Below are 45,817 nucleotides of genomic sequence, written 5' to 3'. Positions count from 1 at the left end.
TAGCCGACCCTTGTCCCCTGCTGGCGCGAAAAACCTCTGTGGGGGGGGGGTGTCGCCCCCTCCCCAAAAAAAGGGGGGGGGGGGGGTTCCCCCCCCCCCCCCCCCCCCCACCTCCGCCACCGCTCCGGACGACGTGATCCGCACCAGCGGGCTGACCAAGCGGTTCCGGAGCGGCCAGCTCGCGGTGGACGGGCTGGACCTGACGGTGCCCAGGGGCAGCATCTTCGGCTTCCTGGGGCCGAACGGCTCGGGCAAGACGACGACCATCCGGATGCTGATGGGCCTGATCGCGCCCTCCTCCGGGGTCGCCACGGTGCTCGGCGCCCCGATGCCGCAGTCGGTGGGCACGGTGCTCCCCCGGGTCGGCGCGCTGATCGAGGGCCCGGCCCTGTACGGCTTCCTGTCCGGGCGGGACAACCTGGTCCGGTTCGACGCGGCCGACCCGACCTCCGACCCGCGCACCCGGGCGCGCCGGGTCGCCGAGGCGCTGGAACGGGTCGGCCTGGCGGCGGCGGCGGGAAAGAAGGCGCGGGCGTACTCGCTCGGCATGAAGCAGCGCCTCGGCCTCGCCTCCGCACTGCTGCAGCCGCGCGAGCTGCTGGTGCTGGACGAGCCGACCAACGGTCTTGACCCGCAGGGCATGCGGGAGATCCGCACCCTGGTCCGGGAGGTCGCGGCCGAGGGCACCACGGTCTTCCTCTCCTCGCACCTGCTGGACGAGATCGAGCAGGTGTGCACGCACGCCGCGGTGATGTCCAGGGGCCGGCTCGTGGTGCAGGGCACCGTGGCCGAGCTGGCCGGCCGCGCCCAGGGCCGGCTGGTGGTCCGTACCCCGGACGTCGCGAAGGCCAGGGAGGTGCTGACCGAGCACCGGGTGGCCGACCTGCGGATCGGTGAGGCGCGGCTGGACGGCCTGGCCGTGGTGGCCGACGAGGAGACGCTGCCCGGGCTGTGCGCGGCGCTGGTCGCGGCCGGGGTGCGGGTGCACGGCTTCGGTGTGGAGCGCGGCACGCTGGAGGACGCCTTCGTGGCGCTGACCGGGGAGGGTTTCGATGTCGCGGGCTGAGGCACTGCCGACCGAGCAGGCACCGCAGGCGGCCGAGCCGCCGGAGCAGGCACTCCGGGTGGCCGAGCAGGCACTGCCCGCGGTCGGAGCGGGCCCCCGGCCGCGGACGACGGCGGGCTTCGCCGCGCTGTTCCTGGGCGAACTCGCGCTCACCTTCCGCCGGACCAGGACGATCGCGCTGCTGGGCATCCTGGCCGTGCTGCCGGTGCTGATCGGCGTGGTGGTGAAGATCCAGACTGGCGACGCCTCGAACGGCGAGGGCCCGGCGTTCATCGCCCAGGTGACGCAGAACGGCCTGTTCCTGGTGTTCACGGCACTGGCGATGGCCCTGCCGGTCTTCCTGCCGATGACGGTCGGCGTGGTGGCCGGGGATTCCATCGCCGGTGAGGCCGCCACCGGCACGCTGCGCTACCTGCTGGTCGCCCCGGCCGGGCGGACCAGGCTGCTGGCGGCCAAGTTCACCGCCGGGCTGGCGTTCTGCCTGGCCGCGACCATGGCGGTGGTGCTGGCCGCGGTCGCCACGGGCGCGGCCCTGTTCCCGCTCGGCGAGGTCACCCTGCTGTCCGGCGACACCATCGACCTCGGTGCGGCGCTGCTGCGCGCGGTGCTCGTGGCGGGCGTGGTGGCGCTGTCACTGTCCGGCCTGGTGGCGATCGGGCTGTTCGTCTCGACCCTGACGGGCAGCGGGATCGCCGCGATGGCGACCACCGTCGGCCTGGTGATCACGGTGCAGATCCTGGACGCCTTCCCCCAGCTGCACGCGATCCAGCCGTTCCTGTTCACCCACCGGTGGATGAGCTTCGGCGACCTGCTGCGCCAGCCGATGCACTGGGACAACGTGCTGCAGAACCTCGGTCTGCAGGCGCTCTACATCGCGGTCTTCGGTTCGGCCGCCTGGGCCCGGTTCACCAGCCGGGACATCACGGCGTGACGGCGACCCGGGTGGCCCCGGCCACCCGGGAGGCGGCCACCGCGCAGGCCAGCAGAGGCAGCTGGGCCGGGGAGATCAGGAAGAGCGGCGACCAGTCCGGGCAGACCAGCCGGACGCCGGCCGTCAGGCCGTACAGCCGGGCCCGGTGCGAGCCCCTGAGCTCCACCCGGTCCAGCCGGTACGGCGGCTTCAGCACGAGCGCCGGGCGCCCCTGCCGCCGCCACTGGATGGCCGGCTGGCCGCCCGTGCCGGAGCTGAGCAGGAGCTCACCGCTCTCGGCCGCGTCCAGCTCGCGCCGTACGGCTGGTACCCGTACCGTCCTGCCTGCGGCGAGTGCGGCACGCTGGAACGGCCTGGCGAACTGTTCCGTGAGCTGGACCATCGCAACCCCTCCTGCTACCCCTTCGTGGGGACGGGTACGGCTTCCGGACGTTGGTAGCCGGACGTTAGCAGGAGACGGGTGTGCTTGAAGAGACCCCGAAGGACGTGTTCACACGGAGGAGTCCACGCCACCACGGGGTGTGACGTTCCGCGGCGCTCCCGGGGCGGCCGGCAGGGCCCTTCGGCCGGCCGGTCTCAGCTGCTGCCGGCGGCGGCCTTCGCATGGGCGGCACCGGCCGTGGCGGGCGCGGAGGCCTGCAGCGGCTCGCGCCCCCGGGCCCTGCGCAGCTGGCGCAGCGCGTCGAAGGTGAGCACCGCGAGCGCCACCCAGACCAGGGCGAAGCCGGCCCAGCGGGCCGGGGGCATCGACTCGTGGAAGACCAGGACCCCGAGCAGGAACTGGAACACCGGTGCCAGGTACTGCAGCAGACCGAGCGTGGTGAGCGGGACCCGGATGGCGGCCGCGCCGAAGCAGAGCAGCGGGATCGCCGTCACCATGCCGCTGAGCATCAGCAGCCCGGTGTGCCCCCAGCCGTAGCCGGCGCCGGTGTGTCCGAAAGTGCTCTTCCCCTGCACGCCGAGGTAGACGAGGTAGCTCACCGCCAGCGGGAACATCGCGGCGCTCTCCACCGCGAAGCTCTCCAGCCCGCCGAGCGCGACGAGCTTCTTGAGCAGCCCGTAGGTGGCGAAGGTGAGTGCCAGGGTGAGCGCGATCCACGGCGGGCGGCCGTACGCGAGGGTGAGCACCACGACCGCCGCCGCTCCGATGCCGACCGCCGCCCACTGTGCGGAGCGCAGCCGCTCGCGCAGCGCCAGCACGCCGAAGGCGATGGTGACCAGGGGGTTGATGAAGTACCCGAGGCTGGTCTCCACCACGTGCCCGGAGTTCACCCCCCAGATGTAGACGCCCCAGTTGACCGAGATCAACGCGGCGGCCGCCACCGAGAGCGCCAGCCTGCGCGGCTGGGCCAGCAGCGGGCGGATCCACGACCAGCGGCGCTGGACCAGCAGGATCAGCAGCACCGACACCAGGGACCAGGTCATCCGGTTGGCGAGGATCTCGGTGGCTCCGCTCGGCTCCAGCAGCGGCCAGAAGAGCGGGAACACCCCCCAGATTCCGTATGCGGCGAATCCGAGCCAGAAACCCCGGCCGGCCTCCTGCTGGGATCTCTCTGCCATCGACCGGCCTGCCCTCCACGCGCGCGTACTTGCCCGTGCTGACGGTAGCGGGCGAAGGCCGGACTGTCATCTCCGTTTCCACATTTTGGTCATGACATGGCCCGTGGCGTCCCTCGTCGCCACGAAGCCGCGCGCCGCGCGCGGAACACCGGACCTCAGCGTTCGTCGATCAGCGCGGCCAGGCCGTCCAGCACTCGCTGCAGTCCGAACTCGTAGGCGTGTGCGGGGCTGTACGCGCCGCCGTACGCCTCCCCCGCCGCCGCGCCGACGCGGGCGGCGGTCGGGTAGCGCTCGGCGTCGAAGACCCGGGCGAGCAGTTCGGCGTTCCTCGCCCACCACTGACGGTCGTTCATCGCACTGTCCTGCTCGGCGGCCCGCTCGTCGGCGGCCATCCGGGCGCAGCTCTGGACGAAGCCGAGCAGATGGGTGAGCGCGGAGTCCTGCTCGACCTCGCTGAGGCCGAGCCCGTCCAGGGCGCGCAGCTCGTACTCGTACTTGGCCATCAGGCCGGGGCCGAGCGGGGGGCGACTGGTGGCGACGGCGGCGATCCAGGGGTGCGCGGCGTACAGCGCCCGGTTGTCCTCCGCCACCGCCGCCACCCGGGCCCGCCAGCCGGCGCCGGCCGGGGCGGTGCGCGGCATCGCACCGTAGAGGGTGTCGAGCATCAGGTCGAGCAGTTCGACCTTGCCGGGGACGTAGGTGTAGAGCGCCATCGGCGAGAGGCCGAGCTCCTGGGCGACCCGGCGCATGGTGACCGCCTCGACCCCCTCGGCGTCGGCGACGGCGATGGCGGCGGCGGCGATCTCGGCGCTGGAGCGGGCCTGTTTCGGCCCCCGGCGGGCGGCCTTGGGCTGCGACTCCCCCCAGAGCAGTGCGAGAGTGCGCGCGGGATCACCTGCGCTGCTGCGGTCCGTGGCCATGGGGGAATCTTTCCACGCGTCATCTCCGTGCTATGTACAGTGTACGTCGTACGGAGATAGCGGCACGGCATGCGGAGAGGAAGCAGCTGGTGCCGGGAGGGCAATCCGCACACCTGGCTCGGCATGGCCTCCGCCGCCGAACTCCCGGCCCGGCCTGACGGCACCGGCCGGGCCGAGGCCGGCGCGTCCGCCTCCCGGGGGCGGGCGGTGCTCGGCGCGTCCCGCCACCAACCGATGCCCCCCGGTCCCGCCCCGGCCGGTTGCGGCTCATCGCCGGTTAACCGCGCGGGGAAGGGATCCGACGACGGGCCGGCATCCCACCGCAGCGACGGCCCGCGCGAGCCCCGGAGGGACATCGTGCGCACGGAGGAGAACTGCCCACAGCACGGCGGCACAGCCGATTCACCGGATCGGCCGGGTCGCCGACGAGTGCTCCGGGCCGGGCTGACCCTCGGGGCGGCCGCGGCGGCGACCCTCGCGCCGGTCGCCTTCGCGGCGGCCGCCGAGGGCGAGCAGACCCGGGTGATCACCGGCCATCTCCCCACCGGGGCGCCCGACTTCGTCTACCTCCCGGTCGAAGTCCCGCCCGGTGTGCGGGAGATCGCCGTCTCGTACGGCTATGACCGGCCGGCCGTACCCCCCGGCACCCCGGGCAACTCCTGTGACATCGGGATCTTCGACGAACGCGGCACCGGCCTCGGCGGGCCCGGGTTCCGGGGCTGGTCGGGCGGGTTCCGGACGTCGTTCGCGATCAGCCGGGGCGAGGCCACCCCCGGCTATCTGCCGGGGCCCGTCCGGCCCGGGACCTGGCACGTGGCGCTGGGCCCGTACCAGGTGGCGCCGCAGGGGATGGACTACCGGGTCGCGGTGACGCTGCGGTTCGGCGACGCGGGCGGGGAGTTCACGCCCTCCTACCCGGCCGAGCGGGCGCGCGGGCGCGGCCGGGCCTGGTACCGGGGCGACTGCCATCTGCACACCGTCCACTCCGACGGCCGCCGCCTCCCGGCCGAGGTGGCCGCGGGCGCGCGGGCGGCCGGGCTGGACTTCATCGTCTCCACCGACCACAACACCCCGTCATCGCACGGCGTCTGGGGCCCACTGGCCGGCCCCGACCTGCTGATCGTGACCGGCGAGGAGGTCACCACCCGCAACGGCCACTGGCTGGCCCTGGGCATCGGCCCCGGGGACTGGCTCGACTGGCGCTACCGCTCCCGGGACGACGCGTACCCCCGCTTCGCGCGCCAGGTCCACCACGCCGGCGGCCTGGTGGTGCCCGCGCACCCCTACTGCCCGTACGTCGCCTGCCAGTGGAAGTTCGGCTACGAGGAGGCGGACGCGGTCGAGGTCTGGAACGGCCCCTGGACGTACGACGACGAGTCCGCCGTCGACAGCTGGGACTCCCGCCTCGCCGAGGCCGTCCGGCACGGGCGGCGCTGGCTGCCCGCGATGGGCAACAGCGACGCGCACAGCGCCCCGCAGGTCATCGGCCTGCCGCACAACGTGGTGCTGGCCGACGACCTGACCCGGGCGGACGTCCTGGCCGGGCTGCGGGCCGGCCGCAGCTGGATCGCCGAGTCGGCCGGGATCGGCCTGGCCTTCACCGCCACCGGGCAGGGCCGGCAGGCGGGGATCGGTGAGCAGCTGATCGTGCCCGGGGACGCCCCCGTGGATGTCAGGCTGGAGGTCTCCGGCGTGCCCGGTGGCACCGTGCGGGTCATCACCGATGAGGGGCAGCTGCACCAGGAGTCGCTGCCCGCTTCCGGCGGCGGCACGGTTGCCTGGCGGACCACCGCCTCGCTCGCCGGCTACGTCCGGGCGGAGGTGCGCCACCCCCGGGCGGACGGCAGCCCCGGCCAGGGCAACACCATGGGCGCCGACCTCCCCTGGGGCCCGATGGCGGCCCTCACCAACCCGATCCTGCTCAAGATCGCCGGCTGACCGGAGGAACGGCCGGGGAGAGCGTCGGGAACCGCACGCTCGAAGCCCTCCCCGGCCGCCCGCCGGGACAGGTCCTACGCCACCGTCCAGGTGTCGGTGCCCGCGAGCAGCGTCGCGAGGTCACCCCGGCCCTTGGCCTCGACCGCGTGGTCGAGCTGGTCGGACATCAGGGTGTCGTAGACCGGGCGCCGGACGTCGCGCAGCACGCCGATCGGGGTGTGGTGCAGGGTGTCCGCGTCGGCGATCCTGGTGAGCGCGAACGCCCGTGCGGAGCTGGGGTGGTGGGTGTCGTGCACCAGGACGTCAGCCCGGTTGGCGTCCGTCACCTCGGCGACGTGCAGTTCGCCGTCCGGGCCCCGGAAGACGCCCTGCCCGGCGAAGACGATCGGCTGCCCGTGTTCCAGCCGGATCAGCGCCTCGTCCCTGGTCGCCGGGTCCTTCAGCACCTCGAAGGCACCGTCGTTGAAGATGTTGCAGTTCTGGTAGATCTCCACGAACGCCGTGCCCTCGTGCTCGGCGGCGGCCCGCAGCACGGACTGCAGGTGCTGCCGATCGGAGTCGATGGTGCGGGCGACGAAGGTGGCCTCGGCGCCGACGGCCAGCGAGAGCGGGTTGAACGGGGCGTCCAGCGAGCCCATCGGCGTGGACTTGGTGATCTTGCCGAGCTCGCTGGTGGGCGAGTACTGGCCCTTGGTGAGCCCGTAGATCCGGTTGTTGAAGAGCAGGATCTTCAGGTTGACGTTGCGGCGCAGCGCGTGGATCAGGTGGTTGCCGCCGATGGAGAGCGCGTCGCCGTCGCCGGTGACCACCCAGACGCTCAGGTCCGGCCGGGAGGCGGCGAGGCCGGTGGCGATGGCCGGGGCACGGCCGTGGATGGAGTGCACCCCGTAGGTGTTCATGTAGTACGGGAACCGGGAGGAGCAGCCGATGCCTGAGACGAATACGGTGTTCTCCCTGCGGATGCCGAGCTCGGGCATGAAGGACTGGACGGCGGCCAGAATGGCGTAGTCGCCGCAGCCCGGGCACCAGCGGACCTCCTGGTCAGTCTTGAAGTCCTTCGCACTCTGCGGCGCTTCGGCCTTCGGCACCCGCCGCAGCGAGCCGAAGGGCTCGCCGGCGGCTGAACCGCGGGACTCGTCGGCGGCCTGGCCGCGGACCTCAGCCATGGTTCTCCTCCAGCGTTCCGATCGCCGCGGACAGCACGTCCGCCAACTGGGCGGCCTTGAAAGGCAGTCCGCGCACCTGGTTGTACGACTGGGCGTCCACCAGGTACCTGGCGCGCAGCAGCAGGGCCAGCTGGCCCAGGTTCATCTCGGGCACCACGACCCGGTCGTACGCCTTCAGCACCGCACCGAGGTTGGCCGGGAAGGGGTTCAGGTGCCGCAGGTGCGCCTGGGCGATCCGGCCGCCGTCGGCGCGCACCCGCCGCACGGCCGCGGTGATCGGGCCGTAGGTGGAGCCCCAGCCGATCACCAGCACCCGGGCTTCGCCGCTCGGGTCGTCAACCTCCAGCTCCGGCACGGTGATTCCGTCGATCTTGGCCCGGCGGGTACGGACCATCAGGTCGTGGTTGGCCGGGTCGTAGGAGATGTTCCCGGTGCCGTCCTGCTTCTCGATGCCGCCGATCCGGTGTTCCAGGCCGGGGGTGCCGGGGACGGCCCAGGGGCGGGCGAGGGTCTGCGGGTCGCGCTTGTAGGGCCAGAAGACCTCGCTGCCGTCCTCCAGGATGTGGTTCGGGCCGGTCGCGAACTCGACCCGCAGGTCGGGGAGTTCTTCGACCGGGGGGATCCGCCAGGGCTCGGATCCGTTGGCCAGGTAACCGTCGGAGAGCAGCATCACCGGGGTGCGGTACGTGACGGCGATCCGGGCCGCCTCCAGGGCCGCGTCGAAGCACTCGGCCGGGGTCGCGGGGGCCACGATCGGCACCGGGGCCTCGCCGTTGCGGCCGAACATCGCCTGCAGCAGGTCGGCCTGCTCGGTCTTGGTCGGCAGCCCGGTGGACGGGCCGCCGCGCTGGATGTCGACCACCAGCAGCGGCAGTTCGAGCGAGACCGCGAGGCCGACCGTCTCCGACTTCAGTGCCACGCCGGGCCCGGAGGTGGTGGTCACCCCGAGCGCGCCGCCGAAGGCCGCGCCGAGCGCGGCACCGATCCCGGCGATCTCGTCCTCGGCCTGGAAGGTGCGCACGCCGAAGTTCTTGTGCCGACTCAGCTCGTGCAGGATGTCCGAGGCCGGGGTGATCGGGTACGAGCCGAGGAACAGCGGCAGTCCGGAGCGCTCGGAAGCGGCGATCAGTCCGTAGGAGAGCGCCAGGTTGCCGGAGATGTTCCGGTACGTGCCGGCCGGGAGCCGGGCCGGCGGGACCTCGTAGGAGACGGCGAAGCTCTCGGTGGTCTCGCCGAAGTTCCACCCCGCGCGGAAGGCCTTGATGTTGGCCTCGGCGATGACCGGCTTCTTGGCGAACTTCTGACGCAGGAAGCTCTCCGTGCCGCTGGTGGGCCGGTGGTACATCCACGACAGCAGGCCGAGCGCGAACATGTTCTTCGCCCGCTCGGCGTCCTTGCGGGCCAGACCGCTGTCCTTCAGCGCCTCCAGGGTCAGCGTGGTCAGTGGCACCTTGTGCAGGTTGTAGGCCGAGAGCGAGCCGTCGGCCAGCGGGTCGGCCGGGTATCCGACCTTCGCCAGCGCGCGCTTGGTGAACTCGTCGGTGTTGACGATGATCTCCGCGCCGCGCGGCAGGTCGCCCAGGTTGGCCTTGAGCGCGGCCGGGTTCATCGCCACCAGGACGTTCGGGGCGTCACCCGGCGTGAGGATGTCGTGGTCGGCGAAGTGCAGCTGGAAGCTGGAGACACCCGGCAGCGTCCCGGCGGGTGCCCGGATCTCGGCCGGGAAGTTCGGCAGGGTGGAGAGATCGTTGCCGAACGAGGCGGTCTCCGAGGTGAACCGGTCACCGGTCAGCTGCATGCCGTCACCCGAGTCGCCGGCGAACCGGATGATCACCCGGTCCAGTCGCCGGATCGGCTTGGCATGCGTCCGCCCCGGGGGCGCGACTCCCTGGCCCCCTCCGCCCGAGCCGCCCCTTGCCTCTGTCTGATCGACCTGGCTGGTCACTATCGCGGACCTCCTCGTGGGCACCAGCCGCGGGCGTGAGCCGTGTGCCCCGTCCGCCTGGTGCACCAGAAGGCATCCTAAGCTCGCTCACCTTGACCGGCCCGTAACTTGCGAATGTACGGTGCCGACTTCCCCGAGCGCGCCGTTCGGCCTTCCCCGCCCGGAAGTTGCGGTGGTCAGCGCTCCGCGGGGCGGCCTGCCCTCAAGATCGAGATTACTCTTCTCGGGCCCGGTCTTCAGCCCCGCTCGGCTAGCTGTTGAGGTAGGTCAGGACGGCCAGTACCCGGCGGTGGTCCTCGGTGCTCTGCGCCAGGCCGAGCTTCTGGAAGATGTTGCTCACGTGCTTCTCGACGGCGCCGTCCGAGACCACCAGTTGCTTGGCGATCGCCGCGTTGGTCCGGCCCTCGGCCATGAGTCCGAGCACCTCGCGCTCACGCGGGGTGAGGGCCTCGAGCACATCGCTCTTCCGGCTGCGGCTGAGCAGCTGCTGCACCACCTCCGGGTCCAGCGCCATCCCGCCGCCGGCCACCCGGACCACCGCGTCCACGAACTCGCGCACCTCGGCCACCCGGTCCTTAAGCAAGTAGCCGACGCCTCGGCTGGAGCCGGCCAGCAGTTCGCCCGCGTAGCGCTCCTCCACGTACTGGGAGAGCACCAGGACGCCGAGGCCCGGGTACAGGCCACGGAGGGCCACGCAGGCGCGGACGCCCTCGTCCGTGTGGGTCGGGGGCATCCGCACGTCCGCCACCACCACGTCGGGCAGGGCCTCGGCGGCGGCCAGGTCCTGGACGGTACGCAGCAGCGCTTCCCCGTCGCCGACCTGGGCCACGACCTCCAGACCGCGGTCGGTGAGCAGGCGGGTCAGGCCCTCCCGCAGGAGTACCGAGTCCTCGGCGATGACGACGCGCATGCGGGTTGCTCCTTCGGAGTCTTCGGGGGCGCGCGGAAGGGCGCGAGGCGGCGGGCTTCGGAACCGGCGGGCACGCTACCCGGCCCTCCCGGCCGGAAGGGTGGTGCGACTCGCGGCGCCGGGCGGGCGCGCGCTGGCCCCCCGTCCCGGGCACGCGGCCGATCCGGGCGGAGCCCCGCACACCCCGGGGCGCTCCGTCACATGGTGCGGATGGCGACGGTGTCGCAGAGCCCCTGGAGGGCGTCCTTGGCCGGGCAGTCCGGGAGGGGCTCCAGCAGGGCGCGGGCCTCTTCGGCGTAACGCAGCGTCTCGCGGCGGGCCCGCTCCAGCGCCGGGTGCCGGCGGAGCAGCCGGAGCGCCTCGGCGTGCAGCTCGTCGTTCCCGGCGAGGTCGAGGGTGAGCAGCTCGCGCAGGCGCACGTCCGAGGGGTCCTCCGGGTCCACCGGGGTCTGCTGGAGCAGCAGGACCGGCAGGGTGGGGACGCCCTCGCGCAGGTCGGTGCCCGGGGTCTTGCCGGACTCGTCACCGTCGCTGGCGATGTCCAGGACGTCGTCGGCGAGCTGGAAGGCGATGCCGATCTTCTCGCCGTACTGGGTGAGGATGCCGATGATCCGCTCCTCGGCGCCGGCCATCAGCGCGCCGAAGTGGCAGGAGACGGCGATCAGCGAGCCGGTCTTGCCCGCCAGGACGTCCAGGTAGTGCTGGAGCGGGTCGTCGTCCGGGCCGGGGCCGGCGGTCTCCAGGATCTGGCCGGTGACGAGCCGTTCGAAGGCGTCGGCCTGGAGCCGGACGGCCTCCGGGCCGAGCTCGGAGAGCACCTGGGAGGCGCGGGAGAACAGGAAGTCGCCGGTGAGGATGGCGACCGAGTTGTCCCAGCGGGAGTTGGCGCTGGGGGCGCCCCGGCGGACGAGGGCCTCGTCCATCACGTCGTCGTGGTAGAGGGTGGCCAGGTGGGTCAGCTCGACCACCACGGCGGAGGGGACCACGCCGGGCGCGTTCGGGTCGCCGAACTGCGCGGCCAGCATGACCAGCAGGGGGCGGAAGCGCTTTCCGCCGGCCTGGATCAGGTGACTGGCGGTGACCGTGATGAACGGCACCTCGCTCTTGACCGTCTCGGTCAGTGCGCGCTCCACGGCGTCCAGGCCGACCTGGACGTCGCGGGTCAGATCGCGGTCCTGCACGCTCAGCCCGAAGGGCCCCACGACGGTCACGAAGACCACTCCTGTCCCTGGTCGATCTAGCGGCCCGGTCCCTGAGTGCCGCCGCTGGCCTACAAGGAGGGTATCCGGTCACGAGTGGATCACCAGCACGGGCATGGGCCCCTGCGGTGCGTGCCCCGCCGGCCCCCGCCTGACGGCCGAAGGTGCCCCCGTCCGATGGCGGGGTGCGGAGCGGGCGCGGCCGGAGCCCGCGGCGGTGTGCCGCGGGCCCCGGTCGGGTGGTGCGTCAAGACGTGTGGAACTGGCGGAAGACCGGTGTGGAACCGGCGGACGGACCGTTAACGAACGAACAGTGACGCCTTGCTCGCGAGGTCCAGGAAGTACTGCGGAGCGAGTCCCAGGACCAGCGTGACCAGGACGCCGACACCGATCGCGGTGGCGGTGAACGGGCTGGGCACGGCCACCGCCGGGCCGCCGGCCTTCGGCTCGGAGAAGAACATCAGCACGATGACCCGGATGTAGAAGAAGGCCGCGACCGCCGAGCTCAGCACACCGACGATCACCAGCGGGGTCGCCCCGCCCGCCGCCGCGGCCTGGAAGACCGCGAACTTCCCGGTGAACCCGCTGGTCAGCGGGATGCCGGCGAAGGCCAGCAGGAAGAGCGTGAAGACCGCCGCCACCAGGGGCGAGCGCCGGCCGAGTCCGGCCCAGCTGGACAGGTGGGTGGCCTCGCCCTTGGAGTCGCGGACCAGGGTCACCACCGCGAACGCGCCGAGGGTGACGAAGGAGTACGCGAGCAGGTAGAACAGCACCGCGCCCAGGCCCTGCCGGTTGGTGGCGATCACGCCGGTGAGGATGAACCCGGCGTGCGCGATCGAGGAGTACGCCAGCAGCCGCTTCACGTCCTGCTGAGTGACCGCCAGGACCGCCCCGGCCACCATGGTGAGGATCGCCACCGCCCACATGACGGGCCGCCAGTCCCACTTGAGGCCGGGGAAGGCCACGTAGAACAGCCGCAGGAAGGCGCCGAAGGCCGCCGTCTTGGTGGCCGCCGCCATGAAGCCGGTGACCGGGGTCGGCGCGCCCTGGTAGACGTCCGGGGTCCAGGCGTGGAACGGCACCGCGCCGACCTTGAACAGCAGGCCGACCGAGAGCATCGACAGACCGATCAGCAGCAGCACGTCGTTCTGGGTGGTGACCGTGAGCGCCGGGGTGACCGGGGCGACCCCTGACACCACGTCGGCGATGTCGCCGAGCTGGACGCTGCCCGCGTAGCCGTACAGCAGCGCGGTGCCGAACAGGAAGAACGCCGAGGCGAAGGCGCCGAGCAGGAAGTACTTGACCGCCGCCTCCTGGGAGAGCAGCCGGCGGCGCCGGGCCAGGGCGCAGAGCAGGTACAGCGGGAGGGAGAAGACCTCCAGCGCCACGAACATGGTCAGCAGGTCGTCGGCCGCCGGGAAGAGCAGCATGCCGCCGACCGCGAACAGGGTGAGCGGGAAGACCTCGGTGGTGGTGAACCCGGCCGTGGTCGCCTGCCGTTCCTGCTCGCCACCCGGTACGGCGGCGCCCTGGGCGGCGAAGGCGTCCACCCGGTGGCCGCCCCGACGGGGCTCCAGGCGGCGCTCGGCGTACATCAGCACGGCGAGCACCGAGGAGAGCAGGATCACGCCCTGCAGGAAGAGCGCCGGGCCGTCGATGGCCACCGCCCCCATCGCCAGCAGTCCGGACTTGGTGGTGGCGTGGCCCTGGGCGGCGAGCACCACCACGGCGGCGAAGGCACCGCCGAGGCCGAGCAGCGAGACGGCCACCTGGGTGACGTAGCGCAGCCGGCGGGGCAGGAAGGCCTCGATCAGGATGCCCGCGATCGCGGCGCCGAAGACCACCAGCATCGGGGAGAGCTGGCCGTACTCGATGTGCGGAGCCGGGATGCTCGGGCTGTTGCCGCCGGCGGCGGCGAGCAGCTGGCTCATTCGTGCTCACCTCCGGAGGTGGTGGCGGCGACCGGGTGGACGGGAGCCGGGTCGGTCCGGTGGACCTGGGAGAGGGTGGCGTTCACCGCCGGGTTGACGAGATCGGTGAGCGGCTTGGGGTAGACGCCGAGGAACAGGGTCAGCGCCACCAGCGGCGCCACCACCAGGAGTTCGCGCACTTTGAGGTCGGCCATGCCCTCGACCCCGGCCTTGACCGGCCCGGTCATGGTGCGCTGGTAGAGCAGCAGCGCGTACAGCGCGGCGAGCACGATGCCGATGGTGGCGATCACGCCGATCGCCGGGTACCTGCTGAAGGTGCCGACCAGCACCAGGAACTCGCTGACGAACGGCGCCATCCCGGGCAGCGAGAGCGTGGCGAGCCCGCCGATCAGGAAGGTGCCGGCCAGCACCGGGGCGACCTTCTGCACTCCGCCGAAGTCCGAGATCAGCCGCGAGCCTCGACGGGAGATCAGGAAGCCCGCGACCAGCATCCAGACGGCGGTGGAGATGCCGTGGTTGACCATGTAGAGGGTGGCGCCGGACTGCCCCTGGCTGGTGAAGGCGAAGATGCCCATGATGATGAAGCCGAAGTGCGAGATCGACGCGTACGCCACCAGCCGCTTGATGTCCTTCTGGCCGACCGCCAGCAGCGCGCCGTAGACGATCCCGATCAGCGAGAGCACCAGGACGTACGGCCCGAAGGTGCGGGAGGCGTCCGGGAAGAGACCGAGGCAGTACCGGAGCATCGCGAAGGTGCCGACCTTGTCGACCACCGCCGTGATCAGCACCGCGACCGGGGCGGTGGATTCGCCCATCGCGTTCGGCAGCCAGGTGTGCAGCGGCCAGAGCGGGGCCTTCACGGCGAAGGCGAGGAAGAAGCCCAGGAAGAGCAGCTTGCTGGTGGTCGGGTCGATCGCCAGCTTGCCGCTCGCGATCGCGTCGGCCAGGACCGGCAGGTTGAAGGTGCCCTGGCCCTGGTCCTGCGCGATCACGTACAGGCCGATCACGGCGGCCAGCATGACCAGGCCGCCGAGCAGGTTGTAGAGCAGGAACTTCACGGCCGCGTAAGAGCGTTGGGCATCGGAGTCCGGGCCGCCGGCACGGTCGCCGAAGCCACCGATCAGGAAGTACATCGGGATCAGCATGGCTTCGAAGAACACGTAGAAGACGAAGACATCGGTGGCCAGGAAGGAGACCAGCACCATCGCCTCCACCGCGAGGACCAGGGCGAAGAAGCCCTGGGTGCGGCGGACGTTCTCGAAGGTCCCGTCGGGGGTGCGCACCGGGTCGGCGTCGTGCCAGGAGGCCAGCATGACGATCGGGACCAGTACGGCGGTGAGCAGCGCGAGGACCGCGGCGATGCCGTCCACACCGAGCGAGAAGCCGATCCCGAAGTTGCGGATCCAGGGGTGGTACTCGGTGAGCTGGTAGCGCGGCCCGCCGGGGCGGAAGCTCGCGGCGACGGCGGCCGTCAGCCCCAGGGTGGCCGCCGAGACGGCCAGCGCGACGGCCTTCCCGGTCCGGCGGCGGGCCTCGGAGGTGCCGGCCGGCAGCGCGGCGGTGAGCACCGCGCCGGCGGCCGGGACGGCGCAGGTCGCGGTCAGCAGGTAGCTCATGGCCTGCCCCCTGGAGGAGTGTTTTGTCGCATGATCAGACCGACCTCATCAGGAGAGTGGTGGCGGCCAGCAGCAGCGCACCGCCGAACATGGAGAGCGCGTAGGAGCGGGCGAACCCGGTCTGGATCCGGCGCAGGCGGCTGGAGAGGCCGCCGATGGTGGCGGCCAGGCCGTTGACGAAGCCGTCCAGGCCCTTGCTGTCCAGGTAGACCAGCGCGGCGGTGAGCCCGGAGCCGGGGCGGACCAGGACCGCGTGGTTGAAGTCGTCCTGGAGCAGGTCGCGGCGGGCCGCCCGGGTGAGCGGCGAGCCGACCGGCGGGGTGACCGGTACGGGCGAGCGCCCGTACATCAGGTACGCCACGCCCACGCCCACCAGCATGCACAGGGTGGTGAGCAGGGTGACGGTGAGCGGCTGGAGCGGCGAGTGGCCCTCGGCGTGCCCGGTGACGGGTTCGAGCCACTTGAGGAAGGAGCTGTTCAGGGCGAACAGCCCGCCGGCGAAGACCGAGCCGATGGCCAGCAGGATCATCGGGACGGTCATCACGGACGGCGACTCGTGCGGGTGCGGCTCCTCGCCGGTCTCCGCCGACGGCTGCCAGCGCTTCTCGCCGAAGAAGGTCAGCACCATCACCCGGGTCATGTAGAACGCGGTGACTGCGGCACCCACCAGGGCGCACAGACCCAGGATCCAGCCCTCGGCCCCGCCCTTGGCGAAGGCCGCCTCGATGATCTTGTCCTTGGAGAAGAAGCCGGACAGACCGGGGAAGCCGATGATCGCCAGGTAACCGAGGCCGAAGGTGACGAAGGTGATCGGCATGTACTTGCGCAGGCCCCCGTAGTGCCGCATGTCCACCTCGTCGTCCATGCCGTGCATGACCGAACCGGCGCCGAGGAAGAGCCCGGCCTTGAAGAAGCCGTGGGTGACCAGGTGCATGATGGCGAAGGCGTACCCGATCGGGCCGAGCCCGGCCGCCAGCACCATGTAGCCGATCTGCGACATGGTGGAGCCGGCCAGCGCCTTCTTGATGTCGTCCTTGGCGCAACCGACGATCGCACCGAAGAGCAGCGTCACCGCGCCGACCGCCACCACGGCGGTCTGGGCGTCGGGAGCCAGGTTGAAGACGGCGGCCGACCTGGTGATCAGGTAGACCCCGGCGGTCACCATGGTGGCCGCGTGGATCAGGGCCGAGACCGGGGTCGGACCCTCCATCGCGTCGCCGAGCCAGGACTGCAGCGGCACCTGGGCGGACTTGCCGCAGGCCGCGAGCAGCAGCATCAGGCCGATCGCGGTCAGCTTGCCCTCGCTCGCCCGTCCGGCGGCCCCGAAGACGGGCTCGAAGGCGAAGCTGCCGAACTCGGTGAACATCAGCATGATCGCGATCGACAGGCCCATGTCGCCGACCCGGTTGACGATGAACGCCTTCTTGGCGGCCGTCGCGGCGCTCGGCTTGTGCTGCCAGAACCCGATCAGGAGGTACGAGGCGAGCCCGACGCCCTCCCAACCCACGTACAGCAGCAGGTAGTTGTCGGCGATGACGAGCAGCAGCATCGCCGCCAGGAAGAGGTTGAGATAGCCGAAGAAGCGGCGGCGGCGCTCGTCGTGGGCCATGTAGCCCACCGAGTAGAGGTGGATCAGGGTGCCGACACCGGTGATCAACAGGACGAAGGTGATGGACAGTTGGTCGAGCTGGAAGGAGACGTCGGCCTGGAAGCCGTTCACCGGGATCCAGCTGAACAGGTGCTGGTGCACCGCCCGTGCCTCGGCCCGGCGCCCCAGCATGTCCGAGAACAGCACGGCGCCGAGGGCGAAGGAGAGCGCGGCGGCCAGCGTGCCCAGCCAGGGCCCGATCCGGTCCAGTGCCCGTCCGCCGAGCAGCAGCAGGGCGGCGCCGGCCAGCGGGGCCGCGACCAGCAGCGGAATAAGGGAGTTCACGTGTTGGGCCCTCCGCCTACAGCTTCATCAGGTTGCTGTCGTCGACCGAAGCGGAGTGCCTGGTCCGGAAGATGCTGACGATGATGGCGAGGCCGACCACGACCTCGGCCGCCGCGACCACCATGGTGAAGAAGGCGATGATCTGGCCGTCCAGGTTGCCGTGCATCCGGGAGAAGGTGACCAGTGCCAGGTTGGACGCGTTCAGCATCAGTTCGACGCACATGAACAGCACGATCGCGTTCCGCCTGATCAGCACGCCGCTCGCGCCGATGGTGAACAACAGGGCGGCCAGGTAGAGGTAGTTGACGGGGTTCACGTCTCGTCCTCCTCCTTCTTCGAAGCCTTCTCGGGGACCGTCTCCAGCGCCTTGTGCGGCCCGGTGACCGGCGGGCGCGCGGACGGCGGCCGGCCCAGCCAGTCGGCGGTGGCGGACTCCAACTCGGCCATCCGGCGCAGCATCTCCTGGCTGACGTCGCGGATCTGGCCGCGCTCGCGCAGGGTGCCCATCACGGAGTGCTCGGCGACGGTGCCGTCCGGCAGCAGGGCCGGGACGTCCACCGCGTTGTGCCGGGCGTAGACGCCGGGGGCGGGCAGCGGCGGCACCTGGAGGTTGTCCCTGACCCGCTGGGCGGCCAGCTCGCGCTGGGTGCTGCGGGCCTTCACGTGTTCGCGGTGGGTCAGCACCATGGCGCCGACCGCGGCGGTGATCAGCAGGGCGCCGGTGACCTCGAACGCCCAGACGTACTTGGTGAACAGCAGTCGGGCCAGCCCCTGCACGTTGCCCTCGGCGTTGGCCTCGGCCAGCCCGGTGAAGTGGCCCAGCTTCGCACTGGCGATGCCGGCGACCAGCAGTACGCCGAAGCCGAGTCCGCAGAGGGCGGCGGCGATCCGCTGGCCCTTCAGCTGCTCCGCGGGCCCCTCCTGCCCGTTGGCGGGCAAGGAGGGCGAGTCCGCGGAGGTGACCCCGACCAGCATCACCACGAACAGGAAGAGCATCATGATCGCGCCGGTGTAGACGACGATCTGCGCCACGCCCAGGAACACCGCGCCCTGCGCCAGGTAGCAGACCGCCAGCGCCAGCATGGTGGCCGCCAGGCAGAGCGCGCTGTGCACGGCCTTCTTCATCAGCAGCATGCCCAGCGCGCCGCCGACCGCGACCACGGCCAGCACCCAGAACTGGACCGCCTCTCCGGTGGAGGTCACGGCCGCACCTCCTTGTCCCGTACCGTGCGCTCCTGCTGCACCGTGCCCGGCGCGGCGGCGGTGATCTCGCCCCGGTAGTAGGCGCCCTCGTCGGCCCCCGGGTAGATCGCGTGCGGGGTGTCGACCATGCCCTCGCTCAGCCCCACCAGCAGCTGCTCCTTGGTGAAGATCAGGTCGGCCCGGGAGTCGTCCGCCAGCTCGTACTCGTTGGTCATGGTGAGCGCCCGGGTCGGGCACGCCTCGATGCACAGCCCGCACAGGATGCAGCGGGCGTAGTTGATCTGGTACACCGCGCCGTAGCGCTCGCCGGGCGAGTAGCGCTCCTCGTCCCGGTTGTCCGCGCCCTCGACGTAGATCGCGTCGGCCGGGCAGGCCCAGGCGCAGAGCTCGCAGCCGACGCACTTCTCCAGGCCGTCCGGGTGCCGGTTCAGCTGGTGGCGGCCGTGGAAGCGCGGCGCGGTGGGCTTCCGGTACTCCGGGTACTGCTCGGTGAGCCGCTTCTTGAACATGGCCTTGAAGGTCACGCCGAAGCCTGCGGCCGGTCCGAGGATCGACGGCCCGGTCGTTGGAGTGGGCCCGGTGGTCTTGTCAGTCCTGTCGTCCGACATCCCGGTTCAGCTCCCTTCGGAATGGTCGGGCCCGTTGAGGGCGTCCTGGAGTTGCGGGGCCCGGCTGCGGCGGCGCGGTACGGGCGGGAGCTGCTGGCCGGGCAGCGGCGGCACCGGGTAGCCGCCGGCCGTCGGGTCGAACTCCCCGCCCGGCGGGGCCCCGTGGTCGGGTGCGGCCGGCTCGGGCTCCTTGCGGAGCACGTCCCGCAGCAGGGCCAGCAGCAGGATCACCCCGATCGGCGCGCCGACGTAGAGCACCACCTGGCCGAAGTCGTAGCCCTCGTTGCGCAGCGACCGGACGCTGGCCACCATCACCAACCAGACCAGCGAGACGGGCAGCAGCACCTTCCAGCCCAGCTTCATGAACTGGTCGTAGCGGAGCCGGGGCAGGGTGCCGCGCAGCCAGATGAAGAGGAACAGCAGCAGCTGGATCTTGACGACCATCCACAGCAGCGGCCACCAGCCGTGGTTCGCCCCGGCCCAGAAGGCGGAGACCGGCCACGGCGCCCGCCAGCCGCCCAGGAAGAGGGTGCTGGCGACGGCGGAGACGGTGACCATGTTGACGTACTCGGCCAGCATGAACATCGCGAACTTCAGCGAGGAGTACTCGGTGTTGAAGCCGCCGACCAGCTCGCCCTCGGCCTCGGGGAGGTCGAAGGGCGCCCGGTTGGTCTCGCCGACCATCGCGACGATGTAGACGATGAACGACACCGGCAGCAGCACCGCGAACCAGGTCGGCTCCTGGGAGGCGACGATCTGCGACGTGGACATCGAGCCCGAGTAGATGAACACCGCCGCGAAGGACAGGCCCATCGCGATCTCGTAGCTCACCATCTGGGCCGCCGAGCGCAGGCCGCCGAGCAGGGGGTAGGTCGAGCCGGAGGACCAGCCGGCCAGCACGATCCCGTAGATGCCGACCGATGCCACCGCCAGGATGTAGAGCAGGGCGATCGGCAGGTCGGTGAGCTGCATCGGGGTACGGGTGCCGAAGACGGACACCTCGTCGTCGGCCGGGCCGAACGGGATCACCGCGAAGGCCATGAACGCCGGGATCGCGCTGACGATCGGCGCCAGCACGTAGACCACCTTGTCGGCGTGCGCGACGACCAGGTCCTCCTTCAGCGCCAGCTTCACGCCGTCGGCCAGCGACTGGAGCATGCCCCAGGGGCCGTGCCGGTTGGGGCCGATCCGCAGCTGCATCCAGGCGACGACCTTGCGCTCCCAGACGATCGCGATCAGCACCGTGAGCACCAGGAAGGCGAAGCAGAACACCGCCTTCAGCAGCACCAGCCACCACGGGTCGCGGCCGAAGAAGCCGAGGGTTTCATACGCGGCGAGCATCAGGATTCCTCCGCGGGGACTGCCGGGTCCGAGACGGCGGGGGCCGAGTCGGCCGCGGCGATGGTGACCAGGTGGCCGACCGTGGTGCCGAGAGTGCGATGGGCGCCGCCCGGAGTGGAGTTCAGCGGCAGCCAGACGGTGCGGTCGGGCATCGCCCCGGTGATCTCCAGCGGCAGGACCAGCGAACCGGCCGGCCCGGTGACCCGGACGGCCCGGCGGGCACCGATCTCCTCGGCGGTGGCCGCCGACAGCCGGACCACGGCGGCGTGCCTGGTGCCGGCCAGGTGCTCGTCGCCCTGCTGCAGGGTGCCGTTGTCCAGCAACAGCCGGTGGCCGGCGAACACCGCCTGCCCGGTGGCCGGGCGGGGCAGCGGGGCCGGGTGGACGGCCGGACCGGCCGGACGGTCACCCGTCCACGGCGCGAAGCGGTCCAGCTCCAGCCGGGCCGCCCGGACGTCCGGCAGGCCCAGCGGCCGGCCGATCGCGTCCGCCAGCATGCTCAGCACCCGGACGTCCGAGAACGGCTGACGCTGCATCAGCTGGTCCGGCTTGATCGCGGCCTCGAACATCCGCACCCGGCCCTCCCAGTCCAGGAAGGTCCCGGCCTTCTCCGGCACGGCGGCCACCGGCAGCACCACGTCGGCCCGTTCGGTGACGGCGGACGGGCGCAGCTCCAGCGACACCACGAACGGCACCCGGGCCAGCGCCTCCTCGGCCAGCGCCGGATCGGCCAGGTCGTCCAGGCCGACGCCGCCCACCAGCAGCGCGTCCAGGTCGCCGCCGGCGGCGGCGGACAGGATCTGGTCGGTGTCCCGGCCCAGCCTGGCCGGAAGTTCGGCCAGGCCCCAGACGGCGGCGGCGTCGCCCCGGGCTGCCGGCACGGACACCGGACGGCCGCCCGGCAGCAGCCCGGGCAGCGCGCCGGCCTCGATCGCCCCCCGCTCCCCCGCCCGGCGCGGCACCCAGGCCACCCGGGCGCCGGTCGCCTCCGAGAGCCGCAGCACCGCGGTCAGGGCACCGGGCAGCGCCGCCAGCCGCTCACCGGCCAGGATCACCGCACCCGGGCTGCGCAGCGCGTCGGCGGCGCGGCCCGCGTCATCGGAGAGCACCGCGTCCCCGGCGAGGGCAACCAGCCACTCCGCCTCGGTACCCGGTGCCGCGGGCAGCAGCGCACCGCGCAGCTTGGCCAGCCCCCGGGAGGCGTGCGAGGCGATCGAGAAGACCTGAAGTCCCTTGGCGCGATTGGCCTTCCGCAGCCGCAGGAAGACGATCGGCGACTCCTCCTCGGCCTCGAAGCCGACCAGCAGCACGGCGGGCGCGCTCTCCAGCGCCTGGTACGAAACTCCCGTTCCGTCCAGGTCGACGCCGTGCCCGGCGACCGCCGCAGCCAGGAAGTCCGCCTCCTCACCGCTGTGCGGACGGGAGCGGAAGTCCACGTCGTTGGTGCCGAGCACCACCCGGGCGAACTTGGCGTACCCGTAGGCGTCCTCGACCGTCACCCGGCCGCCGGTGAGCACCGCCGCCCGTGCCCCGCGCAGCCCGGCGGCGGCGCGCTCCAGCGCCTCCGGCCAGCCGGCGGGCACGAGTTCGCCGTTCTCCGCGCGCACCAGGGGAGTCGTGATCCGGTCGCGCGACTGCGCGTAGCGGAAGGCGAACCGGCCCTTGTCGCAGTTCCACTCCTCGTTCACCTCGGGCTCGTCGCCCGCCAGGCGGCGCAGCACCTTGCCCCTGCGGTGGTCGGTGCGCTGCGCGCAGCCGGAGGAGCAGTGCTCGCAGACGCCCGGCGAGGAGACCAGGTCGAACGGGCGGGAGCGGAACCGGTACGCCGCCGAGGTCAGCGCCCCGACCGGGCAGATCTGGATGGTGTTGCCGGAGAAGTACGACTCGAACTCGTCGCCGTCGCCGATGCCGACCTGCTCCAGCGCGCCGCGCTCCAGCAGTTCGATGAACGGGTCGCCGGCGATCTGCTGCGAGAAGCGGGTGCAGCGGGCGCACAGCACGCAGCGCTCCCGGTCCAGCAGCACCTGGCTGCTGAGCGGGATCGGCTTGGCGTAGGTGCGCTTCATGCCCTCGAAGCGGGAGTCCGCCTGGCCGTTGGTCATCGCCTGGTTCTGCAGCGGGCACTCGCCGCCCTTGTCGCAGATCGGGCAGTCCAGCGGGTGGTTGATCAGCAGCAGCTCCATCACGCCGCGCTGCGCCTTCTCGGCGACCGGCGAGCTGAGCTGGGTGCGGACCACCATGCCCTCGGCCACCGGGATGGTGCAGGAGGCGACCGGCTTGCGCTGTCCCTCGATCTCCACGATGCACTGGCGGCAGGCACCGGCCGGATCCAGCAGCGGGTGGTCGCAGAAGCGCGGGATCTGGGTGCCGATCTGCTCGGCGGCGCGGATCACCAAGGTCCCCTTGGGGACCTGGACCTCGACTCCGTCGATGGTGAGCGTGACGAGGTCGGTGGCCGACCCGGTCTCGGTCGTGGCGGTCACGCGTGCACCTCCCTCTCGGTGGCGGACGGGTGGGCATCTCGCCGGTCGGCCCAGACCGTGGCGGCCGCCGGGTCGAAGGGGCAGCGCCGCTCGGCGAGGTGCTGCTCGTACTCGGCGCGGAAGTACTTCAGCGAGGAGGCGATCGGGCTGGCGGCGCCGTCGCCGAGGGCGCAGAAGGACTTGCCGTTGATGTTGTCGGCGATGTCCGCCAGCTTCTCCAGGTCGCCCTCGACGCCTTCACCGGCCTCGATCCGCTTCAGCAGCTGGACCAGCCAGTACGTCCCCTCGCGGCACGGGGTGCACTTGCCGCAGGACTCGTGGGCGTAGAACTCGGTCCAGCGGGTGACCGCGCGGACGACGCAGGTGGTCTCGTCGAAGATCTGCAGCGCCTTGGTGCCGAGCATCGAGCCGGCCGCGCCGACCGCCTCGTAGTCCAGCGGGACGTCCAGGTGCTCGTCGGTGAACATCGGGGTCGAGGAGCCGCCCGGGGTCCAGAACTTGAGCCGGTGCCCGGCCCGGATCCCGCCGCTGATCTCCAGCAGCTGGCGCAGGGTGATGCCGAGCGGTGCCTCGTACTGGCCGGGGTTGGTGACGTGCCCGGAGAGCGAGTAGAGCGTGAAGCCGGGGGACTTCTCGGTGCCCAGCGACTTGAACCAGTCCTTGCCGCGCGCCAGGATCGGCGGCACGGAGGCGATCGACTCGACGTTGTTGACCACCGTCGGGCAGGCGTAGAGGCCGGCGATCGCCGGGAACGGCGGCCGCAGCCGCGGCTGGCCGCGCCGCCCCTCCAGCGAGTCCAGCAGTGCCGTCTCCTCGCCGCAGATGTACGCTCCGGCGCCCGCGTGCACGGTGATGTCCAGGTCGGTCCCCGAGCCGAGGATGTTCCGTCCCAGGTAGCCGGCCTGGTACGCCTCGGCGACGGCCGCGTGCAGCCGGCGCAGCACGGGGACGACCTCGCCGCGCAGGTAGATGTAGGCGTGGTCGCAGCGGATCGCGTACGAGGCGATGATCATGCCCTCGATCAGCGAGTGCGGGTTGGCGAAGAGCAGCGGGATGTCCTTGCAGGTGCCCGGCTCGGACTCGTCGGCGTTGACCACCAGGTAGTGCGGCTTGCCGTCGTTCTGCGGGATGAACTGCCACTTCATCCCGGTCGGGAAGCCGGCGCCGCCGCGCCCGCGCAGGCCGGAGTCCTTGACCAGCGCGATCACGTCGTCCGGCGGCATGGCGAGGGCCGCCTGCAGGCCCTTGTAGCCGTCGTACCGGCGGTAGGTGGCCAGCGTCCAGGGACGGGTGTCGTCCCAGGAGGCCGAGAGCACCGGCGAGAGCAGCTTCTCGGCCGGCTCCACGGAGGTCATCACGCGTCCGTCCCTTCGTGCCGGGGGGAGACCACCTTGGTTCCCGAAGTGCCGGGCAGCGCCTCGCCCCTGGCGAGCCTGAGCCCCGCCAGCGAGGGCGCGCCGCCCGCGCCGGACTCGTCCACCGCGTCCGGGCGCTCGTCGGGGAAACCGGCCAGCATCCGCGCGGTCTCCTTGAAGCCGCACAGCCGGGCGCCGCGGGTGGGCCGCACCTCGCCGCCCGCGCGCAGCTGGTCCACCAACTGCTTCGCGCTCTGCGGGGTCTGGTTGTCGAAGAACTCCCAGTTGACCATCACCACCGGCGCGTAGTCGCAGGCGGCGTTGCACTCGATGTGCTCGATGGAGATCGCGCCGTCCTCGGTGGTCTCGTTGTTCTCGATCCCGAGGTGCTCCTTGAGCTCGGCGAAGATCTGGTCGCCGCCGAGCACCGCGCAGAGCGTGTTGGTGCACACCCCCACGTGGTACGTGCCGGCCGGGCGGCGCCGGTACATCGTGTAGAAGGTGGCGACGGCGGTGACCTCCGCGGTGGTGAGCTCCAACTGCTCGGCGCAGAAGCGGATTCCGGTCGGGCTGACGTAGCCCTCCTCGGCCTGCACCAGGTGCAGCAGCGGCAGCAGCGCGGAGCGGGCGACGGGGTAGCGGGCGATCAGTTCGCGCGCGTCCGCCGCCAGCCGGTCGTGCACCTGGGGCGGGTACGGCTTGGCCGGCATCGCCGGCAGGCCGAGCTCGACGCCGCCTTGGGAATCGGTCACCGGTCCACGCCTCCCATCACCGGGTCGATCCCGGCCACCGCGACGATCACGTCGGCCACCTGGCCGCCCTCGCACATCGCCGCCATCGACTGCAGGTTGGTGAACGAGGGGTCGCGGAAGTGGACGCGGTACGGCCGCGTGCCGCCGTCGCTGACCACGTGCACCCCGAGCTCGCCCTTGGGCGACTCCACCGCCGCGTACGCCTGCCCGACCGGGACCCTGAAGCCCTCCGTCACCAGCTTGAAGTGGTGGATCAGGGCCTCCATCGAGGTGCCCATGATCTTGCGGATGTGGTCGAGCGAGTTGCCCAGGCCATCGGGCCCGAGGGCGAGTTGGGCGGGCCAGGCGATCTTCTTGTCGGCGACCATCACCGGCCCGGGCCGCAGCCGGTCCAGGCACTGCTCGACGATCCGCAGCGACTGCCTCATCTCCTCCAGGCGGATCAGGAACCGCCCGTAGGAGTCGGCGCTCTCCGCGACGGCGACCTCGAAGTCGTAGTTCTCGTACCCGCAGTAGGGGTCGGACTTGCGCAGGTCGTGCGGCAGGCCGGTGGCGCGCAGGATCGGTCCTGTGGCGCCGAGGGCGAGGCAGCCGGGCAGGTCGAGGAAGCCGACGTCCACCAGGCGGGCCTTGAACACCGGGTTGTCGGTGGCGAGTTTGTCGTACTCGTGCATCCGCGAGCGCAGCAGCCGGACGGCCTCGCGGATCTGGTCGACGGCCCCGGGCGGCAGGTCCTGGGCCACCCCGCCGGGACGGACGTACGCGTGGTTCATCCGCAGGCCGGTGACCAACTCGAAGACGTCCAGGACGACTTCGCGGTCCCGGAAGCCGTAGATCATCAGCGTGGTGGAGCCGATCTCCATGCCGCCGGTGGCCAGGCAGACCAGGTGCGAGGAGATCCGGTTGAGCTCCATCATCAACACCCGGATGACGTCGGCCCGTTCGGGGACGTCGGCGGTGATGCCGAGCAGCTTCTCCACCGCCAGGCAGTACGCGGTCTCGTTGAACAGCGGAGTCAGGTAGTCCATCCGGGTCACGAAGGTGGTGCCCTGGACCCAGTTGCGGAACTCCATGTTCTTCTCGATGCCGGTGTGCAGGTAGCCGATGCCGCAGCGGGCCTCCTTCACCGTCTCGCCGTCGATCTCCAGGATCAGCCGCAACACCCCGTGGGTGGACGGGTGCTGCGGACCCATGTTGACGATGACGCGCTCGTCGTCGGCCCGGGCGACGGCCTCGACCACCTCGCCCCAGTCGCCACCGGTTACGGTGAACACCCGGCCCTCGGTGGTCTCGCGTTCGCCGGCCTGCCGGTACTCGGCCGCGTTCTCGAAGTCAGTGGGCATCAGCTGTACGACCTCCGCTGGTCGGGCGCCGGGATCTGGGCGCCCTTGTACTCGACGGGGATGCCGCCGAGCGGGTAGTCCTTGCGCTGCGGGTGACCCAGCCAGTCGTCCGGCATCATGATCCGGGTCAGCGCCGGGTGGCCCTCGAAGACCAGCCCGAAGAAGTCGTACGCCTCGCGCTCGTGCCAGTCGTTGGTCGGGTAGACGCTCACCACGGACGGGATCCGCGGGTCGGCGTCCGGCGCGCTGACCTCCAGCCGCAGCAGGCGGCCGTGGGTGATCGAGCGCAGGTGGTACACCGCGTGCAGCTCGCGCCCGGTGTCGTGCGGGTAGTGCACCCCGCTCACGCCGAGGCAGAGTTCGTAGCGCAGCGCCGGGTCGTCGCGCAGGATCCGGACCGCCTTCAGCAGGTGCTCGCGGGCGATGTGGAAGGTGAGTTCGGCCCGGTCCACGACGGTCTTCTCGATCACCTCCGCCACGTCCAGGCCCTGCTCCTCCAGCGCGCCCTCGAACTCGTCGGCCACCTCGTCGAAACCGTGGCCGTAGGGGCGGCTACTCGCGGGGGGCAGCGCGATCGGGGCATTGAGCCCACCGAAGCCGGAGGTGTCGCCGGTGCCCTTGGCGCCGAACATGCCCTGGCGCCGGCCGATCACCTCGACCGGGAGTTCGGTACGGGTGGCGGGGACGGTGCCGCCGTTCGCACCGTTGCCGCCGTTCGCACCGTTGCTGCTGTTCGCAGCGTTGCCGCCGCTCGCGCCGCCGTTCACGTTCTTCGCGCCGCCGCTGCCGTTGATGTCGCTCATCGCGGCAGCCCCCGCATCTCGCTGATCGGGGTGGCGTGCAGGGCGAGCTCCTCGGCCTGCTCCTCGGCGCGGCGCCGGTTCACCCCGAGCTTCTCGTGCTGGATCTTGTCGTGCAGCTTGAGGATCGCGTCCATCAGCATTTCCGGGCGCGGCGGACAGCCCGGCAGGTAGATGTCCACGGGGACGATGTGGTCGACACCCTGGACGATCGCGTAGTTGTTGAACATCCCGCCCGAGGAGGCGCAGACGCCCATCGAGATGACCCACTTCGGGTTGGCCATCTGGTCGTACACCTGGCGCAGCACCGGGGCCATCTTCTGGCTCACCCGGCCCGCCACGATCATCAGGTCGGCCTGCCGGGGCGAACCGCGGAAGACCTCCATGCCGAACCGGGCCAGGTCGTAGCGGCCGGCCCCGGTGGTCATCATCTCGATCGCGCAGCAGGCCAGTCCGAAGGTGGCCGGGAAGAGCGAGGCTTTGCGCACCCACCCCGCCGCGGTCTCCACGGTGGTGAGCAGAAAGCCGCTCGGCAGCTTCTCCTCGATACCCATCAGATCCCTCTCTGTCCTCTCAAGTCCGGTGACTTGTCCCCCCGTTCACAAACCGGGTTCGCTCAGTCCCACTCCAGACCGCCGCGCCGCCAGACGTAGGCGTACGCGACAAAGACGGTGGCGATGAACAGGAGCATCTCGACCAGCCCGAAGATCCCCAGGGCGTCGAAGCTGACCGCCCACGGATAGAGGAAGACGATCTCGATGTCGAAGACGATGAAGAGCATCGCCGTCAGGTAGTACTTGATCGGGAACCGACCGCCGCCCACCGGCTGCGGGGTCGGCTCGATGCCGCACTCGTACGCGTCCAACTTGGCCCGGTTGTAGCGCTTGGGGCCGGTGAGTGAGGCCATCACTACGGAACCGACCGCGAACGCCGCCGCGATGGCACCGAGTACGAGGATCGGCGCGTAGGCATTCATAGCCCCCGCTCCCTCCGTCCAGTCGTCCTTGACTGCAGATCGGAACCGACGGGTCACACTGCGGTGAACCCGCGATCCGGTTCCCGAGATCCACCTCATGTGAGGCAGTTCACAAAGCCCGGATCGAGCGCATCCTATGCCCGTCAGCTTGTGATCTGCGACACGCAGTCCCTGACGATCTTTGTGATCTACGCCACCTGACAAACGATCGCCAAGGCGATCAAGCCACGATTCATCAACGCAACGAAGGCAAATGGGCACATTCCGTCGCATTCTCCTGTGAAGCGACTGGTCAGAGGCATCTGCCTATATCAATGATGATGCGCCCGGCGCAAATTTCACGGCTTCATGTTGACGTGATAGTGGCCCTCACCCTCCAGAGTGGACCACCCCGAACACCCGCTTGACCTTTCGTTCACAAAGTCACGAGAGGCGGGGTGCCCGCACGTCCGCAGGGGTGTTCGTGCGTGCGTCCTGTGCTCGCTCAGCCGTCCCGACGGGTGTCCTGCCGTGCGCCGCTCCCGGTGTCCCAGGCCCAGGCCGCGATGCCGACCCGGTTGCGGACGCCGAGCTTGCGCTGCACGGCGGCCAGGTGGTTCTTCACCGTGCCCGGTGAGATGAACAGTTCGGCGGCGATCTCGGCGTTGGTCGCACCGTTGGCCACGAGCCGGGCGATCTCCGCCTCGCGCGGGGTGAGGGACTCGCGCGGTGGCGCTGCCTCCGGGGCGGCGGACGGAGGGGCCAGCTGCCGCAGCAGCCGTACCGTGATCTGCGGACTGAGCAACGCGTCCCCGGCCACCGCCGCCCGCACCGCCTCCGCCAGCAGCGCCGGACTGGACCGCTTCAGCAGGAATCCCGCGGCACCGCTGCGCAGCGCGGCGTGCACGTACTCGTCCAGGTCGAAGGTGGTCACCACCACCACCCGGAACTCCCCCGCCAGCCGCCTGGTCAGCTCAAGGCCGTCCAGTCGCGGCATCCGGACGTCCGCGAGCACCACGTCCGGCCGCAGGCGGTGGGCCAGCTCGACCGCGGCCGCGCCGTCGGCGGCGTCCGCGACCACCTCGATGTCGGGCTGCGCCTCCAGGATGATCCGGTAGGCGCTGCGGATCGCCTCGTCGTCGTCCGCGAGCAGCACTCTGATCGCCGCCACCGTCACCGCACCTCACCGTCGGCCGCTGCCGAAATCCTTGGGGCCGGCGCGCTCTTCGGGGCCGGCGCGCCAGCCGGGATCAGTGCACTCACCCGCCAGCCGTTGCCGCCGTGCCTGCCGGCGGTCAGGCTGCCACCCAACGCCTCGCAGCGCTCGGCCAGTTGGGCGAGACCATGACCGCCGCCGCGCCTGGCCGTCCGCTCACCGACGCTGCCGTCGCTGGTCACCCGCACCTCCAGCCGCTCCCCGGCGTGCCGGACCTCCACCTCGACCGAACGCGCCCGGGGCGCGTGCCGCCGGACGTTGGTCAGCGCCTCCACCACGACCCGGTACGCGGTCGCGGCGGCCTCCCGTCCGACCGGCTCGGCGGGCAGCTCCAGCGACACCTCGATGGGGCCGACGGCGGCGAACCGCTCCACCAGTTCGGGGAGTTCGGCCAGACCCGGCTGCGGAGCACGTGCGGCCGCCACACCCTCCTCCTTGGTGCGCAGCAGATGGACCGTACGGTCGAGCGAGGTCAGCGCCTGCTGCCCGGACTGCTCGATCCGCCGGAAGACCTCCGCCGCCCGCTGGGGATCGACCGTCGCCACGATCGCACCGGCCTGCGCCAGCGCGACCATCGCGCTCACGTCATGGGCCACGAAGTCGTGCAGGTCATGGGCGAGTTCAAGCCGCTGCGTACGGCGCGCGGTGGCCACCTCGCGCCGCCGGTGCTCGTCCAGCGCTCCCAGGTACAGCCCCACCAGCGCGGCGAGCAGCACACTGCCCGCCCAGAACACCAGCAACCCGGCCAGCTCCAGCGGACTCTGCGGCCGCATGAAGCGCAGCGGCCAGCCGACCGCCGCCGCACCGACCAGCGCGACCGGGAACCAGTCCCGGCCCGCCCGGAGCGTCACGGTCACCAGGCCCAGCAGCGCCAGCAGTTCGACCACGGCGGCCACACCGACCAGCCGGTAGCTCTCCGGGTACGGGCCGACGGCCCAGCCGAGCACGGTCAGCGCGAGCGATGCCGAACCGGCCACCACGGCCACCGCCGCGGGCCGTGGACGTCCGGACCGGCCGGCCATCACCACCCCCGGCACCAGCACCACCGCCGCCACCACCGACAGCACGGCACCGGCCGTCCGCCACCCCGTCTCCCCGTTCATACCGCCCAGCCTAGGCAGTTCACGGTGATCGCGCCTGTGCCGAAGGGCACATGACGCCTCTTTAGCTCAGCCCGATCAGCATCTGCCGTAGCGGCCCGTCCGCGACCGAGGCTGAAGCCATCGAGCCCTGACGAGAGGACGCGCCGCCATGACCACCACCATGACCACCACCCTGCCCACCGCTCCGGTGCCCGCCGCCCCAGTGCCCGCCGCACTGCCCGCACCCGCCTGGGCCGTACGCACCGCCAAGCTCGCCGCCCTCACCGCCCTCCCCTCGGGCCTCTGGCGGCTCGCCCTCGGCGCCGGCATCCCGGTCGGCTTCAGCGGCGCGCTGGAACGCCAGATGGCCGGCCACATGCCCGGCTGGGGAACGGTCTACGTGATCGTCCTGAGCGCCGTCGCCGAGACCCTGGCCTTCCTGACCATGGGCCTGGTCCGCCCCTGGGGGCAGCTCGCCCCCACCTGGCTCCCCCTGATCGGCGGCCGCCGGATCCACCCCCTGGCCGCCATCGTTCCCGCCTCCCTAGGCGCCCTCGCCGTCACCCTGATCACCTGGGACGCCGCCTTCTTCGGCTGGTACGGCCCCGGCGCCATGGGCAACCCCGACGCCCCACACGGCCTCGCCGGCCACATCATGACCGCCTGCTACGCCCCTCTCCTCGCCTGGGGACCCCTCCTCGCCGTGGTCACCGTTGACTACTACCGGCGCAGTCGGCGGGCGTGAACAGCTGCTGGCGCCCGGTTCGGCGTATCGGTGGTCTGGCCGGTTGCGCGCGAAAGCTGGCGCACGCGAACAGGGGCTTGCCAGGACAAAGAACAGGACGCCACCAGCAGTAGCGCGGCTGAGCCACGCTCTCATGGGCCCCGGAGTCACTCATGGCGACGACTGCAACGGGGCTTGGAGCCCAACCGTGCTTGGCCAGCCACGGCCGAGCAGGCACACAGACGCCATGCGCTGAGGTGTGGGCGGCTCTCCCTCGTATTCGTCACCCTGACGCAAATTCGTCGGAACAAGCCAGCCGGACAGCTTCGGTCTGACATGCTGAAGGTCCATCGAGAGGGGCCGCAGCGATGCAGTGGAAGATCCACGGGGAACGTCCGATCTACGAAAACCCATGGGTGAACCTGTGGTTGGTCGATGTCGAGCAGCCCGACGGGCACCGCTGGGAGCACCACGTTCTCAAGCTGCGACACCTGGCGGTCGCGGCGGTGGTGAACGACCAGAAGCAGGTGCTGATGATGTGGCGGCACCGCTTCATCACGGACTCGTGGGCCTGGGAGCTGCCCATGGGCTTGATCGAGGCGGACGAGACCCCGGCCGAGGCCGCGGCCCGCGAAGCGCTTGAGGAGACCGGCTGGAAGGTCGGGAAGGTCAAGCCGCTGATCTACGCTCAGCCGGCGAACGGCATCACCGACTCCGAGCACTTCGTCTTCCGGGCCGATGCTGTCGAGTACGTCGGACCGCCGAGCGAGCGGAACGAGTCGGACCGAATCGAGTGGATTCCGCTGTCCGAACTGCGAGGCATGATCGACCGCCGCGAGATAGTCAGCAGCGGCTCGCTGGTCGGCGTGCTGTACCTGCTGCTTGATGAGGCCGGCCTGTAGTCAGAGGCTCATGCCACGGATGCGCGCCGACAACTCGGCTGCTGACCGGGTGGTGCGGTAGGGCGTCAGCAGTCGGCGGAACTCGTGGAGGTGTGCAAGCACTCGCGGGGACGCCACTTCGGTTGCGAGGTCGAGAGCCCTTCCGGCCGTGGCGCACGCTAAATCGACCTCGCAGCGCTGGAGTTGGGTGCGGGCCAGCCAGAAGGAGTGGAACGCCCGGCCACGTAGGTTCGCTGTCACCTCGCTACGTAGGGCCTCCTTGATGAGCGGTTCGGCTGCCGCCGCATCGCCGAGCTGACCGAGTGCGATGCCGGTATCGACGGTGAGCTTCGTGCGGTCGAAGTACTGGACCCATACCGGGTCGTCCTCTGCGGGGTCGATGCGTTCGAAGTGGTGGTGTGCGTCCTCGATGGCTTGGTGGGTGGCATCCCGGTCGTGCGCGCTGGCATGGCCGAAGGCTTCCCGCATAAACAGCATCGCCATCAGCCTCGGCGTCCCGCCGTCAAGCCGCGCGCTGTCCTGGGCGGCCCTCGCCAGGATGATCGCGTCACGGGCCTTGTCCTCATACGTGGCCTGGAGGCTGAGGCAGGACAGCACGTTGGCGATGAACGGGCGGTCGTCGATCTCACGCGCCAGACGCAGAGCCTCGGTGAAGTAGCCGCGAGCTGTGCTGTATTGCCGGCCATCGAAGTGCGTCCACCCGGTGAGACGTGCGAGTTCGGCCGCGATGCCGTGAAGGCTGCGTTGGTAGTTGGGATCCGCCGTGTCACGCAGGATGCCCATCACATAGCGAAGTTGACCCATGACGGCCGGGCGGAGGACTTCACCGCCGTGCTCGTCGTCGCGTCGCCAGTAGTCCTCGATGGAGGCTTGGAGCGATCGGAGGACCGTCGGAGTGACCCTCGTGCCGGCCGCTATGGCGAGGATGTCATCCAGCTCTCGGTTCGGCAGCACCGAGTCCCCTGCTGAGGCGTCCTGGTGGTTCACCGTCTTGATCACGGGTTGGGCAGGAGCCTGCGGCCGTTCCCATTCCCGGCGAGCAAGCCCGACCATGTGGCCGGGGATACGGAGACCGTCGGCGATGCGCTCGATGACCGCCATGTTGCTGATCTTCCGAGTGCCCGCGATGACTTCACCAACCCGGCTGGGGGTCAGCTCACAGACTCGGGCAATGCGGGATGGGTGGAAACCGCCACGCCTGGCCATCCGGAAGATCACGGTGAAGTCCCGCGACTTGCATGCGGCGATCATCTCGGGATCAGCCAGTAGCCGGCCCGGCAGCCCGGGTGGCGGTGTGGATTCGGTCATGTCCGGCACCCCCACACCGGAAAGATCATCACTCGGTGTCACGTGGCGTAACTGACCGCGAGTTTACCCATGGTGGGTAATCACCTGGCCCTTATTTCGGAACTGCCTGCCCGGCAATCCTGGGAGTCCCCCGGGGAGCCCGGAGGAACCCGATCGAGACGGAGGGCGGTCCGTGCTGATGAGCCCGACGAACGCCACCCCGCTGCCAATGCCGCAGACGTGGGAGGTCGAGCCAGAGCTGGCCGCTGTCCCGGCAGCGCGCCGCCTGATCAAGCGGACTGTGCAGCACTGGAACGTCCCGTTGTCCGATGACGCATTGCGGGACGTCGAGCTCTGTGCCAGCGAGGTCCTCACCAATGCCATCGAGCACACCGGTGCCCGCTTCAGGGTCACCGTCGGGTGGACCGGCGAGCGCCTGCGCGTTGAGGTCGCGGACAAGAGCCTCCGCACGCCGGACCCCGGTGCCGCTGAGGACACGGTCACGGGCGGACGTGGTCTCGTCCTGGTCGAAGGGCTCGCCCACTCGTGGGGCTGGTACCCCGAGGGCTTGGGCAAGGTCGTCTGGTTCGAATGTGCGGCAGATCAGCTCGTGACCGGGGACAGACGGCTCGCCGTCCTCGTCAACACCGCACAGGCCAGAGCCGCCCACCTGCCGGAATCGGCCTGACTATCTCTCAGTCTCCACCCGGCCCCCTGGGGAATCACGGGCCGGGTGGACCACGGCGCCGGTCGCCATGTCCCCTTGGCCGGCTGGCGCCACCCAGTCTTCCCGCCGGAACCCCGGCGGGATTTCCCAAGCAGAAGGGAAGAAGCACCATGGTGCATGTCACCCCGGCGGCTCCGGCCGCTGAGGGCGGTCTCCTGGTCGCCGCGCGGAGGATCGCCGCTGCCCGGGCCCGTACCGAGCAGCCGTCCGACGTCAGTGGCGGCCGTTCCGACGGCAACGACTGATCCGGACGCCCACGATGCATGATGCCGCTTCGTGGGCGGCGCGTCTGGGCGGGGACTCGTTCCTCGCCCAGACGTTCAACCGCTCCTACGCTGTCTTCCCCGGTGAGGCCGTCGACGTTGCCGACCTGCTGTCCTGGGACGACCTGAACACCATCCTCGCCACCCAGCGACTGGAGCCCCCGCGGCTCCGCCTGTCGCTCGACGGCGAGCCCCTTCCTCTTCACCGCTACTCGCTGCCGGTGCCCACTCGTCGGGCCGTGACCTGGCACCGCCTCCAACCTGCCGAGCTGCACGCCCGATTGGCCGAAGGAGCCTCTCTCGTCCTGGACTCGATCGAGAGCGTCCACCCGCCGATCGGGACCGCCTCCGAAGCCCTGGAGCGGTTCCTTGGCACTCCGGTGCAGGTCAACGCCTACGCCTCGTGGACCGAGCGGGAAGGCTTCGGGACACATTGGGACGACCACGACGTGGTGGTGGTCCAGGTGTACGGCGCCAAGCGCTGGCGGCTGTACGGCCCCACCCGGATCGCTCCGACCTTCCGAGACGTCGAAGCCCCGGACCAACCAGAGGGCGACCCGCTCGCCGACCTGGTCCTGACCGCCGGAGACGTGCTCTACCTGCCACGAGGCTGGTGGCACGCGGTCAGCGCGGACCAGGGAACGGCGTCCCTGCACCTGACCTTCGGCCTCGTCACCCACACCGGAGCGGACCTGCTCAACTGGGTAGTGGACCAACTGCGTTCCCGCCTCGCGTTGCGGCTGGATGTGCCGCGCTTCGCCTCGCCCCGCGAGCAAGCCGCGTACGTCAATGAGCTGCGCAAGGAGATACTGGCCGAGCTGTCCGATCCCGAACTGGTCAGCTGCTGGGCGGAGTCGGGCGACACCACGCACTACGGCCGTGCGGTCACCTCCCTGCCGTACGTCGACGGCCTTCCGGCGCGGCCGGAGATCGCGGTCCGGCTCACTGCGCCTCGCGCCAGGATGACGGAGAACGGGCCGGACGGCACCGTGACCCTCGCTGCGGCGGGGACCGCGTGGGACTTCGCCGGCCAGGCGGCTCCGCTGCTCCGGGTCCTGCTGACCGGACGACCGGCCACGCTCGGATCGCTGGCCGCGACGGCCGACTTGGAGGTGAAGGACGTGGCATCGCTGCTGTCCGTCCTGATCGAGGGCCAGGCTGCCTCTGTGGTGGGGACGGCACTGTGACCGCCGCTCTCGCCTTGGGAACGTACCGTGTGCGCGTCGTCAGCCAGGCGGTGCGCACCGCCCTCGCCGCTGGGGCGGCCTGGGTGGACACCGCCCCCAACTACGCTCACGGTTTCGCGCACCAGGAATTGGCGCCCGTGCTGGCTGATCACACGGACGTCAGCGTGAGCACGAAGACGGGCTTCCACACGGCCGCACAGGGTCATGCCGCCGTCGCGGCGAACGTGCTCGCCCCGGAATTCGCCCGGGTCGGCCACAGCCTCGATCCGGCGTTCGTCCGCTGGCAGACCGAACAGTCCCTGAGCGTTCTTGGTCGCGCCAACCTGGTGTTCGTCCACAACCCTGAGCGAGCCGAATCCAACCATGATCGCGCCCAACTGCACGGTCAGCTACGGGCAGCGTTCGCCGCCCTGGAGGAGTTCGTCAATGCCGGCAGGATCGGGGGCTACGGCGTTGCCACCTGGTCAGGCCTGAACTCGGGCGCGTTCACGGTGGCGGAGCTCCTCGGCCTCGCCCAAGAAGCCGCCGGATCGACAGGCCACCACTTCAGTGGGTTGCAGCTGCCGGTGAGCCTGGTCATATCCGACCCCATCGCCCTGGCACTCGGCGGCGGCGGACCGCTCGTGGAAGCGCAGGACTCGGGAGTCACCACCTTCGCGTCCGCTCCGCTGCACGGCGGAGAGCTGCCCGGGTTGATGACACCCGAACTGGTGGACCTCATCCGCCCCGGGTTGTCCGCTCCGGCCGCTGCACTGCTGGCCGTGGCCTCGTGCCCTGGCCTGGATGTGGTGTTGCTGTCCGCGAGCACCGCGAATCACTGGGACGATGCGGCAAAGGCCGTGGTCATCCCGTTGGAGGGCGACCGACTCAGGAGCGTGATCGATGCACTCGCCACCAGATGAGGCGACCCGACTCCGCATGGAGTCCGCCCACGCCACCGCGGCGACCCTCCTCGGGCTGAGGTGCACCGGGAACCCGGTGTGGGGGTTCCTCGGCTGCACGATCAGCCGCCGGGCCGGTGACCTCTGGTTGCGCGTGGCCTCCACCGCCGTGATGAACACGGGCCGGAAGCAAGGCGAAGGCATCGTCGGGGCGTCGGTCCTGGTCCCCGATGAGGTGCCGCGTCCCAAGCTGCACGACGTCATGGACTGGGTCGAGGACCCATTCGCCTACAAGGCGGAGGTCACCGACTACGTCGCGCATCCTGTCATCTCGCCCGACCGGCCGGACCTGGCCCGTGACCCCGGCCTCCCGGAGGAGTGGTGGCACAGCCTTCACCAGGCCCTTGATCACCTGGGCCAGGCCGAAGGTGTCCGGACCACCGTGCGGTCCGGCTGGATCGACAAGGCGTTCCCGCAGTTCCTCGGCATCCCCGCACCCGAGAACATCGAGCGCGTGACCGGCCATGGTGACCTGCACTGGGGCAACCTCACCGCGCCCCTCACCATCCTGGACTGGGAACGCTGGGGCCTGGTCCCGGTGGGCTACGACCCCGGCCTCCTCCACGCCAACAGCCTGCTCGTCCCGGACACCGCCGCCCGCATCCGCGCCGAGTTCGCCCCCGTGCTCGACACACCCGCCGGCCGCATCGGCGAACTCGCCGCCCTGGCCGAGATGCTGCAAGCCGTCGCGCGCGCCTGGTACCCGGAGCTGGCTCCCCTCCTCGCGGGCCGTGCCGCTGAGCTCACCGGCGTTCAACCGCCGGTCGCCGAGAACTCGGAGATCACGGCGGCGATCTTGTGGTGATCGTACTCACCGAGACGGCCTGCGCTCAGCCCGCACTCACGAACCCTCCGGAGCTGCCCAAGTGACGAGCAACACCGCACAGCAGGACGCCGCAGTCTCCGACCGGACGATCCTCGCGAACAGCGCGTATGCCGACGGACGCCACCTGGCCGCACGCCAGTCGATCTACCGCTGGCAACGACCTCAGTACGACCCGCCCGGGATCGTCGTCGAGGAGCTGACCGGCACCAGCGGTACCGTCCTCGATGTCGGCTGCGGCAACGGCAAGTTCGTCAGCCGTCTGCACAAGGACCGCCCGGATCTCCAGGTCATCGGGATGGACATCTCTGCGGGCATCCTCACCGGCGTCGAGAAGCCGGTCCTGGTGGCTGACGCACAAGCCCTCCCCTTCGCCGACGACAGCGCCGACGCCGTGCTGGCCCTACACATGCTGTACCACGTCAGCGACATCGAGGCCGCGATCAACGAGCTGTCCCGCGTCCTCTGGCCAGGCGGTGTGCTCGTCGCTTCTACCAACAGCGAAGCCGACAAACAGGAGCTGGACCGGCTCTGGTCCACGGCTGCGGGCGACGTCCTCGGAATTCCCGAGGGACCGGCCCGCGTCTCACTCAGCTCGCGCTTCTCCCTGGAGAGGGCCCGCAGCTACCTCGGGACGGCGTTCACGGGCATCCGGGTACGGGAGCTGCCCGGCACCATCGAAGTCACCGACCCGGCACCGATCGTCGCCCACCTCGCCTCCTACGAGGCGTGGGCCGAGCAGAGCGGCGTCCCGTTCCAGGAGACCGTCAGCCGGGCAGCCGAGATTGCTGCCGCCCACATCGCGGCTGAAGGCTCGTTCCGGATCACGTGCCTGGGCGGCATTGTTGTGTGCCGTCTCTGAGGTCGGCCTGGGCCGGAGCTTCAAGAGGACAAAGCTCAGCACCTGCGCACGCGGCGACGTGCTTCGATGAAATAGACGCGAAGCGCTCTGCCTGAGCTCAAGGCACGGTTGCCCCGTGCTCCATCAGTGCGGTCAGCCTCAGCCCAGGCCCGTGGTTGCGGTGTCCGCCCGGCCGGCCGGACACCGCAACCACGCGCGTCAGGCCGGCGAGGTGACCGCGCTGCCGAGGTGCCGGGCGAAGAACCGGACCGCGCTGTCCGCCTCGAAACGGGGCAGCTCCTTGTGCTTGCCCGAGTTCACGTGCAGGGACTTCTCCTTCGAGGCGAAGGCGTCGAACAGCGCAAGACCCTCTTCCCGCGAGATGTGCTCGTCGTCCCACTGCAGGTCGAACTCGATCGGGATGGTGATCTGCTTCGCCTTCTCGGCCAGGACGTGGGGCCAGTGCTGGCCGAAGACCGCGGCCGCGATCCTGGGCTCGGCCGCCACGAACGGCACGCCGATCGCGGTGCCCATGTTGATGCCCCAGTAGCCGACCGACCCGTCGGCGCCGATCTCCGGAAGCTCCTGGAGGGCGTCCAGGAGCGCGCGGTACTCGGGAACGGCGAGATCCGCCAGGTGGGCGTTGTAGCGGACGACGATCGGGCCTTCCGGCTCGCCGGCCGCCCGCGCCGCGAACAGCGCGGCGATCTCCTGCTCGTCGTGCTCCGTGCGCGGCCGGTCGCCGTGACCTGGCGCGTCGATCACGGCGACGTGGAAGCCGCAGCCGGCCACCAGGAGGCGAGCGCGGCCGGACATCGCGGGGTGCTTCTTGTGGTTGCCGCCGCCATGACCCATCAGGACCAGGGGCGCACGGTCCGCACCGGATTCGGGGGACCAGAGGACACCGGGGACGCCGTTGACGGTGAAGTCGCGCTCGGCGATACCGTTGGAGGTCGATTCGGTGGTGAAGTGCAAAGTGTTCATGGCGTGTTGCCTTTCAGGAGTGCCTGTTTCGAGGCGCTCCCCGGCGACACTTACGCAGATCGCCCGACCGTGGCGGCAAGAGGGAGCACCCATACGAGTGCTGCGTTCATGGGTCTCACCTCCTTGGACTTGATCACGGCCGACGGAAAGCTATCAGAACGATCATCAACCCGACCAGCCCCTTTCCCGTGACTCGTGATCAGTACTCCGAACAGGACCCAGGAGGGATGCTGCGCCTGACAGTTGCCGGGGCTTTGACGGGGGAAGCCCGGCGCCTGGACGCGCGGCGACGCGCTCAACGAGCCACCGGCACATGGACATCCACCACCCAGAAGTGATCAGCAGGCGATCCCCCAGGTACGTGATCAGTTCGCCAAACGAAGCTTTCATACTCTCCGCATGCGATGTGCTACGTTCCGCGACGACAGCAGAACGTAGACGACCCCGGCGGTGCGCCAACACCCCGGGGCCCGGCACCAGGACGGACCTCCCGATGCGTATCCATCGTACCGAACACGCCTGTAAGTTCACGGTGTTGCCGAACGGCCTGTTGCAGGACCGTCGGCTCAGCTTCACCGCCCGCGGCCTGCTCGCCGATCTCCTCTCCCGCCCCGACGGCCGGCGCGAGGACGGTCGGCAGATGGCCGACACCAGCCCCCAGGGACGCGGGGCGATCCGCAAGGCACTCCGTGAGCTGACCGAGGCCGGGTACTACCGGGTCGACAAGGTCCGGATGGCCGACGGCACCGTCCGCTCGGAGGCCAGGGTCTTCGACACCCCGCAGCTCGCGCCACCGGGTGTCCCCCGTCCGGCCTCCGGTGAAGCGGTAACCGGCCGACGTGGCAGCCCTCTTGTAAAGAACCGGTACCAAGAACCCTCCCTCCCCGCCGCCGGGGCCGACCGGGCGTCGGCACACCCCGAGGCGACCGACGGCCCCGACGGGCGGGCGGCAGTCCAGCAGCCTTCGACAGCACGGGACGAACAACTCCGCGAAGCGGTGGCGACGTTGTACCGGGTGATCCGTCCGGATCGGCGCCTGCGCCTGGGCGAAGCCGAGGCCCGGGAGCTCGCGCCGCTGGTCGCCCAGTGGCTGGAGCGCGGCAGTACCGCAGCCGACCTGGCCCGAGCCCTGCTGCCGGGTCTGCCCGCGATCCTGCACTCCCCCGCAGGAGTGCTCCGCAGTCGCCTGCAACGCAAGATGCCACCCGCACCCATCCCCGAGCAGCCCCCGCCGCACCGGCACGCCGAATGCGCCAAGTGCCACGATCCCGTCCCGCAGCCGGGCATCTGCCGGGCCTGCGCGGGCCTGGGCACGCGAGCGGTCGCGGTCGGCGGCGGAGCCCTGTTCGCCGCCGCCGGGGCCGCGCGCGTCCGGGCGGCGATGCAGGCGGCCAGAACCACCCTGGACTCCGGCCTTGGGGAATGTCGCTCCAGCGGTTACCGGTGAGAGCGATCGCGGTGGGCCCGGCGCGGACAGTCCTGGATCTGTTCCTTCAGAGGCTGCGGGCGGTGATGTCGCCGTTGGAGGTGGTGGCGCGGATGTCGAGTTCGGCGGTGCCGTCGTTCTTGAGCGCGTTGCTGATGCGGCCGTGGGCGGTGCCGGCGTCCAGGGCAGCGGAGACGCCGCGGGCGGCGCCGACGGTGATGTTGCCGGACTGGGTGCGGAGTTGGACCGTGCCGCGTACGGCCTCGGTGATCCGGATGTCGCCGTTGGCGGTGCTGATCTCCGCGGGGCCGCCCAGCCGGCCGACCTCGACGTCGCCGTCGACGGCGGTGAGGCGGACGCTCGCGGCCTCGTCGATCTTGATCTGGCGGTACGCGCCTTCGAAGACGACCTCGCCGAGGCGGCCGACGCCGCGCAGCTCGCAGGCGGCGGCCCTGGCCTCGATGCGGGAGCCGACGGGCAGCTGAATGGTGATCTCCACGGATCCGCTACCGAGGAGCACGTTCTTGGGCTCGGGGGTGTGGATCCGCAGGACGCCGTCCGCGTAGGCGACGGTGGTCTGCTCGGCGGTCTGGACGTCGCGGCTCTTGGAGGGGTTGGCGGGCAGGACCTCGACGACGGTGTCGGCGCGGTCGGCGGCGATGAGCTGGATGCGTCCGGCGGGGACGGCCAGGACGGCGGAGATCGGGGCGGGGGTGTCGAACTTCTGCATCGTGCTCTCCTGTGCTCGCTCGTTGTTTCTGACACCGGAAACGCTACGTTGCTTTCCAGTACGAGGCAACACGGTCGTTGCGCAGAATTAGCATTCCTGCAGGTAGAGGCCGGGAAACTGTTGCAACCGTCCCAAAAGTAACGCAACGGCAACCCTTCGGATCATTGCAATGGGTGAGAAGTGAACGCTATGGTGGGGGAATCAGGAACCCCACGAAAGATCACCGAGGAGATCGTGATGCCGGGAGGCAGGCTCACTCAGCAGGAACGCCAGCAGATCGCGCTGGGGCTGGCCGACAGCCTCGCCTACGCGGAGATCGCCCGGCGCCTGGACCGTCCGACCTCGACAATCACGCGTGAGGTGATGCGCAACGGCGGTCCCACCGCCTACCGCCCCGACCTGGCCCACCGCGCCACCGAACGCCGCGCCCGCCGACGCAAGTCCACTTCCTCCCCAGGGCCGGAGTCAGCCCCCCAGCCGCACGGACGCGACGCCGAGGCCGTGGCCGAGTACGAGGAAAGGCTCGCCACCGTCTTCATGGCCTCGGGCCTGCCCAAGATGCCGGCACGAGTGCTGACCTGCCTCTACACCACCGACGCGGGCAGCCTCACCGCCTCCCAACTCGCCCAGCGCCTCCAGGTCAGCCCGGCCTCCATCTCCAAGGCGATCGCCTTCCTCGACAGCATGGACCTCGTCCGCCGCCAACGCGACGAACGCCGCCGCGAGCGCTACACCGTCGACGACGACCTCTGGTACCAGTCGATGCTCCGCAGCGCCCGCTCCAACGACCAGATCGTCGAAACCGCACGGCAGGGCGCCGACATCCTCGGCGCCGGCACCCCGGCCGCCACCCGCCTGGAGAACGCCGCCCGCTTCCTCGACTTCATCTCCGAGAGCATCATCCGCGCCGCCGAACAGGCCCGCGAAATCCTCTACACGAAACCCGGAACGACCTCGGGCGGCCCCGCCGAGCCGAGTTCAGATCACGGATAGACAACCGTCCCGGTCGTCACAGCCACGAGACGTCCAGAGAGTCGATTCGGGGTGTGGGCGCAGTACGGCCCGGCCGCCGCGCTGCGCCGCGCGGCGGAGTTGCCGGAGCCCCCTCCCGGCCAGTGACCGCGGCACGGGTCACACGCCTTGACGGCGCGTCAGCTCGTCTGCGGCTCCGCCCGGCCGAAGTCCTGCCGCCCCACCACCCGCAGCAGTTCGAGCCGCTGCGCCGACTCGCTCCCCGGGCGGGCGGTGTAGATCAGCAGCAGCAGCAGCTGGTCGTGGTCGGCGCCGGCGAGCACCTCGCACTCGACCTCGATCCGCCCGACCACGGGGTGCAGAAACGTCTTCCGGCTGTTCCGGCGGACGGGCGGACGCGGTCCGGATCCTGGTCCGCGACGAGACGAAGGTCTCTCACCTGGCCGGGCTCGGCGTCGAGGTGGTGCAGGGCGACCTGCGCGAACAGGCCGGCCGGGTCAAGGCGTTGCAGGGCGTGGACGCGGTGGTGAACGTGGCCGCCGCACTGCGCGGGGTGCCGGACGAGGAGGCGTACGCGGTCAACCGTGACGCGGCGGTGGAACTCGGCCGCGACGCGGCCGAGGCTGGCGTGCGGCGGTTCGTCCAGACCAGCACCAACCTGGTGTACCGCGGCGGCCTCGGCCGGCCTGCCGTGGAGTCGGACGAGCTGCGCCCGGACGCCTCCTGGGGCGCGTACGCCGCGTCGAAGGCCCAGGCCGAGGAGGAGCTGCGGGAGCTGGAACTGCCCCTGGTGGTGGTGCGGTTGGCCTTCGTGTACGGCGAGGGTGACACGCACCTGGCCCAGTCGCTGCAGTGGGCCGGCCAGTGGGCCTCGCACCAGCGGCTGCCCGTGGTCCACCACGCGGACGCGTCCCAGGCGCTGTGGCGCGCCGTCCGGACGCCGGGCATCGAGGGCCGCGCGTACAACGCGGTCGACGACGCGCCGATCAGCGCGTACGACCTGCACGAACTGCACGGCGTCCGGCAGCCGGAGGGCGCGGCCGCACGCGAGGCCGGGGACCCGTGGGAGGGGCATGCGAGCAACGCCCGGATCCGGGCCGAGCTGGGCTGGCGGCCGCTGTACCCGAGCATCTGGACGGCCCGCGACGCGGGCGCGCTCTGACCGCTGCGCTCCGGCGCACAACGGTTGCTCCGCGCACCGGACTCGGCGGGCACGCGGGCCGGGCGGCGTCCGGGAGCGTTCACTCAGCGCGCGTGGTCCAACTCCCGCTCTGCCCCCGCGTCGTGCTCCGCGTCCGCACGCTCCCGCACGGCGGCGGCCCCGCCCTCGTCGGCCGCGGCATGCCGCTTGCCGCCCAGCCCGGCCCGCCGGCCGCCCTCGGTGCCCGCCAGCACCAGGAGCCCGCCGAGCAGCGCGAGCGGCGTCAGGCGGTCGCCGCCCAGGGTGGTGCCGAAGACGGCGGCCCAGAGCGGCTCGGTGCCCAGCAGCAGGCTCACCCGCGAGGGTGAGGTGGCACGGACCGCCCACATCTGGACGAAGAACGCGAACAGCGTGCAGAGCAGCGACAGGTGCAACAGGTACGTCCACTGCACCGGTCCGAACCCGGCCGCCACCGTGAGCGCGGACGGCCCGGCGAAGGCCGAGGCGATCGCGAACACGAGCCCGGACGCGGCGAGCTGGACCCAGGTGAGGGCCAGCGAATCGGTCCCCGCGATGGCCCTGGTGCGGGACATGGTGAGCACGTGGACGGTCCGCACCACCGCCGCGGCGAGCACCAGCAGGTCGCCCGTGCCCGGCGCCCGGAACCCGCCGCCGGTCAGCAGGGCGACCCCGAGCACCGAGACTCCGGCCGCCCCGAGGAACGACCAGGACGGCGCGGTCCGCCGTGCCGCGCTCTCGGCGAGCGGCGTGAGCACCATGGTGAGGCTGACGATCAGACCGGCGTTGGTCGCCGAGGTGTGCACCGCACCGTAGGTCTCCAGCAGGAAGATCGCGCCGAGGATCGCGCCGAGCGCGGCCCCGCCCAGCCACTCGCGCGCGGTGAGCCCGCGCAGTGCCCGGAACGCGAACAGGCCCAACAGCGGCAGCACCAGCCCGAAGCGCAGTACCAGCACCGGCAGCACGGTCTGCGGCGTCGCCAGCTGTTTGACCACCAGGAAGCTTGATCCCCAGACCACGGCCACCGCGAGCACGGGCAGGTCACGGACGATCGGCGGGACGGAGCGCATGCGGTGTTCCCTCCGGGAGTGGAAGGCCGAGGGTCCGTACGTCGTCGGACGGTTCTGCGGCGGCGGGGTGACATCCTCGCGCGGCGCCGCACGAACGATCAACGGCTTTCCGGATCTTGGAAGCCCCCGGCGCGGACGCCGGGCCACCCGAAGGCCGTTGTCGCGGCCCTCCTGGAGGGGGTCCACCCCCGCGCGCGAGCCGGGTCACCCCTCCTCGGACAGCAGCCCGTTCCGCCGGGCGATCTCCTCGATCTCCGTCGGCGTGCCCGACATGATGACCCGCAGGTGCTCGGTGACCAGCTCGACCGGCCAGTGCCACCAAGCGGCCCGGAGCAGCCGTTCGACGTCCTCGTCGGAGAACCGCCGCTTGATCGGCCGGGCGGGATTGCCGCCCACGACGGTGTACGGTTCGACGTCCGCGGTGACCACCGCGCCCGTCGCGATGATCGCGCCGTCGCCGATCCGCACACCCGGCATCACCGTGGCGCCGTAGCCGAACCAGACGTCGTGCCCGACCACCGTGTCACCCCGGCTCGGCATCCCGGTGACCAGGTCGAGCGTCCGCTCGGTCCAGGTGCCGCCGAACATGGTGAACGGGAAGGTCGAGACCCCCATCGTGGGGTGCTCCGCGCCCGCCATCAGGAAGCGGGTGCCGCTCGCGATCGCGCAGTACCGCCCGATCACCAGCCGCTCGGGCCCGTACGCGTAGAGCACGTTGCGCCGCTCGAACTCGGTCGCGCCGTCCGGGTCGTCGTAGTAGGTGTACTCGCCCACCTCGATCCGCGGATCGGTAACCAGGTTCCGCAGCAGGACGACGCGGCCGTGCCCGGCCAGCGGGTGCAGCACGGTGGGGTCGGGGATCACATCGGGCACAGCGGTACCTCCGGCACTGGGGACAATCTAATGCGACCTGCGTCGCGTTAAGATGGAGCATGCCAGTGCGGGCACCCATCTGGCAACCCTTAACGCGACTGGAGTCGACTTTGCCTACCGCCACCCCCACCCCCCGACCGGGCGGCCGCAGCGCCCGCGTCCTCGCCGACGTCGTCGCCGCCACCCTCGCCGAGGTCTCCGAGAAGCCGTACGACCAGCTCACCGTGGACGCCGTCGCCACCCGCTCGGGCGTCCACAAGGCCACCCTCTACCGCCGCTGGGGCGGTATGGACGGCCTGATCGCCCAGGCCCTCACCACCTCCGCCGAGCAGCCCTGGCCCATCCCCGACACCGGCTCGGTCGACGAGGACGTCCGCCTGCTCGCCCACGAGGTGTACGCCACCTTCACCGACCCCGAACTGCGCACCACCCCGACCGCCCTGATCGCCGCCGCACTGCGCTCGCCCCAGGGCGCCGAGGCGCTGCACGCCTTCTTCGCCGCCCGGCACCGGCAGGCCGCCGAGGTCGCCGCCCGGGGCGTCGAACGCGGCGAACTCCCGTCCGGCACCGACCCGGTGGAGCTGGTCCGGGCCGCGACCGCCCCGCTCTACCACCGCCTCTTCCTCACCGGCGAACCCCTCGACGAACCCGCCGC

At 71.1% G+C, this 45,817-nt stretch carries 44 protein-coding genes (1 of these 44 cut by a window edge); 15 read left to right on the top strand and 29 right to left on the bottom strand.

Going from position 1 to position 45,817, the window contains the following annotated elements:
- The first annotated feature begins 133 nt into the window (after positions 1–133).
- Positions 134–1,066 carry an ABC transporter ATP-binding protein gene (locus ACZ5ON_RS14030; protein ID WP_465590649.1) on the top strand — a complete coding sequence of 311 codons (933 nt, stop codon included), beginning with the start codon at positions 134–136 and terminating at the stop codon, positions 1,064–1,066.
- Positions 1,053–1,997 carry an ABC transporter permease gene (locus ACZ5ON_RS14025; RefSeq protein ID WP_465590646.1) on the top strand — a complete coding sequence of 315 codons (945 nt, stop codon included), beginning with the start codon at positions 1,053–1,055 and terminating at the stop codon, positions 1,995–1,997. Before ACZ5ON_RS14030 ends, ACZ5ON_RS14025 begins: the two co-directional genes overlap by 14 nt.
- Here the strand turns inward: ACZ5ON_RS14025 and ACZ5ON_RS14020 are convergent.
- The 3 genes from ACZ5ON_RS14020 to ACZ5ON_RS14010 all read right to left on the bottom strand — a co-directional run bounded on the left by ACZ5ON_RS14020 (position 1,987) and on the right by ACZ5ON_RS14010 (position 4,477).
- On the bottom strand, positions 1,987–2,379 hold the full coding sequence (locus ACZ5ON_RS14020) for a hypothetical protein (protein ID WP_344640707.1): 393 nt from the start codon (positions 2,377–2,379) through the stop codon (positions 1,987–1,989). The two genes, ACZ5ON_RS14025 and ACZ5ON_RS14020, sit on opposite strands and share 11 nt — an antisense overlap.
- Positions 2,380–2,573: 194 nt before the next feature.
- A complete protein-coding gene (rarD, locus tag ACZ5ON_RS14015; RefSeq protein ID WP_465590642.1) occupies positions 2,574–3,557 on the bottom strand; it encodes an EamA family transporter RarD in 984 nt (327 codons plus the stop codon).
- 155 nt (positions 3,558–3,712) lie between these two features.
- Positions 3,713–4,477, bottom strand: coding sequence for a TetR/AcrR family transcriptional regulator C-terminal domain-containing protein (locus tag ACZ5ON_RS14010; protein ID WP_465590639.1), 765 nt, complete (start codon positions 4,475–4,477; stop codon positions 3,713–3,715).
- Between the two features lie 429 nt (positions 4,478–4,906).
- Between ACZ5ON_RS14010 and ACZ5ON_RS14005 the strand changes: the two genes are divergently transcribed.
- A complete protein-coding gene (locus ACZ5ON_RS14005) occupies positions 4,907–6,415 on the top strand; it encodes a CehA/McbA family metallohydrolase (protein ID WP_465590636.1) in 1,509 nt (502 codons plus the stop codon).
- A gap of 74 nt (positions 6,416–6,489) precedes the next feature.
- Here the strand turns inward: ACZ5ON_RS14005 and ACZ5ON_RS14000 are convergent, their stop codons facing one another.
- From ACZ5ON_RS14000 to ACZ5ON_RS13905, 20 genes are all read right to left on the bottom strand, one after another.
- On the bottom strand, positions 6,490–7,581 hold the full coding sequence (locus tag ACZ5ON_RS14000) for a 2-oxoacid:ferredoxin oxidoreductase subunit beta (protein WP_465590633.1): 1,092 nt from the start codon (positions 7,579–7,581) through the stop codon (positions 6,490–6,492).
- A complete protein-coding gene (locus ACZ5ON_RS13995) occupies positions 7,574–9,526 on the bottom strand; it encodes a 2-oxoacid:acceptor oxidoreductase subunit alpha (RefSeq protein ID WP_465590630.1) in 1,953 nt (650 codons plus the stop codon). The genes ACZ5ON_RS14000 and ACZ5ON_RS13995 overlap by 8 nt, the downstream gene beginning before the upstream one ends.
- A gap of 250 nt (positions 9,527–9,776) precedes the next feature.
- Entirely contained in the window at positions 9,777–10,436 is a 660-nt protein-coding gene (locus ACZ5ON_RS13990) for a LuxR C-terminal-related transcriptional regulator (protein ID WP_465590627.1), read from the bottom strand.
- Positions 10,437–10,633: 197 nt separating this feature from the next.
- Positions 10,634–11,647, bottom strand: a complete 1,014-nt coding sequence (locus ACZ5ON_RS13985) for a polyprenyl synthetase family protein (protein WP_465590624.1) — start codon at positions 11,645–11,647, stop codon at positions 10,634–10,636.
- A 287-nt stretch (positions 11,648–11,934) separates the two neighbouring features.
- Entirely contained in the window at positions 11,935–13,566 is a 1,632-nt protein-coding gene (gene nuoN, locus ACZ5ON_RS13980; RefSeq protein WP_465590621.1) for an NADH-quinone oxidoreductase subunit NuoN, read from the bottom strand.
- Complete coding sequence (locus ACZ5ON_RS13975) at positions 13,563–15,182, bottom strand: NADH-quinone oxidoreductase subunit M (protein WP_465590618.1); 1,620 nt, start codon at positions 15,180–15,182, stop codon at positions 13,563–13,565. The genes nuoN and ACZ5ON_RS13975 overlap by 4 nt, the downstream gene beginning before the upstream one ends.
- A gap of 34 nt (positions 15,183–15,216) precedes the next feature.
- Complete coding sequence (gene nuoL / locus ACZ5ON_RS13970) at positions 15,217–17,115, bottom strand: NADH-quinone oxidoreductase subunit L (protein WP_465590612.1); 1,899 nt, start codon at positions 17,113–17,115, stop codon at positions 15,217–15,219.
- Between the two features lie 16 nt (positions 17,116–17,131).
- A complete protein-coding gene (gene nuoK, locus ACZ5ON_RS13965; protein WP_280698134.1) occupies positions 17,132–17,431 on the bottom strand; it encodes an NADH-quinone oxidoreductase subunit NuoK in 300 nt (99 codons plus the stop codon).
- A complete protein-coding gene (locus ACZ5ON_RS13960) occupies positions 17,428–18,318 on the bottom strand; it encodes an NADH-quinone oxidoreductase subunit J (RefSeq protein ID WP_465590609.1) in 891 nt (296 codons plus the stop codon). Before ACZ5ON_RS13960 ends, nuoK begins: the two co-directional genes overlap by 4 nt.
- A complete protein-coding gene (gene nuoI / locus ACZ5ON_RS13955; RefSeq protein WP_465590607.1) occupies positions 18,315–18,926 on the bottom strand; it encodes an NADH-quinone oxidoreductase subunit NuoI in 612 nt (203 codons plus the stop codon). Before nuoI ends, ACZ5ON_RS13960 begins: the two co-directional genes overlap by 4 nt.
- 6 nt (positions 18,927–18,932) lie before the next feature.
- On the bottom strand, positions 18,933–20,267 hold the full coding sequence (gene nuoH, locus ACZ5ON_RS13950) for an NADH-quinone oxidoreductase subunit NuoH (protein WP_465590605.1): 1,335 nt from the start codon (positions 20,265–20,267) through the stop codon (positions 18,933–18,935).
- Positions 20,267–22,750, bottom strand: coding sequence for an NADH-quinone oxidoreductase subunit G (locus ACZ5ON_RS13945; protein WP_465590602.1), 2,484 nt, complete (start codon positions 22,748–22,750; stop codon positions 20,267–20,269). The genes nuoH and ACZ5ON_RS13945 overlap by 1 nt, the downstream gene beginning before the upstream one ends.
- Positions 22,747–24,105 carry an NADH-quinone oxidoreductase subunit NuoF gene (nuoF, locus tag ACZ5ON_RS13940; RefSeq protein ID WP_465590600.1) on the bottom strand — a complete coding sequence of 453 codons (1,359 nt, stop codon included), beginning with the start codon at positions 24,103–24,105 and terminating at the stop codon, positions 22,747–22,749. Before nuoF ends, ACZ5ON_RS13945 begins: the two co-directional genes overlap by 4 nt.
- On the bottom strand, positions 24,105–24,815 hold the full coding sequence (nuoE, locus tag ACZ5ON_RS13935; RefSeq protein WP_465590703.1) for an NADH-quinone oxidoreductase subunit NuoE: 711 nt from the start codon (positions 24,813–24,815) through the stop codon (positions 24,105–24,107). Before nuoE ends, nuoF begins: the two co-directional genes overlap by 1 nt.
- A gap of 38 nt (positions 24,816–24,853) precedes the next feature.
- On the bottom strand, positions 24,854–26,200 hold the full coding sequence (locus ACZ5ON_RS13930) for an NADH-quinone oxidoreductase subunit D (RefSeq protein WP_465590597.1): 1,347 nt from the start codon (positions 26,198–26,200) through the stop codon (positions 24,854–24,856).
- Complete coding sequence (locus ACZ5ON_RS13925) at positions 26,200–27,003, bottom strand: NADH-quinone oxidoreductase subunit C (RefSeq protein WP_465590594.1); 804 nt, start codon at positions 27,001–27,003, stop codon at positions 26,200–26,202. Before ACZ5ON_RS13925 ends, ACZ5ON_RS13930 begins: the two co-directional genes overlap by 1 nt.
- Entirely contained in the window at positions 27,000–27,554 is a 555-nt protein-coding gene (locus ACZ5ON_RS13920) for a NuoB/complex I 20 kDa subunit family protein (protein ID WP_465590591.1), read from the bottom strand. The genes ACZ5ON_RS13925 and ACZ5ON_RS13920 overlap by 4 nt, the downstream gene beginning before the upstream one ends.
- 62 nt (positions 27,555–27,616) lie before the next feature.
- Positions 27,617–27,976, bottom strand: coding sequence for an NADH-quinone oxidoreductase subunit A (locus ACZ5ON_RS13915; protein ID WP_344640726.1), 360 nt, complete (start codon positions 27,974–27,976; stop codon positions 27,617–27,619).
- A 484-nt stretch (positions 27,977–28,460) separates the two neighbouring features.
- Positions 28,461–29,132: a response regulator gene (locus ACZ5ON_RS13910; protein ID WP_465590586.1), complete on the bottom strand. Its 672-nt coding sequence runs from the start codon at positions 29,130–29,132 to the stop codon at positions 28,461–28,463.
- On the bottom strand, positions 29,129–30,274 hold the full coding sequence (locus tag ACZ5ON_RS13905; RefSeq protein ID WP_465590583.1) for a sensor histidine kinase: 1,146 nt from the start codon (positions 30,272–30,274) through the stop codon (positions 29,129–29,131). Before ACZ5ON_RS13905 ends, ACZ5ON_RS13910 begins: the two co-directional genes overlap by 4 nt.
- A 148-nt stretch (positions 30,275–30,422) precedes the next feature.
- Here ACZ5ON_RS13905 and ACZ5ON_RS13900 point away from each other — a divergent pair, with 148 nt between their 5' ends.
- Both ACZ5ON_RS13900 and ACZ5ON_RS13895 read left to right on the top strand, forming a co-directional pair.
- Positions 30,423–30,998, top strand: coding sequence for a hypothetical protein (locus tag ACZ5ON_RS13900; RefSeq protein WP_465590580.1), 576 nt, complete (start codon positions 30,423–30,425; stop codon positions 30,996–30,998).
- A 347-nt stretch (positions 30,999–31,345) separates the two neighbouring features.
- The gene (locus ACZ5ON_RS13895; protein ID WP_465590577.1) at positions 31,346–31,879 is read left to right on the top strand and encodes an NUDIX domain-containing protein; all 534 of its coding nucleotides are present in this window, start codon (positions 31,346–31,348) and stop codon (positions 31,877–31,879) included.
- Here ACZ5ON_RS13895 and ACZ5ON_RS13890 read toward each other — a convergent pair whose 3' ends face one another.
- A complete protein-coding gene (locus tag ACZ5ON_RS13890; protein WP_465590574.1) occupies positions 31,880–33,187 on the bottom strand; it encodes a hypothetical protein in 1,308 nt (435 codons plus the stop codon).
- 178 nt (positions 33,188–33,365) lie between these two features.
- Here ACZ5ON_RS13890 and ACZ5ON_RS13885 point away from each other — a divergent pair, with 178 nt between their 5' ends.
- The 6 genes from ACZ5ON_RS13885 to ACZ5ON_RS13860 all read left to right on the top strand — a co-directional run bounded on the left by ACZ5ON_RS13885 (position 33,366) and on the right by ACZ5ON_RS13860 (position 37,969).
- Complete coding sequence (locus ACZ5ON_RS13885; protein WP_465590700.1) at positions 33,366–33,854, top strand: ATP-binding protein; 489 nt, start codon at positions 33,366–33,368, stop codon at positions 33,852–33,854.
- Positions 33,855–34,003: 149 nt separating this feature from the next.
- A complete protein-coding gene (locus tag ACZ5ON_RS13880; protein WP_465590571.1) occupies positions 34,004–34,138 on the top strand; it encodes a hypothetical protein in 135 nt (44 codons plus the stop codon).
- A 14-nt stretch (positions 34,139–34,152) separates the two neighbouring features.
- On the top strand, positions 34,153–35,343 hold the full coding sequence (locus tag ACZ5ON_RS13875; protein ID WP_465590568.1) for a JmjC domain-containing protein: 1,191 nt from the start codon (positions 34,153–34,155) through the stop codon (positions 35,341–35,343).
- Between the two features lie 29 nt (positions 35,344–35,372).
- Positions 35,373–36,245: an aldo/keto reductase gene (locus tag ACZ5ON_RS13870; protein WP_465590565.1), complete on the top strand. Its 873-nt coding sequence runs from the start codon at positions 35,373–35,375 to the stop codon at positions 36,243–36,245.
- Between the two features lie 16 nt (positions 36,246–36,261).
- Positions 36,262–37,089, top strand: coding sequence for a hypothetical protein (locus ACZ5ON_RS13865; protein WP_465590562.1), 828 nt, complete (start codon positions 36,262–36,264; stop codon positions 37,087–37,089).
- A 61-nt stretch (positions 37,090–37,150) separates the two neighbouring features.
- Positions 37,151–37,969, top strand: coding sequence for a class I SAM-dependent methyltransferase (locus tag ACZ5ON_RS13860; protein WP_465590559.1), 819 nt, complete (start codon positions 37,151–37,153; stop codon positions 37,967–37,969).
- Positions 37,970–38,167: 198 nt separating this feature from the next.
- On the opposite strand, the gene ACZ5ON_RS13855 is transcribed toward ACZ5ON_RS13860, so the two are convergent.
- The gene (locus ACZ5ON_RS13855; protein WP_465590556.1) at positions 38,168–38,932 is read right to left on the bottom strand and encodes an alpha/beta hydrolase family protein; all 765 of its coding nucleotides are present in this window, start codon (positions 38,930–38,932) and stop codon (positions 38,168–38,170) included.
- 493 nt (positions 38,933–39,425) lie between these two features.
- Here ACZ5ON_RS13855 and ACZ5ON_RS13850 point away from each other — a divergent pair, with 493 nt between their 5' ends.
- A complete protein-coding gene (locus ACZ5ON_RS13850) occupies positions 39,426–40,379 on the top strand; it encodes a hypothetical protein (RefSeq protein ID WP_465590553.1) in 954 nt (317 codons plus the stop codon).
- Between the two features lie 46 nt (positions 40,380–40,425).
- Here the strand turns inward: ACZ5ON_RS13850 and ACZ5ON_RS13845 are convergent, their stop codons facing one another.
- On the bottom strand, positions 40,426–41,088 hold the full coding sequence (locus ACZ5ON_RS13845; RefSeq protein ID WP_465590550.1) for a DUF4097 family beta strand repeat-containing protein: 663 nt from the start codon (positions 41,086–41,088) through the stop codon (positions 40,426–40,428).
- Between the two features lie 237 nt (positions 41,089–41,325).
- On the opposite strand from ACZ5ON_RS13845, the gene ACZ5ON_RS13840 reads away from it, so the two are divergent.
- Positions 41,326–42,081 carry a GbsR/MarR family transcriptional regulator gene (locus tag ACZ5ON_RS13840; protein ID WP_465590547.1) on the top strand — a complete coding sequence of 252 codons (756 nt, stop codon included), beginning with the start codon at positions 41,326–41,328 and terminating at the stop codon, positions 42,079–42,081.
- A 158-nt stretch (positions 42,082–42,239) separates the two neighbouring features.
- Here the strand turns inward: ACZ5ON_RS13840 and ACZ5ON_RS13835 are convergent, their stop codons facing one another.
- Positions 42,240–42,413: an MmyB family transcriptional regulator gene (locus ACZ5ON_RS13835; protein ID WP_465590544.1), complete on the bottom strand. Its 174-nt coding sequence runs from the start codon at positions 42,411–42,413 to the stop codon at positions 42,240–42,242.
- A gap of 53 nt (positions 42,414–42,466) precedes the next feature.
- On the opposite strand from ACZ5ON_RS13835, the gene ACZ5ON_RS13830 reads away from it, so the two are divergent.
- Positions 42,467–43,222: an NAD-dependent epimerase/dehydratase family protein gene (locus ACZ5ON_RS13830; protein WP_465590697.1), complete on the top strand. Its 756-nt coding sequence runs from the start codon at positions 42,467–42,469 to the stop codon at positions 43,220–43,222.
- Between the two features lie 83 nt (positions 43,223–43,305).
- Here the strand turns inward: ACZ5ON_RS13830 and ACZ5ON_RS13825 are convergent, their stop codons facing one another.
- Together ACZ5ON_RS13825 and ACZ5ON_RS13820 are read right to left on the bottom strand one after the other, a co-directional pair.
- Complete coding sequence (locus ACZ5ON_RS13825) at positions 43,306–44,289, bottom strand: DMT family transporter (protein ID WP_465590541.1); 984 nt, start codon at positions 44,287–44,289, stop codon at positions 43,306–43,308.
- A 204-nt stretch (positions 44,290–44,493) separates the two neighbouring features.
- Positions 44,494–45,162 carry a CatB-related O-acetyltransferase gene (locus ACZ5ON_RS13820; RefSeq protein ID WP_465590538.1) on the bottom strand — a complete coding sequence of 223 codons (669 nt, stop codon included), beginning with the start codon at positions 45,160–45,162 and terminating at the stop codon, positions 44,494–44,496.
- Positions 45,163–45,272: 110 nt separating this feature from the next.
- On the opposite strand from ACZ5ON_RS13820, the gene ACZ5ON_RS13815 reads away from it, so the two are divergent.
- Positions 45,273–45,817, top strand: partial view of a TetR-like C-terminal domain-containing protein gene (locus ACZ5ON_RS13815; RefSeq protein ID WP_465590535.1) — the 5' portion only. It continues 94 nt past the right edge of the window; only the first 545 of its 639 coding nucleotides appear in the window; it begins with the start codon at positions 45,273–45,275; its stop codon lies off the right edge, out of view.

This window comes from Kitasatospora sp. NPDC032150, from assembly GCF_055579945.1.
The sequence above is the reverse complement of the archived record's forward strand: the minus strand, read 5'-3'. Positions and strand labels throughout refer to the sequence as shown.

Coding starts and splice junctions, on each gene's coding strand:
- ACZ5ON_RS14025 (WP_465590646.1), top strand. CDS start 1,053: ATGTCGCGGGCTGAGGCACTGCCGACCGAGCAGGCACCGCAGGCGGCC.
- ACZ5ON_RS14020 (WP_344640707.1), bottom strand. CDS start 2,379: ATGGTCCAGCTCACGGAACAGTTCGCCAGGCCGTTCCAGCGTGCCGCA.
- rarD (WP_465590642.1), bottom strand. CDS start 3,557: ATGGCAGAGAGATCCCAGCAGGAGGCCGGCCGGGGTTTCTGGCTCGGA.
- ACZ5ON_RS14010 (WP_465590639.1), bottom strand. CDS start 4,477: ATGGCCACGGACCGCAGCAGCGCAGGTGATCCCGCGCGCACTCTCGCA.
- ACZ5ON_RS14000 (WP_465590633.1), bottom strand. CDS start 7,581: ATGGCTGAGGTCCGCGGCCAGGCCGCCGACGAGTCCCGCGGTTCAGCC.
- ACZ5ON_RS13990 (WP_465590627.1), bottom strand. CDS start 10,436: ATGCGCGTCGTCATCGCCGAGGACTCGGTACTCCTGCGGGAGGGCCTG.
- nuoN (WP_465590621.1), bottom strand. CDS start 13,566: ATGAGCCAGCTGCTCGCCGCCGCCGGCGGCAACAGCCCGAGCATCCCG.
- ACZ5ON_RS13975 (WP_465590618.1), bottom strand. CDS start 15,182: ATGAGCTACCTGCTGACCGCGACCTGCGCCGTCCCGGCCGCCGGCGCG.
- nuoI (WP_465590607.1), bottom strand. CDS start 18,926: ATGTCGGACGACAGGACTGACAAGACCACCGGGCCCACTCCAACGACC.
- nuoH (WP_465590605.1), bottom strand. CDS start 20,267: ATGCTCGCCGCGTATGAAACCCTCGGCTTCTTCGGCCGCGACCCGTGG.
- nuoF (WP_465590600.1), bottom strand. CDS start 24,105: ATGACCTCCGTGGAGCCGGCCGAGAAGCTGCTCTCGCCGGTGCTCTCG.
- nuoE (WP_465590703.1), bottom strand. CDS start 24,815: ATGCCGGCCAAGCCGTACCCGCCCCAGGTGCACGACCGGCTGGCGGCG.
- ACZ5ON_RS13930 (WP_465590597.1), bottom strand. CDS start 26,200: ATGCCCACTGACTTCGAGAACGCGGCCGAGTACCGGCAGGCCGGCGAA.
- ACZ5ON_RS13925 (WP_465590594.1), bottom strand. CDS start 27,003: ATGAGCGACATCAACGGCAGCGGCGGCGCGAAGAACGTGAACGGCGGC.
- ACZ5ON_RS13920 (WP_465590591.1), bottom strand. CDS start 27,554: ATGGGTATCGAGGAGAAGCTGCCGAGCGGCTTTCTGCTCACCACCGTG.
- ACZ5ON_RS13915 (WP_344640726.1), bottom strand. CDS start 27,976: ATGAATGCCTACGCGCCGATCCTCGTACTCGGTGCCATCGCGGCGGCG.
- ACZ5ON_RS13905 (WP_465590583.1), bottom strand. CDS start 30,274: ATGAACGGGGAGACGGGGTGGCGGACGGCCGGTGCCGTGCTGTCGGTG.
- ACZ5ON_RS13900 (WP_465590580.1), top strand. CDS start 30,423: ATGACCACCACCATGACCACCACCCTGCCCACCGCTCCGGTGCCCGCC.
- ACZ5ON_RS13895 (WP_465590577.1), top strand. CDS start 31,346: ATGCAGTGGAAGATCCACGGGGAACGTCCGATCTACGAAAACCCATGG.
- ACZ5ON_RS13890 (WP_465590574.1), bottom strand. CDS start 33,187: ATGACCGAATCCACACCGCCACCCGGGCTGCCGGGCCGGCTACTGGCT.
- ACZ5ON_RS13885 (WP_465590700.1), top strand. CDS start 33,366: ATGAGCCCGACGAACGCCACCCCGCTGCCAATGCCGCAGACGTGGGAG.
- ACZ5ON_RS13880 (WP_465590571.1), top strand. CDS start 34,004: ATGGTGCATGTCACCCCGGCGGCTCCGGCCGCTGAGGGCGGTCTCCTG.
- ACZ5ON_RS13875 (WP_465590568.1), top strand. CDS start 34,153: ATGCATGATGCCGCTTCGTGGGCGGCGCGTCTGGGCGGGGACTCGTTC.
- ACZ5ON_RS13865 (WP_465590562.1), top strand. CDS start 36,262: ATGGAGTCCGCCCACGCCACCGCGGCGACCCTCCTCGGGCTGAGGTGC.
- ACZ5ON_RS13855 (WP_465590556.1), bottom strand. CDS start 38,932: ATGAACACTTTGCACTTCACCACCGAATCGACCTCCAACGGTATCGCC.
- ACZ5ON_RS13850 (WP_465590553.1), top strand. CDS start 39,426: ATGCGTATCCATCGTACCGAACACGCCTGTAAGTTCACGGTGTTGCCG.
- ACZ5ON_RS13845 (WP_465590550.1), bottom strand. CDS start 41,088: ATGCAGAAGTTCGACACCCCCGCCCCGATCTCCGCCGTCCTGGCCGTC.
- ACZ5ON_RS13840 (WP_465590547.1), top strand. CDS start 41,326: ATGCCGGGAGGCAGGCTCACTCAGCAGGAACGCCAGCAGATCGCGCTG.
- ACZ5ON_RS13825 (WP_465590541.1), bottom strand. CDS start 44,289: ATGCGCTCCGTCCCGCCGATCGTCCGTGACCTGCCCGTGCTCGCGGTG.